Source organism: Paenibacillus polymyxa, from assembly GCF_001719045.1.
GTDB lineage: Bacteria > Bacillota > Bacilli > Paenibacillales > Paenibacillaceae > Paenibacillus > Paenibacillus polymyxa_B.
On record NZ_CP015423.1, the window covers coordinates 2,972,501 to 3,030,171 of the forward strand.

The 57,671-nt window shown below is 46.5% G+C and carries 55 protein-coding genes, 1 tRNA gene, 2 rRNA genes, 1 pseudogene and 1 riboswitch (2 of these 60 running past the window's edge); of the genes and pseudogenes, 38 read left to right on the top strand and 21 right to left on the bottom strand.

What is annotated here, in order from left to right:
• The 9 genes from AOU00_RS13215 to AOU00_RS13255 form a co-directional block, all read left to right on the top strand.
• Positions 1 to 1,141 (top strand): 23S ribosomal RNA (locus tag AOU00_RS13215); it begins 1,786 nt to the left of the window's first position.
• Between the two features lie 78 nt (positions 1,142 to 1,219).
• A 5S ribosomal RNA gene (rrf, locus tag AOU00_RS13220) occupies positions 1,220 to 1,336 on the top strand.
• Between the two features lie 346 nt (positions 1,337 to 1,682).
• Positions 1,683 to 3,140, top strand: a complete 1,458-nt coding sequence (guaB, locus tag AOU00_RS13225) for an IMP dehydrogenase (RefSeq protein ID WP_013308172.1) — start codon at positions 1,683 to 1,685, stop codon at positions 3,138 to 3,140.
• A gap of 327 nt (positions 3,141 to 3,467) precedes the next feature.
• Positions 3,468 to 4,856, top strand: coding sequence for a D-alanyl-D-alanine carboxypeptidase family protein (locus tag AOU00_RS13230; protein ID WP_069290774.1), 1,389 nt, complete (start codon positions 3,468 to 3,470; stop codon positions 4,854 to 4,856).
• Between the two features lie 131 nt (positions 4,857 to 4,987).
• Entirely contained in the window at positions 4,988 to 5,869 is an 882-nt protein-coding gene (gene pdxS / locus AOU00_RS13235) for a pyridoxal 5'-phosphate synthase lyase subunit PdxS (protein WP_061831829.1), read from the top strand.
• Positions 5,870 to 5,885: 16 nt separating this feature from the next.
• Positions 5,886 to 6,452 (top strand): pyridoxal 5'-phosphate synthase glutaminase subunit PdxT, encoded by a 567-nt coding sequence (pdxT, locus tag AOU00_RS13240; protein ID WP_069290775.1) that lies wholly within the window; start codon positions 5,886 to 5,888, stop codon positions 6,450 to 6,452.
• 35 nt (positions 6,453 to 6,487) lie between these two features.
• On the top strand, positions 6,488 to 7,771 hold the full coding sequence (gene serS / locus AOU00_RS13245) for a serine--tRNA ligase (RefSeq protein ID WP_013308176.1): 1,284 nt from the start codon (positions 6,488 to 6,490) through the stop codon (positions 7,769 to 7,771).
• 89 nt (positions 7,772 to 7,860) lie between these two features.
• A tRNA-Ser gene (locus tag AOU00_RS13250) sits at positions 7,861 to 7,946 on the top strand.
• 136 nt (positions 7,947 to 8,082) lie between these two features.
• A complete protein-coding gene (locus AOU00_RS13255; protein WP_069290776.1) occupies positions 8,083 to 8,313 on the top strand; it encodes a hypothetical protein in 231 nt (76 codons plus the stop codon).
• 31 nt (positions 8,314 to 8,344) lie between these two features.
• Here the strand turns inward: AOU00_RS13255 and AOU00_RS13260 are convergent, their stop codons facing one another.
• Positions 8,345 to 9,229 (bottom strand): LysR family transcriptional regulator, encoded by an 885-nt coding sequence (locus tag AOU00_RS13260; protein ID WP_069290777.1) that lies wholly within the window; start codon positions 9,227 to 9,229, stop codon positions 8,345 to 8,347.
• A 125-nt stretch (positions 9,230 to 9,354) separates the two neighbouring features.
• Here AOU00_RS13260 and AOU00_RS25840 point away from each other — a divergent pair.
• The 6 genes and pseudogenes from AOU00_RS25840 to AOU00_RS13285 form a co-directional block, all read left to right on the top strand.
• Positions 9,355 to 9,540: pseudogene (locus AOU00_RS25840) on the top strand (phosphate acyltransferase); the annotation flags it as partial.
• 63 nt (positions 9,541 to 9,603) lie between these two features.
• Entirely contained in the window at positions 9,604 to 10,551 is a 948-nt protein-coding gene (locus AOU00_RS13265) for an NAD(P)-dependent oxidoreductase (protein ID WP_069290778.1), read from the top strand.
• Positions 10,552 to 10,929: 378 nt separating this feature from the next.
• The gene (locus AOU00_RS13275; RefSeq protein ID WP_029514958.1) at positions 10,930 to 11,271 is read left to right on the top strand and encodes a hypothetical protein; all 342 of its coding nucleotides are present in this window, start codon (positions 10,930 to 10,932) and stop codon (positions 11,269 to 11,271) included.
• Between the two features lie 28 nt (positions 11,272 to 11,299).
• Complete coding sequence (locus tag AOU00_RS26610; protein WP_007428073.1) at positions 11,300 to 11,470, top strand: hypothetical protein; 171 nt, start codon at positions 11,300 to 11,302, stop codon at positions 11,468 to 11,470.
• Positions 11,471 to 11,542: 72 nt separating this feature from the next.
• A complete protein-coding gene (locus tag AOU00_RS13280) occupies positions 11,543 to 11,698 on the top strand; it encodes a small acid-soluble spore protein P (RefSeq protein WP_029514956.1) in 156 nt (51 codons plus the stop codon).
• A 199-nt stretch (positions 11,699 to 11,897) separates the two neighbouring features.
• Positions 11,898 to 12,974: a hypothetical protein gene (locus tag AOU00_RS13285; RefSeq protein WP_061831824.1), complete on the top strand. Its 1,077-nt coding sequence runs from the start codon at positions 11,898 to 11,900 to the stop codon at positions 12,972 to 12,974.
• Positions 12,975 to 13,089: 115 nt separating this feature from the next.
• Here the strand turns inward: AOU00_RS13285 and AOU00_RS13290 are convergent, their stop codons facing one another.
• Together AOU00_RS13290 and tadA are read right to left on the bottom strand one after the other, a co-directional pair.
• Entirely contained in the window at positions 13,090 to 13,656 is a 567-nt protein-coding gene (locus tag AOU00_RS13290) for a GNAT family N-acetyltransferase (protein ID WP_069290779.1), read from the bottom strand.
• A 60-nt stretch (positions 13,657 to 13,716) separates the two neighbouring features.
• Positions 13,717 to 14,217, bottom strand: a complete 501-nt coding sequence (gene tadA, locus AOU00_RS13295) for a tRNA adenosine(34) deaminase TadA (RefSeq protein WP_061831822.1) — start codon at positions 14,215 to 14,217, stop codon at positions 13,717 to 13,719.
• A 329-nt stretch (positions 14,218 to 14,546) separates the two neighbouring features.
• On the opposite strand from tadA, the gene AOU00_RS13300 reads away from it, so the two are divergent.
• Together AOU00_RS13300 and rluF are read left to right on the top strand one after the other, a co-directional pair.
• A complete protein-coding gene (locus tag AOU00_RS13300; protein ID WP_069290780.1) occupies positions 14,547 to 16,823 on the top strand; it encodes a PAS domain S-box protein in 2,277 nt (758 codons plus the stop codon).
• A gap of 50 nt (positions 16,824 to 16,873) precedes the next feature.
• Complete coding sequence (gene rluF, locus AOU00_RS13305; protein WP_069290781.1) at positions 16,874 to 17,575, top strand: 23S rRNA pseudouridine(2604) synthase RluF; 702 nt, start codon at positions 16,874 to 16,876, stop codon at positions 17,573 to 17,575.
• A gap of 136 nt (positions 17,576 to 17,711) precedes the next feature.
• On the opposite strand, the gene motB is transcribed toward rluF, so the two are convergent.
• Together motB and motA are read right to left on the bottom strand one after the other, a co-directional pair.
• Complete coding sequence (gene motB / locus AOU00_RS13310) at positions 17,712 to 18,539, bottom strand: flagellar motor protein MotB (RefSeq protein WP_069290782.1); 828 nt, start codon at positions 18,537 to 18,539, stop codon at positions 17,712 to 17,714.
• Positions 18,532 to 19,326, bottom strand: a complete 795-nt coding sequence (motA, locus tag AOU00_RS13315; RefSeq protein WP_025723780.1) for a flagellar motor stator protein MotA — start codon at positions 19,324 to 19,326, stop codon at positions 18,532 to 18,534. Before motA ends, motB begins: the two co-directional genes overlap by 8 nt.
• Before the next feature lie 187 nt (positions 19,327 to 19,513).
• Between motA and AOU00_RS13320 the strand changes: the two genes are divergently transcribed.
• Both AOU00_RS13320 and AOU00_RS13325 read left to right on the top strand, forming a co-directional pair.
• Positions 19,514 to 19,807, top strand: coding sequence for a hypothetical protein (locus tag AOU00_RS13320; protein ID WP_069290783.1), 294 nt, complete (start codon positions 19,514 to 19,516; stop codon positions 19,805 to 19,807).
• Positions 19,808 to 19,924: 117 nt separating this feature from the next.
• Positions 19,925 to 20,224 carry a 4a-hydroxytetrahydrobiopterin dehydratase gene (locus AOU00_RS13325; RefSeq protein WP_007428083.1) on the top strand — a complete coding sequence of 100 codons (300 nt, stop codon included), beginning with the start codon at positions 19,925 to 19,927 and terminating at the stop codon, positions 20,222 to 20,224.
• 78 nt (positions 20,225 to 20,302) lie between these two features.
• Here the strand turns inward: AOU00_RS13325 and AOU00_RS13330 are convergent, their stop codons facing one another.
• The 4 genes from AOU00_RS13330 to AOU00_RS13350 all read right to left on the bottom strand — a co-directional run bounded on the left by AOU00_RS13330 (position 20,303) and on the right by AOU00_RS13350 (position 24,886).
• On the bottom strand, positions 20,303 to 20,809 hold the full coding sequence (locus AOU00_RS13330) for a GNAT family N-acetyltransferase (RefSeq protein WP_061831816.1): 507 nt from the start codon (positions 20,807 to 20,809) through the stop codon (positions 20,303 to 20,305).
• Between the two features lie 305 nt (positions 20,810 to 21,114).
• On the bottom strand, positions 21,115 to 21,615 hold the full coding sequence (locus tag AOU00_RS13335) for a C40 family peptidase (RefSeq protein WP_061831815.1): 501 nt from the start codon (positions 21,613 to 21,615) through the stop codon (positions 21,115 to 21,117).
• A 5-nt stretch (positions 21,616 to 21,620) separates the two neighbouring features.
• A riboswitch (cyclic di-AMP (ydaO/yuaA leader) is annotated at positions 21,621 to 21,758 on the bottom strand.
• Between the two features lie 276 nt (positions 21,759 to 22,034).
• Positions 22,035 to 22,862, bottom strand: coding sequence for a hypothetical protein (locus tag AOU00_RS13345; protein ID WP_061831813.1), 828 nt, complete (start codon positions 22,860 to 22,862; stop codon positions 22,035 to 22,037).
• Positions 22,863 to 22,873: 11 nt separating this feature from the next.
• The gene (locus tag AOU00_RS13350; protein ID WP_061831812.1) at positions 22,874 to 24,886 is read right to left on the bottom strand and encodes a M1 family metallopeptidase; all 2,013 of its coding nucleotides are present in this window, start codon (positions 24,884 to 24,886) and stop codon (positions 22,874 to 22,876) included.
• A gap of 124 nt (positions 24,887 to 25,010) precedes the next feature.
• Between AOU00_RS13350 and AOU00_RS13355 the strand changes: the two genes are divergently transcribed.
• The gene (locus tag AOU00_RS13355) at positions 25,011 to 25,517 is read left to right on the top strand and encodes a YwhD family protein (protein WP_010346553.1); all 507 of its coding nucleotides are present in this window, start codon (positions 25,011 to 25,013) and stop codon (positions 25,515 to 25,517) included.
• Positions 25,518 to 25,661: 144 nt separating this feature from the next.
• Here the strand turns inward: AOU00_RS13355 and AOU00_RS27045 are convergent, their stop codons facing one another.
• Complete coding sequence (locus AOU00_RS27045) at positions 25,662 to 25,751, bottom strand: putative holin-like toxin (RefSeq protein WP_373441577.1); 90 nt, start codon at positions 25,749 to 25,751, stop codon at positions 25,662 to 25,664.
• A gap of 326 nt (positions 25,752 to 26,077) precedes the next feature.
• Between AOU00_RS27045 and AOU00_RS13360 the strand changes: the two genes are divergently transcribed.
• Positions 26,078 to 26,584: a PTS sugar transporter subunit IIA gene (locus AOU00_RS13360; RefSeq protein ID WP_061831811.1), complete on the top strand. Its 507-nt coding sequence runs from the start codon at positions 26,078 to 26,080 to the stop codon at positions 26,582 to 26,584.
• A gap of 98 nt (positions 26,585 to 26,682) precedes the next feature.
• Here AOU00_RS13360 and AOU00_RS13365 read toward each other — a convergent pair whose 3' ends face one another.
• Positions 26,683 to 27,432, bottom strand: coding sequence for an MBL fold metallo-hydrolase (locus AOU00_RS13365; RefSeq protein ID WP_069290785.1), 750 nt, complete (start codon positions 27,430 to 27,432; stop codon positions 26,683 to 26,685).
• A gap of 141 nt (positions 27,433 to 27,573) precedes the next feature.
• Here AOU00_RS13365 and AOU00_RS13370 point away from each other — a divergent pair, with 141 nt between their 5' ends.
• On the top strand, positions 27,574 to 28,119 hold the full coding sequence (locus tag AOU00_RS13370) for a histidine phosphatase family protein (protein ID WP_069290786.1): 546 nt from the start codon (positions 27,574 to 27,576) through the stop codon (positions 28,117 to 28,119).
• 57 nt (positions 28,120 to 28,176) lie between these two features.
• Positions 28,177 to 28,530 (top strand): YunG family protein, encoded by a 354-nt coding sequence (locus tag AOU00_RS13375; RefSeq protein WP_069290787.1) that lies wholly within the window; start codon positions 28,177 to 28,179, stop codon positions 28,528 to 28,530.
• A 271-nt stretch (positions 28,531 to 28,801) separates the two neighbouring features.
• Here the strand turns inward: AOU00_RS13375 and AOU00_RS13380 are convergent, their stop codons facing one another.
• Both AOU00_RS13380 and AOU00_RS13385 read right to left on the bottom strand, forming a co-directional pair.
• Positions 28,802 to 29,614: a pentapeptide repeat-containing protein gene (locus AOU00_RS13380; RefSeq protein WP_069290788.1), complete on the bottom strand. Its 813-nt coding sequence runs from the start codon at positions 29,612 to 29,614 to the stop codon at positions 28,802 to 28,804.
• A gap of 118 nt (positions 29,615 to 29,732) precedes the next feature.
• A complete protein-coding gene (locus AOU00_RS13385; RefSeq protein WP_013308197.1) occupies positions 29,733 to 30,125 on the bottom strand; it encodes a VOC family protein in 393 nt (130 codons plus the stop codon).
• 119 nt (positions 30,126 to 30,244) lie between these two features.
• Between AOU00_RS13385 and AOU00_RS13390 the strand changes: the two genes are divergently transcribed.
• Together AOU00_RS13390 and AOU00_RS26615 are read left to right on the top strand one after the other, a co-directional pair.
• Positions 30,245 to 31,294, top strand: coding sequence for a hypothetical protein (locus AOU00_RS13390; RefSeq protein WP_061831807.1), 1,050 nt, complete (start codon positions 30,245 to 30,247; stop codon positions 31,292 to 31,294).
• 135 nt (positions 31,295 to 31,429) lie between these two features.
• On the top strand, positions 31,430 to 31,894 hold the full coding sequence (locus AOU00_RS26615) for a hypothetical protein (RefSeq protein ID WP_061831806.1): 465 nt from the start codon (positions 31,430 to 31,432) through the stop codon (positions 31,892 to 31,894).
• Positions 31,895 to 32,040: 146 nt separating this feature from the next.
• Here AOU00_RS26615 and AOU00_RS13400 read toward each other — a convergent pair whose 3' ends face one another.
• A complete protein-coding gene (locus AOU00_RS13400) occupies positions 32,041 to 34,098 on the bottom strand; it encodes a transglycosylase domain-containing protein (RefSeq protein WP_069290789.1) in 2,058 nt (685 codons plus the stop codon).
• Positions 34,099 to 34,380: 282 nt separating this feature from the next.
• Here AOU00_RS13400 and speE point away from each other — a divergent pair, with 282 nt between their 5' ends.
• Both speE and AOU00_RS13410 read left to right on the top strand, forming a co-directional pair.
• The gene (speE, locus tag AOU00_RS13405) at positions 34,381 to 35,208 is read left to right on the top strand and encodes a polyamine aminopropyltransferase (protein ID WP_053324352.1); all 828 of its coding nucleotides are present in this window, start codon (positions 34,381 to 34,383) and stop codon (positions 35,206 to 35,208) included.
• Positions 35,209 to 35,476: 268 nt separating this feature from the next.
• Positions 35,477 to 36,769, top strand: a complete 1,293-nt coding sequence (locus tag AOU00_RS13410; protein ID WP_069290790.1) for an MFS transporter — start codon at positions 35,477 to 35,479, stop codon at positions 36,767 to 36,769.
• Between the two features lie 215 nt (positions 36,770 to 36,984).
• Here the strand turns inward: AOU00_RS13410 and AOU00_RS13415 are convergent, their stop codons facing one another.
• The 4 genes from AOU00_RS13415 to AOU00_RS13430 form a co-directional block, all read right to left on the bottom strand.
• The gene (locus AOU00_RS13415; protein ID WP_061831788.1) at positions 36,985 to 37,566 is read right to left on the bottom strand and encodes an LOG family protein; all 582 of its coding nucleotides are present in this window, start codon (positions 37,564 to 37,566) and stop codon (positions 36,985 to 36,987) included.
• 13 nt (positions 37,567 to 37,579) lie between these two features.
• Complete coding sequence (locus AOU00_RS13420) at positions 37,580 to 37,894, bottom strand: MazG nucleotide pyrophosphohydrolase domain-containing protein (RefSeq protein WP_061831789.1); 315 nt, start codon at positions 37,892 to 37,894, stop codon at positions 37,580 to 37,582.
• 208 nt (positions 37,895 to 38,102) lie between these two features.
• Positions 38,103 to 39,842 carry an ABC transporter ATP-binding protein gene (locus AOU00_RS13425; RefSeq protein ID WP_061831790.1) on the bottom strand — a complete coding sequence of 580 codons (1,740 nt, stop codon included), beginning with the start codon at positions 39,840 to 39,842 and terminating at the stop codon, positions 38,103 to 38,105.
• The gene (locus tag AOU00_RS13430; protein ID WP_061831791.1) at positions 39,839 to 41,593 is read right to left on the bottom strand and encodes an ABC transporter ATP-binding protein; all 1,755 of its coding nucleotides are present in this window, start codon (positions 41,591 to 41,593) and stop codon (positions 39,839 to 39,841) included. The genes AOU00_RS13425 and AOU00_RS13430 overlap by 4 nt, the downstream gene beginning before the upstream one ends.
• Before the next feature lie 153 nt (positions 41,594 to 41,746).
• On the opposite strand from AOU00_RS13430, the gene AOU00_RS13435 reads away from it, so the two are divergent.
• The 3 genes from AOU00_RS13435 to argS all read left to right on the top strand — a co-directional run bounded on the left by AOU00_RS13435 (position 41,747) and on the right by argS (position 44,846).
• Entirely contained in the window at positions 41,747 to 42,637 is an 891-nt protein-coding gene (locus tag AOU00_RS13435) for a LysR family transcriptional regulator (protein ID WP_061831804.1), read from the top strand.
• 92 nt (positions 42,638 to 42,729) lie between these two features.
• The gene (locus tag AOU00_RS13440) at positions 42,730 to 43,164 is read left to right on the top strand and encodes a YwiB family protein (RefSeq protein ID WP_081112515.1); all 435 of its coding nucleotides are present in this window, start codon (positions 42,730 to 42,732) and stop codon (positions 43,162 to 43,164) included.
• A gap of 2 nt (positions 43,165 to 43,166) precedes the next feature.
• Entirely contained in the window at positions 43,167 to 44,846 is a 1,680-nt protein-coding gene (argS, locus tag AOU00_RS13445) for an arginine--tRNA ligase (RefSeq protein ID WP_061831792.1), read from the top strand.
• A 111-nt stretch (positions 44,847 to 44,957) separates the two neighbouring features.
• Here the strand turns inward: argS and AOU00_RS13450 are convergent, their stop codons facing one another.
• Both AOU00_RS13450 and AOU00_RS13455 read right to left on the bottom strand, forming a co-directional pair.
• Positions 44,958 to 45,818, bottom strand: coding sequence for a hypothetical protein (locus AOU00_RS13450; RefSeq protein WP_061831793.1), 861 nt, complete (start codon positions 45,816 to 45,818; stop codon positions 44,958 to 44,960).
• Positions 45,819 to 45,944: 126 nt separating this feature from the next.
• Positions 45,945 to 46,838: a LysR family transcriptional regulator gene (locus tag AOU00_RS13455; RefSeq protein WP_061831794.1), complete on the bottom strand. Its 894-nt coding sequence runs from the start codon at positions 46,836 to 46,838 to the stop codon at positions 45,945 to 45,947.
• A gap of 202 nt (positions 46,839 to 47,040) precedes the next feature.
• Here AOU00_RS13455 and AOU00_RS13460 point away from each other — a divergent pair, with 202 nt between their 5' ends.
• From AOU00_RS13460 to AOU00_RS13475, 4 genes are read left to right on the top strand one after another with little or no spacing between them, the layout of a single operon-like run.
• Positions 47,041 to 48,039, top strand: coding sequence for an ABC transporter ATP-binding protein (locus AOU00_RS13460; RefSeq protein WP_061831795.1), 999 nt, complete (start codon positions 47,041 to 47,043; stop codon positions 48,037 to 48,039).
• A 20-nt stretch (positions 48,040 to 48,059) separates the two neighbouring features.
• On the top strand, positions 48,060 to 49,130 hold the full coding sequence (locus AOU00_RS13465) for an ABC transporter substrate-binding protein (protein WP_061831796.1): 1,071 nt from the start codon (positions 48,060 to 48,062) through the stop codon (positions 49,128 to 49,130).
• 4 nt (positions 49,131 to 49,134) lie between these two features.
• Positions 49,135 to 50,805 (top strand): ABC transporter permease, encoded by a 1,671-nt coding sequence (locus AOU00_RS13470; protein ID WP_061831797.1) that lies wholly within the window; start codon positions 49,135 to 49,137, stop codon positions 50,803 to 50,805.
• Positions 50,802 to 52,187: an MBL fold metallo-hydrolase gene (locus AOU00_RS13475; protein WP_061831798.1), complete on the top strand. Its 1,386-nt coding sequence runs from the start codon at positions 50,802 to 50,804 to the stop codon at positions 52,185 to 52,187. Before AOU00_RS13470 ends, AOU00_RS13475 begins: the two co-directional genes overlap by 4 nt.
• 14 nt (positions 52,188 to 52,201) lie before the next feature.
• Here the strand turns inward: AOU00_RS13475 and AOU00_RS13480 are convergent, their stop codons facing one another.
• Entirely contained in the window at positions 52,202 to 53,362 is a 1,161-nt protein-coding gene (locus AOU00_RS13480; RefSeq protein ID WP_069290791.1) for a S8 family peptidase, read from the bottom strand.
• A gap of 404 nt (positions 53,363 to 53,766) precedes the next feature.
• Between AOU00_RS13480 and rpoE the strand changes: the two genes are divergently transcribed.
• From rpoE to fba, 4 genes are all read left to right on the top strand, one after another.
• Positions 53,767 to 54,318 (top strand): DNA-directed RNA polymerase subunit delta, encoded by a 552-nt coding sequence (gene rpoE, locus AOU00_RS13485; RefSeq protein ID WP_013308216.1) that lies wholly within the window; start codon positions 53,767 to 53,769, stop codon positions 54,316 to 54,318.
• Positions 54,319 to 54,720: 402 nt separating this feature from the next.
• A complete protein-coding gene (locus AOU00_RS13490) occupies positions 54,721 to 56,322 on the top strand; it encodes a CTP synthase (protein ID WP_013368772.1) in 1,602 nt (533 codons plus the stop codon).
• Positions 56,323 to 56,535: 213 nt separating this feature from the next.
• Positions 56,536 to 56,904 (top strand): response regulator, encoded by a 369-nt coding sequence (locus AOU00_RS13495; RefSeq protein WP_013308218.1) that lies wholly within the window; start codon positions 56,536 to 56,538, stop codon positions 56,902 to 56,904.
• 246 nt (positions 56,905 to 57,150) lie between these two features.
• A protein-coding gene (gene fba, locus AOU00_RS13500) for a class II fructose-1,6-bisphosphate aldolase (protein ID WP_013308219.1) crosses the window boundary here: on the top strand, positions 57,151 to 57,671 show its 5' portion. It continues 334 nt past the right edge of the window; the window shows 521 of its 855 coding nt (coding positions 1-521); it begins with the start codon at positions 57,151 to 57,153; the stop codon falls past the right edge of the window.

Sequence of the window (57,671 nt, forward strand, 5' to 3'; positions counted from 1 at the left end):
GCAGTGAAAAGGCCCAAGCGACTGTTTAGCAAAAACACAGGTCTGTGCGAAGCCGCAAGGCGAAGTATACGGGCTGACGCCTGCCCGGTGCTGGAAGGTTAAGGGGAGTGGTAAGCCTTCGGGCGAAGCTATGAACCGAAGCCCCAGTAAACGGCGGCCGTAACTATAACGGTCCTAAGGTAGCGAAATTCCTTGTCAGGTAAATTCTGACCCGCACGAATGGCGTAACGACTTGGGCGCTGTCTCAACGAGAGATCCGGTGAAATTTTAATACCTGTGAAGATGCAGGTTACCCGCGACAAGACGGAAAGACCCCATGGAGCTTTACTGCAGCTTGATATTGAATTTGGGTACGATCTGTACAGGATAGGTGGGAGCCGTAGAATCTTGAGCGCCAGCTTGAGAGGAGGCATCCTTGGGATACCACCCTGATCGTATCTAGGTTCTAACTTGGTACCGTGACCCGGTGCGAGGACAGTGTCAGGTGGGCAGTTTGACTGGGGCGGTCGCCTCCTAAAGAGTAACGGAGGCGCCCCAAGGTTCCCTCAGAATGGTTGGAAATCATTCGAAGAGTGCAAAGGCAGAAGGGAGCTTGACTGCGAGACCTACAAGTCGAGCAGGGACGAAAGTCGGGCTTAGTGATCCGGTGGTACCGCATGGAAGGGCCATCGCTCAACGGATAAAAGCTACCCTGGGGATAACAGGCTTATCTCCCCCAAGAGTCCACATCGACGGGGAGGTTTGGCACCTCGATGTCGGCTCATCGCATCCTGGGGCTGAAGTAGGTCCCAAGGGTTGGGCTGTTCGCCCATTAAAGCGGTACGCGAGCTGGGTTCAGAACGTCGTGAGACAGTTCGGTCCCTATCTGTCGTGGGCGTAGGAAATTTGAGAGGAGCTGTCCTTAGTACGAGAGGACCGGGATGGACGTACCGCTGGTGTACCAGTTGTTCCGCCAGGAGCACCGCTGGGTAGCTATGTACGGAAGGGATAAGCGCTGAAAGCATCTAAGCGTGAAGCCCCCCTCAAGATGAGATTTCCCAGTATGTAAGACCCCTTGAAGACGACGAGGTAGATAGGTTGGGGGTGGAAGTGCAGTAATGCATGGAGCTGACCAATACTAATCGGTCGAGGGCTTATCCTAAGAATAAAACGCAAATGAGTTTCGGATCCAGTTTTCAGGGTGTAACCTTGAAGGTAGAATTTGCACAGCAAATTCATGTTTGGTGGCGATAGCGGAGGGGTTCCACACGTACCCATCCCGAACACGACCGTTAAGCCCTCCAGCGCCGATGGTACTTGGACCGCAGGGTCCTGGGAGAGTAGGACGTCGCCAAGCAACAAGCAAAGAGGACCATGATCTCAATGAGATCATGGTCCTCTTTGGTATATTACGGTACAAACCACTTATACAATTGCTTCTATGCTGCGCATTCAAAGAGGAGATATGCTTTTGTGAATAGCTATTACCTTTGGGAACGCTTATTTTTAAAGGTTGTCCTTCGTAGGAGTACAGTTGTTTGTACAGGGAAATACTAAAGGTTAGGGCTATTGATGAAGGCTTGACACCCCTATACCGCTTTGCTAAGATTGCAATAATATATTTTCAGAGAGCCTTGATTTGTCCATGTCGGACAGACAACAAGACCAATACAGACTAAACAATTTGAAGGAGGATCATCTTGGTGTGGGAAGATAAATTCGGTAAGGAAGGCCTTACCTTTGACGATGTTTTGCTGGTACCTCGCAAGTCGGTGGTTCTGCCCAAAGAAGTAAGCGTGGCGACTCGTTTGAGTGATAACGTGAAGCTGAATATTCCTTTGATGAGTGCTGGTATGGATACTGTTACTGAGGCAGTGTTGGCAATCGCGATGGCTCGTGAGGGCGGTATCGGTATTATTCATAAAAATATGTCGATTGAACAGCAAGCAGTAGAGGTGGATCGGGTTAAACGTTCGGAGAGTGGTGTTATCACCAATCCATTCTCATTGACTCCGGATCATTTGGTATCTGATGCTGAAGCAGTTATGGGTAAATATCGTATTTCTGGTGTACCTGTTGTAAATGAAGAAAACAAACTGGTGGGTATTATTACTAACCGCGATCTTCGCTTTATTCACGATTTTAACCTTAAAATCAGTGAAGTCATGACGAAGGAAGAACTGGTAACTGCACCTGTGGGTACGACTTTACAGGAAGCGGAAGTCATTTTGCAAAAGCATAAAATTGAAAAGCTTCCTTTGGTTGATGATGAAAATTATCTCAAAGGACTTATCACCATTAAAGATATTGAGAAAGCTATTCAATTTCCGAACGCAGCGAAAGATGCACAAGGGCGTCTTCTGGTCGGTGCGGCTGTCGGCATTTCCAAGGATACATTTGATCGGACTGAAGCACTTGTAAAAGCTGGTGTGGATATGATTGTTGTGGACTCTGCTCACGGCCATCATATTAACATTATTGAAGCGGTCCGCAAGCTGCGTGAAGCTTATCCTGATCTGACGATTGTAGCAGGTAATGTAGCTACTGGTGACGGAACGCGCGAATTGATTGAAGCAGGAGCATCTGTCGTAAAAGTCGGTATTGGTCCAGGCTCCATCTGTACAACACGCGTAATCGCAGGGATTGGTGTTCCACAAGTAACAGCAATTTATGATTGTGCAACAGTAGCACGTGAATATAATATTCCGATCATTGCAGACGGTGGTATTAAATACTCCGGTGAAATTACAAAGGCCATTGCGGCAGGCGCTTCTGCGGTAATGCTGGGAAGTCTTTTTGCAGGTACGGAAGAAAGCCCAGGCGAATCTGAAATTTATCAAGGACGCCGCTTTAAAGTATATCGTGGTATGGGTTCTATGGCTGCGATGAAGCAAGGTAGTAAAGATCGTTATTTCCAAGATGACGACAAGAAATTGGTACCGGAAGGCATCGAAGGACGCGTTGCTTATAAAGGACCACTTTCCGACACTGTTCATCAGCTGTTGGGCGGTCTTCGTTCCGGTATGGGTTATTGCGGTACAGCTAATATTGAGGAGCTTCGTAACGATACAAGCTTTATCCGTATTACAGGCGCTGGTCTGCGTGAGAGCCATCCGCATGATGTGCAAATTACGAAAGAAGCACCAAACTACTCTCTATAAAGTTCGGCTGTAGTAGACTTGACGACAGGCAGAGCGTATTTCGCTCTGCCTGTCTTTTTTTAGAGATACCCCTGTGATAGAATAGACAAGTGTCCGCCTTTTTGACGAAATTATTGACGAATTAGGACACGTAGGTCTTTTGGACGATTCCTACCAGTGAAGAAGATTCGAGCAGAAAATGCTCATGACAGGATACAACTAAGCAAACGAAGTGAAACTGGATTTTATAACACTTAAACATTATTACATTGGCCAAGTTGAGGCTATAACCACCGTCTCGTTATACATAGCGGATCGGGTTGAGGTATGAGAGGAGTTTGTATTCATTTGAAAGCGAACAATTTAAAGCAAAATAAAAAACGCAGCATGATTAAAAAGAGTGTGACTGCAGTCATGGTGCTTAATATGATGTATATGTCGGCATTGCCTGTTGTAGGCAATTTCGATTCGAGCGTGGCTACTTTTGCAGCTGGAGCGGCAACACAGGCAACCAATATTACGGGGACAGGTTCTATTAACCCCCCTAGTCTGGCACTACGTTCCGCCATTTTAATCGAGCCTTCCACTGGGCAAGTATTGCTGTCTATGAATCCAGATGAGCCACTTCCACCAGCAAGTATGACTAAAATGATGACAGAATACATCGTGGCTGAACAGGTTAAGCAAGGTAAACTCAAGTGGACGGATAAAGTTACGGTTAACGAGAATGCTTCTAAGAGCATTGGATCACGTATTTTTTTGGCTCAAGGGGATCAACATACGGTAGAAGAGCTTTATATTGCAATGGCGGTAGGTTCTGCTAATGATGCAACAGTAGCCCTTGCTGAACGCGTATCTGGAACTGAGCAGGACTTTGTAAAACTAATGAATGAAACAGCTCAGAGAATGGGCATGAAAAATACGTATTTTATCAACTCGACTGGTTTGGACCGTGGTGATATGCCGAAAGGCTTCCAGCCGGATACAGACCGGGAAACTGTGATGACAGCGAGAGATGCAGCTACTCTGGCTGGTTACATCATTAAAGATCATCCAGATTACACACGATTTACGACAATTCAATCTTACAAATTCCGTCCTACTGACAAGGCGCCAATTATTAACTATAACTGGATGCTAGAAGCAAACAAAAATATTACTAACTTTAGAAAGTTTGCTTACCCAGGTTTAGACGGGATGAAAACAGGCCACACGGCTAATGCTGGAAACTGTTTTACAGGAACCGCTGAACGCAACGGAATGCGTCTCATCAGTGTAGTTATGGGAGCTGATTCAGATGCACACCGTTTTACAGAGACAGCTAAAGTGCTGAACTATGGTTTTGATAATTTTGAAGTGAAGCAGGTTATTGCTCCAAAGACGGTGGTTAAGGGTGTTGAGAATGTGCCAGTGACCAAAGGTACGGAAACAGAAGTACCGATCGTCACCAAGGATGCAGTAAGCTTTATCGTACCTAAGGGTGCGAGCAATCCTAAGGTAACCTTTACAACGAACATTACACCAGCAAGCTCTCTGGTGGCACCTTTGAAGCAAGGGGCCAAAGTCGGAACAATTACGTACACGTACAAGACAGACGGTGTGGATAAAGGGCAGACAAAAACCGTGGATCTGGTTACTACGACGGCAGTAGAAGAGGGCGGCTGGTTCCGAATGCTTTTCCGGGCAATCGGTGATTTCTTCGGAGATCTGTTCCAGGGAATTAAGAACCTCTTCTAAAAAAGCAAAGCTAGGCGATCTACCTTGTTTTTCATTACTTATTTTGCAGCTTGAAATGATTGTGTATTTGGCATTCGTGCGGTAAAATATTAAGTTAGAATCTAAACGTAACCCTTATAGGAGGCAACGACATGGAAACGGGAACTTCGCGTGTAAAAAGAGGTATGGCAGAGATGCAAAAAGGTGGCGTAATCATGGATGTCATGAACGCTGAGCAGGCTAAAATTGCAGAGGCTGCAGGAGCTACAGCTGTAATGGCTCTTGAACGGGTGCCTTCGGATATCCGTGCAGCTGGTGGGGTTGCTCGTATGGCTGACCCAACGATTGTGGAAGAAGTTATGAAGGTTGTTTCTATTCCTGTTATGGCTAAGGCTCGTATCGGTCACTATGTAGAGGCAAAGGTACTGGAATCTCTCGGTGTTGACTATCTCGATGAAAGCGAAGTGCTGACACCTGCGGATGAAGTTTTCCATATTGATAAGCGGGAGTTCACCGTTCCATTTGTTTGTGGAGCCAAGGATCTGGGAGAAGCGCTGCGTCGTATTGGTGAGGGTGCATCTATGATCCGTACGAAGGGCGAACCGGGGACTGGGAATATTGTTGAGGCCGTTCGGCATATGCGTTTTATCAATGGTCAAATTCGCAAGGTGCAAAACTTGTCGAAGGACGAGCTGTATGCAGAGGCGAAAAACCTCGGAGTTGCATATGAACTGCTGTTGGAAGTGCATGAGCTTGGCAAACTGCCAGTGGTCAATTTTGCAGCGGGTGGTGTAGCAACACCTGCCGATGCCGCGTTAATGATGCATTTAGGCGCTGATGGCGTCTTTGTAGGTTCTGGTATCTTCAAGTCGGATAGCCCTGAGAAGTTTGCACGTGCCATCGTGGAAGCGACCACTCATTATACGGATTACAAGCTGATTGCAGAAGTCTCCAAGAATTTGGGAACTCCTATGAAAGGCATTGAAATTTCCAAACTGGCACCGCATGAGCGCATGCAGGATCGTGGTTGGTAAGAAAGAAGGGACCGGCATGAAAATAGGTGTATTGTCGCTGCAAGGCGCTGTAGCTGAACATATACGTAGCGTTGAACGTGCGGGTGCGGAATGTATAGCGGTGAAGAAGATCGAACAGCTCAATGAGCTGTCCGGTCTTATCATTCCCGGTGGTGAAAGCACCACTATTGGTAAGCTAATGCGCAAGTATGATTTCATAGAGGCTATACGTCAGTTTTCCAATCAAGGCAAGCCTGTATTTGGCACTTGCGCGGGATTGATTGTACTGGCTAAAACGATTCAAGGACAGGAAGAAGCACATTTGGGACTCATGGATATTACAGTATCGCGTAATGCATTTGGTCGCCAAAGAGAGAGCTTTGAAACAGACTTGAACATTAAAGGGATTGACGAGCCGGTACGTGCTGTATTTATACGCGCGCCATTAATTCAGTCTGTTGGAACGGGAGTAGATGTGTTGTCTGAGTATAACGGCGAGATCGTGGCAGCCCGTCAGGGTCATTTGTTGGCTTCATCCTTCCATCCGGAGTTAACAGACGATTACCGGTTACATCAATATTTTGTGGATATGGTCCGCGAATAGTGAAAGTCAGGTTTGTAGTGTAGGAGGGATTACCTGTGTTAGATATAAAGATTTTACGTAATGAGCTTGGTCGGGTTGAGAAAGCTTTGCAGAACAGGGGGAAATCTCTGGATCTGATTAATGGTTTTACAGATCTGGATGTAAGCCGTCGTGAGTTACTTCAGGAAAGTGAAGGGCTCAAAAATCGTCGGAACGTGGTATCCGGTGAAGTAGCCAAGTTGAAGAAGAACAAGGAAAATGCGGATGATCTTATTGCAGAAATGCGTCAAGTCTCCGATCGTATCAAAGAATTAGATGAGCAAGTACGCGAACTGGAAGTTCAGATCGATGAATTGGTGATGTCTATTCCGAATATTCCTAATGATACAGTACCTGTAGGTGCATCGGAAGAGGATAATGTAGAAATCCGTCGCTGGTCGGAGCCGCGCGAGTTTTCTTTTACACCCAAAGCGCATTGGGAATTGGCTCAGGATCTAGATATCCTTGATTTTGAGGCAGCAGCCAAGGTAACGGGTTCTCGTTTTACGTTCTACAAAGGACTGGGAGCAAGATTAGAGCGTGCGCTGATTAACTTTATGATGGATCTGCACAGCAGTGAGCATGGTTATGAAGAAATGCTTCCTCCATACATTGTAAATCGGGACAGCTTGTACGGAACGGGTCAACTTCCGAAGTTTGAAGAAGATTTGTTCAAGCTGCGTGATACTGAGTATTATCTCATTCCTACGGCTGAAGTTCCGGTAACGAACTACCACCGTGAAGAGATTATGAATGCGGAGCAGCTTCCGAAATATTATGTGGCATACAGCTCTTGCTTTCGCTCGGAGGCAGGATCAGCAGGACGTGATACACGTGGCCTGATCCGTCAGCATCAGTTCAATAAGGTAGAGATGCTTAAGCTGGTTCACCCGGATACCTCTTATGAGGAATTGGAGAAAATGACGAATAACGCTGAGCGTGTTTTACAGCTGCTCGGACTTCCATATCGCGTGCTGGCACTTTGCACTGGAGATATGGGTTTTACGTCTGCCAAAACGTACGATCTGGAAGTATGGTTGCCTGAGAGTGGCATGTACCGTGAGATTTCTTCCTGTTCAAATACGGAAGACTTCCAAGCGCGTCGTGCGAACATCCGGTTTCGTCCAGATTCGAAGGCAAAGCCTGAATTTGTACATACGCTGAACGGTTCAGGATTGGCTGTAGGGCGGACTGTGGCTGCTATTTTGGAGAACTATCAGCAAGAGGACGGAAGCATCGTGATCCCAGAAGTGTTGCGTTCATACATGCGAGGCATTGAGGTTATTGCTCCTAAACAGTAAGTGTTGCATTCTTAGAAGTTCTGTGGTAAAATAATTTTGTTGCGCCTGAGTATGTTTAAAAGGGAAGCAGCTTTATCCATTTACCACCTGGAGAGGTACCGAAGCGGTCATAACGGGGCGGTCTTGAAAACCGTTAGAGTGCAAGCTCACATGGGTTCGAATCCCATCCTCTCCGTCAGTTTAATAATTTCCTTGCTGCATAAGGATTTGTAGCAAGTATGATTGAAACGCACTTTACCGTTGGATAGCGGTGTGGTGCGTTTTTTTGTGTTCGTGACCGTTGGATAAACATCTGACGGAGGTATAGGATTATGAATACAAACACGGGGGGCAAACCGCGTAAACGCGGGCAGCGGAAGAATAGTTTGGACATTCCCCAGCGGTTTCTCGACCGTCTGAGTCCATCGGTTTTGGAAACGTCTCGGGTGGCGCAGGATGAGAGAGCGAGCGTATCGCCTGAGATTCTGACACTGGAGGGGCTGTTCAAACGCTATTACACCGCATACTCTATTTTTTTCATACATCAGTTTGCAGGCCCATAATCAATTGCAACTAATATCTCGACAGGTCAGATCATTGTATTCCAAATATATCTTGCAGATAGTTATCAAGAATACGAAGGGGCTCGTGTAAAGCTTGGTTTGGAAACTTATGAGTTACCTTATAGCATATTCTTGGAGGCACCGATACCGATAGTTTCTGAAGAACAAAATCTCCCATCCGCATCATATGTGCGCCAATCGAAGCGGGAACTATCGACCATTGTCTGGCGTCCTTCAAAAAAGTAGTGATGAGTCCCGCTGAGTCCAGATGAACACGGGACGGGCAAAGAGGGTCCCACCACTGGTCATGTCTGAATTGAAACTCTCTATTCCAATTTATGAAGACTTCGTCTTGCGCCGCCAATTCTTCCATTTCAACAGTATCTCCGGCCTGCCGCCCCGACACAGCCAGGCGCAACAGCATCATTTCTTCAGTAAAAAACGGTTTAACAGTGACACTAGGCGACACGATTTCTCGCACCACAAACGCCACATCCATCTCGCGCCGCTCAATACTATCAAAAGCTTCCTGAGTATGCTGCGTACGAATTTGCAGTCGGATGGACGGGGTATGCTGATTAAGCATTCTATATACAGGAGGCAAAACAAATTGACTTATACTTTCGGCAGCGCTTATTGCCAGACTTAACTGCGAACCGCTAGCCTGCAAGATTTGTGTTTCCCTCCAGAGAGCATCCCATCTTTCCGCAATGCTAAAAAAGTTTTCCCCTTTTGGGGTCAGACTGGTTTTGGGTGCCCCTTTTCTTCGCTCAACCAAAAGGCCACCCATTTCCTGTTCCAATGTCTTTAACCGATAGCTCACCGTAGCTTGTGACAGGTGCAGCAATTCGGCCGCTTTGCTTATACTCTCGGTCCGTACGATAGCTAAAAACGCTTCAATCCCAGGAAAATACATAGAATACCTCCTCAATATATAGAAATGATTAATATAGTTCACAAAATATTTGAGTTTTACAACATTATTCTTTATGTTTAAAATTATCTTTAATAAAGACGAGGGGTCAAATTTTATTATAGTGCGTTTTCATATTCCCAGGTATTCATGCCGGTAATATTGGTTGTAAGGTAGCGCAGCGTCTTGGAAACTTTGAGGCATATGGTCCGATCCTGCAGCGCCTAAATGCACCGATCAATGACCTTTCAAGAGGTTTTACTGCCGATGAAGTCTATAATATGGAAATAATTACTTCTTCCTCAAAAGGATAAAATGAAGATCATCAAACGGGTTTTCTTCGAAGAATGGTATAGGTAATGAAAGGTGGTTTAGCAATGAAGATTCTCATAGTTGGCTATTTTAGCGAGACCTCGAAATCAAATATTGTAAGGTATTTTCCTCAAGACTGGAATGTTGTAATTGTCCCGCCCGGAAAAGAAATGCTGCATCATATTGAAGATTGCCAGGTAATTATTCCTGAACATATTAAAGTGGATCACAGCCTGCTTTCTATCGCAAAAAAATTAAAATTGGTACAGACGGGTGCAGGATTTGATAATGTAGATGTCCCTGCCTGTACACAGCTCGGCATTTGGGTGGCCAATGCTGCAGGAGTGAATGCACAGGCAGTGGCCGAGCACGTAATGGCACTGATATTGTCTTATTATAAAAACATACCGTTTCTTGATACTTTCATGAAAAACAGGATGGATGAAAATCAATTGGACTATACAGGGAGTGAATTAAAAGGCAAAACGATTGGAATTATCGGTTTGGGCGCTATCGGAAAAAAAGTAGCTGCATTTTGCAGGGTTTTTGATATGAATGTGCTGGCTTATGCGAGAAATGCTCTTGTACAATCTGACGGTTTTGTGAAAATGACGGATTTCGATACTCTTGTAAGCACATCGGATATAGTCAGTGTACATGTACCCTTGAATCAACAAACCAAACAACTGATCAACAAAGCGGCATTCAAGAAAATGAAGAATACCGCTCTTTTTATCAATACAGCCCGCGGCGGGATTGTCAACGAAAGAGACTTGATTGATGCATTAAAAAACGGGGATATTTCAGGCGCATGCCTGGATGTGTTTGAATCTGAACCGCTTCCTATTGACAGTGAGCTCCGGAATCTGAGTAATGTGATACTTACTCCCCATACAGCAGGAATGCCTGATGGTCGAAAATTTCATAAAAAAAGATATGATTTCTTTATAAACAATATAAAACGTGTAGAAAATGGTGAAGAGCCTGAAAGCAAGCTCAATCAGTTATTATAGTTTTGGTGCAATAAAAATGAGCTATCGGGGCAGCTCCGTGCACCTGGTTGCCTCCAGATAATGGCAAGGGGACACGGCAGCGTTGCAGACAGGCCAGCAGTTGTAGCGGTTCTTGCATTAGACTTCACAAACCCAGTCATACCAAGGCTCGGCGGCTTTTCATAGGTAGTAGCGGTCTTGAAAACCGTTAGGATGCAAGCCCGCATGGGTTCGAATCCCATCCTCTCCGCCATATTCTAAAATAAACCAAGCCATTCAAATACGACTAGCTGGTACATTAGGTTTTATATACTAATGATCAGGAATCGTGAAGAATGGCTTTTTTGTTGTATAAAAAGCCTGTTTTTTTCACACGTTATCAGATGTGGAGGTGCTGGCATGAATCGAGAAATGACAGTAGATCAGCAAAAGCTGGTAGAGGCCTGGCAGGAACAACTGCCGATTCTTTTGAATTCAGGGGACAAATCACAGGTACAGGCAGATGAAGCTGACAACCGGGCTATACGGATCCATATCGAGGTAGAAGGCCGACAAATGTACTCCTTTGATTTTGCATGTACTTATGTAGACTCCCGGGAAGTACAGGTTAGCTTAGTCGATGTAGAACGGGACGGACAGTCTGTGGATGAACGAACAGATATCATTCAGCAGTTAGTGTCCGATTATACTCGGCATATTCACCAATGTGCCCAAACATTACAGTCATTGACGCACTCGTAGGTCATGAAGGAATGAGGAGGAAGACTACATGACAAAAGCCAAAAACGGTCTGGATAAAAACCTGTCTAACATTGTTGATGATTTGGAGCAACGCCCAGTTAATAGTCATCAGGCACAGCAAGTGCAGCAGGATCGTAATGATCGCCGTCATCAGGATTCACTAAATCACGATAAAACGGAAGATCTACACCATCTATAGTCCTATTTTAAATGGTAATAAACGGATTCGTTGATGTACCACAAATATAGACTGAGAATGGAGGATGCATAAATGGGCAAGCCTAAAGCCATTCCTGTACCCGAAGCACAGGATTCTGGTGGAAGTAACGAAAAGCGGGAGCGTAGTCATCAGCAAGAGCCGTTATCCGGTTCCAAGAAGGTGAAACAGCGGAATCACGTGGATCATCATAATAGAGAAGGCTCATAAGCAGGCAGACCTTTCTCCTAAAATATATTGCATAGTGTAAGACACCCTGGTAAGAGAGCCAGGGTGTCTTTGTGCTTATTGTAAGAAAATTTTCCAATAAGTGTTTCGCCGTTTGAGAATATGAGTTAAAATAGGAGGTGTGTATTTTTTTTAGTTAGCATAAAAAAGGGGTTAATTACGAGAGGAGAGAATCTACACAATGAGTAAAAAGTTATCCGTCTTGGTACTCACTATGGTGTTGCTTTTGACGGTAGCCCTGGTAGGTTGTAGCAAGAAGTTAGAACCAAAGGAAGCTGTTACGACCGGTACAGCTAATGCAATGAAGTTGAACTCTTATGAATCCAAAAGTCAATTCACGATTAAGGAACTGACCATTACATCCGCTTCTGTTCCAAGTGAGCAAAGTGCAATGGTAACTAGCATGCTGAAAAATGCTGATATTACGCTGGATGGTGTATACCAAAAAGAACCTTTCCAATCTGAAATGACGCTCGGCATTCATTTGAAAGGTGATCTTTCCACCAGCTTCACGATTCCAATGGTAATGACTAAAGATAAACTGTACGTTAAAATTCCTAATATTCCATTTTACCCACTTCCACAGGATGTTGTAGGTAAATTCTTGGTCATTGATCCACAAGAACTGGCTAAACAATCAGGACAAGAATTTAATCCTGCAGCCATGGATCAGGAAAAATCGCAGAAATTTGCGAATGAAGTGATTGCTGCTATTATGAACGAGTATGATCAAGCTACGTACTTCTTTGATATTGATCCTAAAGACGCTAAATTGCCACAAGGCGTTGAAGCTAAACAAGTCGTTCAATTCAAAATTACGAACGACAATGTGAAGCAAGCTACCAATACATTTATCACTAAGGCGCTTCCTAAAGTCCTTGATGTGATGTCTAAAGATGAATATGCTAGCATGCTTCAAGTGAAGAAGGAAGAGCTGGCTGAAGCGAAGAAAGAACTGCAATCCAACACCAGCGAAGTTAGCAAAAAGCTGGATGAGTTGAAAAATTACTTGACAGTGAAACAGTTTGACATTAACACAGCTTTGAACAAGGATAACATTCCTGTGTATCAAGACCTGAATGCGAATGTAGAGATGAATGATCCGGCCACAAAAGACAATGTAAAATTGTCCGTAACAGGCTACACGCAATACAGTAAAATCAATGCTAAAGCAGCATTTAAAGTGGGTATTCCAACAGGTGATCAAGTCCTGACTATGGAACAGCTGCAACAAAAAATGCAAACTGTTGCTCCTTAAGTATGGGATGACATGATTGTATAACATCATTTTTTTCGAATATGATGTAAGAAAACCGCTCGGCATAAGCCGGGCGGTTTTTTGTTTACTGTTAATGTTGTCCCTGTGCAGTCATTTAGCTCTGCCACACGTCATCCTCAGCTAAAAGTCCAAACATCTGGTGATCCTGCCATGTGCCCTGAATTTGTACTAGCTTGCGAGCAATGCCTTCTGGCTGGAAGCCGCACTTTTTTAATACACGTTGTGAGGGATCATTATGCAAAAGGGTACCCGCTTGGAGACGATGTAGAGATAAGGCACGAAAGGCATATTGTATGATCAACTTTAAGGCTGCGGTCATATGCCCTTTACCCTGTTCATGATGATCCATCATGTAGCCGATATCAGCGAATTGTCCAACTCCACGTACTAGATTGGAAATAGAGATATAACCGATGAGCCGTTCTTCCTTTAAGAGAAAGATACCAAACACGTAACCTCGATCCTCTTCGGCCTGACGCAATTTCTGACGGATATAATCCTGCTGTTTCTCTAATGTGAAAAATGAATCCTCGTAAAGCGGCTCATAAGGCGCATGGGAATCCCTATTACGGTGCCTAAGGGCGAGAAGGGCTTCGCTATCCGCCAAGCTAAATGGCCGTAAAAAGATACCTTGAGGCGTATTATACAAGCTCATAGGCATGGGTTGATCTCCTTCCATGGGGAATTAGCAATAAGATGAAGTGTTTTGGACTTTTCCCCCTCAGGATGAGGATGGGGGAGGAGACAATCTGGCTGCCGCTCTTTTTTGCCGGAGATGCCGAAAAAAGTTCGTTAGCAGCGAGGCGCATTCTTCCTGTAGTACACCACTAGTTACTTCTGTACAATGATTGAACCGAGGCTCCTGCAATAAATTCATTAACGTGCCTGCGCAGCCCGCCTTGGGATCTGTAGTTCCGTATATCAAATGGGGAACCCGTGATTGAACAATGGCTCCGGCGCACATTGGACACGGCTCCAAAGTGACATACAGCCTACAATCCAGCAGGCGCCAAGCGCCTAAGTGCTCACTGGCCTGACGAATGGCAACCATCTCTGCATGTGCGGTTGGGTCAGCATCCGTCTCGCGCAAATTGTAGCCGCGACCGATGATTTCATTATCTTTTACGATGACAGCCCCGATGGGGACTTCACCTAACATTTCTGCCTTATACGCTTCCTGAATGGCTTCTTTCATCCAATAGGCGTGATCCATGGTGGTCACTGGGAAAATGCTCCTTTCAAAACGCGGAATTATCCAACGAACAAATATTCCGTTGTTAACATGATGTGAATAAAATTGTGGATAACATGGCACTTGTCCACAGGTTTATCCACAGTTTATAATAAAATCTGTGTATTTGTGGACTACTTGTGGATGATTATCTTCTTATATTGTAGGCAAACCCTTGTCTATTGACAATACTGTACACAAGGTGTGTATTTATGTATATCCGGTAAATGTAAATGCTGGTATCACAGGCGCTATTACGGTATCATTGAGTTAGCAATTGCCAGTAATCGCCAGCATACGGCAAGAGGTGAGAAATCAGTGTGTCGATAAAAATCAGAATAACGATCATTTTGTCGGGGTCCGTCCTGTTTATCCTTTTATTAAACATCGCACTCAATTATTACACGACCCACGAAAATCTAAGAAGTGACAGTGAAACTAAAATGGTTCTGACGGCTAAAATTATCGGAGGAGCTATCGAACAAACCCAACATAGCTGGGAGGCCGTTGACAAGCAGCTCGGATATAATCTGTGGCTTTCTGCCACGTTGGCTGCTAATCAGCTAGGTCCTGACATCCGAAATATTCAGCAGGAACAGCTTCAAAAGGTGGCCTCACTCCACAGAGATACTAATATTTCTTTGATGATTCGAGACCGGCAGGGGTATAAGGTTGTTAAATCCTCGGATCCAAAAGAAGTAACGCCATCTGATCCATTGACAGGGTATTGGAAAAATGCAGTTGACCAATTATATGAGCATGGACAGGCTGCAATGGCGCAAGGTCAGAAACTGGATCATTTTTGGACCGGATCATTTGACTACACCGGTTCAGGCTCCTCACAGATTAACAAATGGGGATTTTATTATGACCAAAAACGTAACTACTTAATTCGAATTTCCTTTCAGGATACTTCAGTGCAAGATTTTATAACCATACTGAGCCCCGATGAGATTGTAAAGCAAACCCAACAAGTGGATTATCGCATCATGGAGATTACAGGAATTAACCCTGCAACCTTTGGTGGCGCTTCGATGGACAAGAACGGGAACGATTCGAAATACTATTACATGTACAATAAACCGATCCAATTTGGCACGTATCAACTAACGAGAGTGAAGGAAGATCGTTTGGCCGTGTCCAGAGCTATCCTCTCCGGGGAGAGTATTGTACAAGACTGCTATATCAAAGGCGAACGGGTTCTCGTCAGTTACATACCTTTTTACCCGGCTAACCGCGAAGCCTATGTTATCCGTATTGTTATGAATTATGATACGATTACTTCTGTTATTTCCAAGCAATTGATAAGCTTAATTGCTATTTCCATTGTCCTTTTGGAGGTTGTAATCATTGGAAGCTATGTGCTGGCAAGTCTGTTTGTTCGCCCAATTCAGTCGATTCTGGGGAAAGTGAACGAGATGGCTGATGGTCATTTTGATACACGGTTAGAAATAAAAGGTGGTCATGAGCTTGCACAGTTGGGTGAACGCATCAATGCGATGGCCTACAACCTAGGGATGTACACGAGAAGACTGGAACAGATGTATGAAGAGAACCGTTCTGTAAAGGAGCATCTGGAATCGGTTATTAATCAGACAGCGGATGCGATTCATGTAACCGACGAGGAGGATCGCGTCGTTCGGGTCAATCATGCCTTCGAAGCTTTGTACGGCTGGACCAAGAAGGAATTGGTTGGTCGTAAGCTGGAGTTTGTACCTCCGCAGCAACAGGAGGAGTATGAATTTCAGAAGAAGAGCCTGCTTCAGGGAGAGAGCATCGTATCAAGTGAGACCCTTAGAATGCGTAAGGATGGAAGTACAGTAGAGATCAGTATGAGCACGTCGCCTATTCTGGATGAAGAAGGCCAAATTTTGGGGTTTATCTGCGTGTCGCGTGATATTACGGGTCGCAACCGGATGGAAGAGTTGTTGCGCAGATCAGAGAAACTGACAACCGTCGGACAATTGGCGGCAGGCGTAGCGCATGAGATTCGTAATCCGCTAACTACGCTACGAGGCTTTCTCCAACTACAGCAGCAAAATCAAGTGTTGAATATGAAACACAACGATATTATGATGTCTGAGCTGGATCGTATTAATTTGATCGTTAGCGAGTTTTTAATACTCGCGAAGCCACAGGCAGTGCATTTTCAGAAAAAGGATGTTCGCTATATTGTGAGCGACGTGATTTCTTTACTAGATAGTCAGGCGCATCTGCTGGGCATTGTATTCAATCTTCAGGTCACGGACGAGCCTGCCCTAGTATACGCTGAAGAAAATCAGTTAAAACAGGTATTCATTAATTTACTTAAAAATAGCATGGAGGCTATGAGTAAAGGTGGTATCATCACGATTCATTTGTTCTTGGAGGGAGAAAGCGTTAAAATCTCTATACGGGATCAGGGAGCGGGTATTCCCGCAGAAATGCTGTCCAAGCTAGGAGAACCTTTTTTCACAAACAAAGAAACAGGGACAGGACTAGGACTTATGGTCAGTCAGCGTATTATACAGAGTCATAAAGGCACACTGGATATTGAAAGCACAGAGGGAGAGGGAACGACAGCCCTGGTGCAGCTTCCGATTGCCAAGCCGGAGTAACGGGCTGGGCGCAGGAGGAAGTGTGTTAGTAGAAATGGAGGGTACACAGGTTGCGCATTAACAAGTTTATCAGCGAAACCGGTTTTTGCTCGCGCCGCGAGGCGGACAAGCTGGTAGAGAGCGGCCGCGTGACGATTAACGGCGAAGTGGCTGTGCTGGGTAGTCAAGCGGAAGAAGGCGATGATGTTCGCGTGAACGGCAAGCCACTGCGCGAGAAGTCCGATCACGTCTACATTGCATTGAACAAGCCGGTGGGCATTACAAGTACAACCGAGAGCCATATTAGAGGCAATGTTGTTGATTTTGTGGGGCACCCACAGCGGATATTCCCGATTGGACGCCTGGATAAGGATTCGGAAGGTCTCATTTTACTTACCAATGATGGGGACATTGTAAATAAGATTTTACGGGCAGAAGGCAAGCATGAGAAAGAATATATCGTAACGGTGGATCGCCCTGTTATACCGTCTTTTGTGCAGGGCATGTCCAGCGGGGTGAAAATACTCGGCCAGCGGACGCTACCTTGTGAGGTGACGCGTGTATCTGAGTATGTATTCCGTATTATCCTGACTGAAGGCAAAAATCGTCAGATCCGGCGTATGTGTGCTGCCTTCGGTTATGAAGTTAAAAAACTGCAACGGCTGCGAATCATGAATATTCGGTTGGGGTCCCTTCAGAAAGGTGCCTGGCGTGACCTGACAGAGGCTGAGAAGCAGGAGCTTGGCCAGATGCTCGATTATACGCTTAGCTAATGCCAGAGGGGCTTTGTATAGCCTACAGCGTATGATCCTCGTATCTGACAAGTCCAGATTACAGGAAACACTAAACAAAGAGGCACCAGCTGCATAAAAATGCGGCGGTGCCTTTGTTCATATAACATATGCATAATCAACCTTCATTCGAGCTTGAGGTAGGACTGATAACCTGTGTTCCGTTCTGATATTTGCGGAGAACAGATATTTCAACACGACGGTTTTTGGCGCGTCCTTGACCATCTTGATTGCTTGCCAATGGACGATACTCGCCATAACCGATGGATACAAACTTGGTTGGATCGAGATCTGGATTGAGCAACAAGATACGCAAGAAATTCAGAGAGCGCTTGGCGCTCAAATCAAAGTTAGACGGGAACTGGCTGTTGGAGATCGGTACATTATCCGTGTGACCCGATACGATAACATCATAGCCAGGGAACTGCTGGAGCATACTAGAAATGGACTTGGCCAGCTTTCTCGCTCCCGGTTTCACTTCGGCTTCCCCGGATGAAAACAGGGCATTATCACTAATGGTGATCATCAGCTGAGATTGGTTCAGCTTGGTATTCAGCAGAGGTGACAGGCCGTTATTTTGAATATATTGATCCATCTGTTTTTTAAGCTTTTTTAAATCTTCTTCTTCCCGCTGGGCAAGCTGTTTTTGCAGTTCAGAGGTAGAAGTAGCTTTCGATTTTAAGGGTTGTGATACTTGTTCTTTATTTTTGCCCATATCCATGGATTGTGACGACGGATTCGCGGCCGAGTGATCCAGCACGCCAGTGCCGCCACTAAAAGCTGAACTCAGGGATTGAGCCATAGTTTCAAATTTTTTGGCGTCGAGCGAGCTCATACCGAATAAGACAATGAAAAGAGCCAACAGAAGGGTCATTAAGTCGGAATATGGCAACAGCCAGCTTTCGTCAGCATGCTCTTCATGCGGTTCATGTCTCTTTTTACTCACTGGAATCGCCATCCTTCTGGGTCATCGTAGCCCGTTCGGTCGGAGTCAGGAAGATCGTCAGTTTCTGACTGATGGCAATTGTCGATATCCCCGATTGAATGGAAAGCAGACCTTCGACCATCATTAATTTAAGCTCCACTTCTTTTTTGGATAACCGTTTCAGCTTGTTGGACATCGGATGCCACAGAACATAACCTGTAAAAATACCGAGCAACGTCGCAATGAAGGCTGCTGCAATGGCGTGAGAGAGCTTTTCCATGTCACTAAGGTCAGCCAGAGCGGCAATCAGACCTACAACGGCACCGAGTACCCCGAGCGTTGGAGCGTACATACCGGCTTGGGAGAAGATCAGTGCGCCAGAGCGATGTCGATCCTCGGTAGCATTGATATCCTCCATCAGAACGTCCCGTACGAATTCCTGATCATTGCCGTCAATAATCATTCGCATGCCGCCACGCATAAAGGGATCGTCGATTTCCTCTACCTTAGACTCCAAGGCGAGCAGACCTTCACGACGGGTAATGGATGCCCACTCGGTAAACGTACCGATGAGCTCTTTGCGGTCTAACAGTTTTTGTTCGGTGAAAATAACCTTGAACAGCTTCGGAATCCGTTTGATTTCTGCCATCGGGAAGGCCATAAATATACTCGCTGCCGTTCCGACGAAAATAATCATGTAAGCAGCGGGATTATTGACCAAATTGACGACCGGAGCGCCTTTTAAGATCATCCCGACGACCAGTGACACAATCCCGAGCACAAGTCCGATAATGGTTGAAATTTGCATGATACACCTCATCCATGAGAATAGATTTTGAATCCTTTCATGCCGCCGGGGTCGTCCTTGCCCCAAGCGCGTCATTACAAGACGGATTATAGTATTTATCGACAAAACTCTCTTTTTTGTTAAGTGCGAATTTCCGGTATAATAAGGTGATTATGTATTGAATGGCGGAACCATTGGAGGAAATGGCATGGGAGTAAAGCATGGGCGTGAGTATGAACAAATTTTGAACGATTTTACAGAGGCTGTGGGGCGCATCCCAGATAGCTATGAATTTTTTGAGATGGAAGCAGAAGATTGGGACAGGCTGGACCCGGCGGGACGTCAGGAAGTCAATGAAGCTTTGGCAGAAGACTTATTTTATGCACTGGGTACAGAGCCCACAATCACTGTAGGGAGTGGCGTTGTGATCTATGAGCCGGAGCAGCATCGCATCTATGTACTTATTGGGGACGAGGAGCTGACGTCAGTCCCTTTGATTTGAGGTCCGTCTTATGGATTTATCAACGGGGCCGTGGTAATATGTACACCAATATATCGTAGTTTTGGCCGTATTTAAGCGGTCGAAAGGCTTCCGTATAAACGGGGAGGAGTTCGTAACATGCCTTTTACACAAGAAGAGATTGAAGCACATCTGGAGAAACTGGAGGGCTGGGAACTGGAGGAAGGACGTTGGATCGTTCGAAAATATAATTTTTCCAGTTTTATGAAAGGGATTGCATTCGTGGATGAAGTTGCCGCTATATCTGAAGCATTCAATCATCATCCATTTATTACGATTGATTATAAGACCGTGACTCTGCGTTTGACCTCTTGGGACGACGGCGGTATTATGGCCGTGGATATTAAGGAAGCCCAACAATATAATGAAGCTTTTGAAAAAATGCGCAGCAGTCATTGAGCTTGTAATGATCTGTCGTATGATGATAAAAGCGCCTTCGCTATACAACATCGTGGTTGTATGCCGAAGGCGCTTTTATCATAGAATCTGGGTTGGGTGCTCGGGACGATATACCATACAATAAAATGGTTTTTTGCCATCAGGAGTCTGGCGTTCATAGGTATCTGTAAGCTCAAATCCAGCCGCCTTGTAGGCCCGGATAGCGCGCCCATTCCAAGTGAGCACCTCTAGATCAATTTCATTCTTCGGGTTGCGTCGTTGAGCTTCCTCTGCAATGGCACGGACAAAATCAGAGCCTTTGCCATGTCCGCATCTGTCAGGATGCATTCCAAGACCTAGCCGGGTCACACCGATCATAGGAAAATATTGAGCAAATCCCGTCAGTTTGTTCTCTTTATCCAGTACGGCAACATATTGCTCTTGGCGAAGCGTGGGACTTCCAAATTCGACTTCAAGCGCCTTCATTTGTTCCCAGGGGAGCCAACCGTATATGTTATAAGGTGGATCATAGTGCCACTCACAGATTGCAGCCGCTTGATGCTCGTCCATCGGTACGATCCGATAGTTGGATATTGAGGCCGGCATGTGTTCCATCCTCCTTTTACACAGGTACTTCAATCATTAACAACAGATTGTAGACAAGTTGCAGAGGAATGGCAAGCGTGTTTATTTCATACCTAAGTCGGGTATACATTCAATAAGAAGGAATTACTGCTCATATGCTCCCCCAGCGGTGACGGTAAAACCGACGATGTTCGCTACAATTGAAACCTTTTGAGGTCTCAGTTCGTCAGTAAAGATAATAATTGCTGATGTTGTGGACATAAAAAACCGCAATTCGATTCCGGCCAGAATCAAATTGCGGCTAGGGTTAGCTTGCTGTGCGTTAGTTATTCTACGTTATCGTCATCAGGAATGTCTGAAGCTACAGAATGGTAAGCGTCTGTGCTCATAATTCTTTTTGCACCGACATAGCGGTTAGCGTAATAATTTTCGTTCAGTGAGCTAACTACTACACCACGTGAAGTCGAGGAGTGGGCAAATTTCCCTTCACCTACGAAGATACCTACATGGGAAATGCCTCTTCCTGTGGTGTTGAAGAACACCAGGTCCCCAGGTCTCATTTCATCGCGGGATACAGAAGATCCCATTTTGAATTGTGATCCTGATTGATGCGGAAGTTTAATTCCCAGTTTGTTGTATACGTACATTGTGAAGCCGGAGCAATCGAATCCCTCGAGTGTAGTGCCTCCGCTTCTGTAGTTCGTTCCTTTGGCATCTTGGATGACCTGGTCCATCTTAGAGTCTGCATATGCACTGCCGCCACCGAATGTAAAAGATGTAAAGGCAATGGCAAGACCCATAGCTGCGATCGTTAGCTTCTTCTTCAAAAAAAATATACCCCTTCCAATGCCTGCGAGGTTAGCTTAAGGATTCGGTAGAAGGTTCCCCTATGACCACTCTGTTGCGAGATCAATTCACCCAAACTGGTTCCCCCGCTTCCTAGGTGCCAGGAATTAGGCTTAACTTAAGATGTGCACCTTGGAGAGCAGTATTCACAGAAACGTTATTTTTGAGATAAAGGTTACAATAAAGATTACAAAGTTGTTACTATCAGTTCACTGCGATTATTGTAACAAAGACGGCTGGCTTTGGCAAATGTTTCATTGCAAAAAGTTACAAAAAAAATCTGCTCCTAATGTCCCAGGAACAGATCTTGTTAACAGTATTCAGTTATGTGTCGTTTGCGCGAGTATGAATCAAGGTTTTTCGACAGACGGAAATGAAGTAAAAAACATAAAGGCAGGGCTTAGCTTCTACTAGAGATATCGGTATGCCATAGTCTGTACTGCGAACTGATATGCCACAGCCTGACCAGACTAGTAACAAAATGATACGATTGCTGGAGAATGAGCGCCAGCATGCCAGTCCAAATCATTGCCACGGTGCCAAATAGACCGAAGACCAGCAGCACACAAGCACCGAGCAAAAGGGATATACCGATAGCTGGGAGGAGCTGGCGAAAGAAGGCGAGCAGAGACGATAGTATGGCGTGACCACCGACAGTACCCAGTTGCATATACAGTATGCACTGCCGAATGAACCATCCGTATGCCATCCATCCAATGACATAGGGCAATAAATGCAGCAGATAAGAGGAAGATTGAAGTGCTCCTGCTACAATAGGGTAGAGTCTCGGTACTACCCAAAAGGCGGGAAGCAGCAGCAGTCCCAACTCGATGGTGTAATACAACAGCGACGACATGCCATGGCGTTTCATACCCTTGAAAAAGGACAGGCTTTGCGGTTCAGTCGCATCGGTATGCAGACTTTGATATATTCCGGCTCTAATGAAGGGAGTGATCAGTATGCGTAGTACAGTCGCCCCTAGTAGTATCCACAAATACACATGTACTTCCCGGCTGTCCATCAGAGCAATCTGACTCTCCATCCAAAATAAGGTCTGTCCCAGCTCGTTCTGACCCTGATCAGGATAACGGAGCAATAGCGGGATAACGGCAGACTGCACCAGCCGATAGAGAAACACCCCCCACAGTAGTCGATATAGAAATAAAATGATAACGATATAGAATCGTATGCGCACCAGCGCCCAGCCCTCTTTTATAACAGTCCGCATCTATAGACACCTCACCATGACAGACTTCCAAGCAGTGTCTCCAACAGCTTGGTTACACTTACACTCCAACGGGTTTGTTGCTTTTCGTCCAATTCGGCTTTTAGGCTATTGTTAATATGCTTGTTCTCCAGTGCAATGGTATATAAGGGATCAAGGGTTACATGGGAAACGGGAGAAGTACTTTTGATCCGAAAAGTTGTGCTTTTGCCCGCGCCGTCCCAAGCCTTGAATATCGTGGTACCATCCTTGAAGGTAAATTGGACAGGGATCTTGGGATAATCCGCCCCTTTTTTGCTGACCGTCACGACTGCTTCATATCCATTCTCCAGCTTGTGGTTTGTGATGTGATCCACTGAAAAGTCCGCCATCTGGCCGTCATATACATACTGTTCAAAATAGTGGCTCCATGAGCGTCCGGTGACTCTCTCCACGATACGTTGAAAATCCAGTGAGGACGGATGCTTAAATCGGTACGTCTGGACGTAGGTCCGCATAATCCGATCCATTTTTTTCATACCCACCTGACGTTCAATGCCCCGTAGTACCAGCTTGCCTCGAGAGTAGGCATTTTGCGCGTACTCAGCAGCTGAGCCGTACTTCCATGACTCACGGTTTAGCGGCTGTGGGGAGGCTACCTGTCCCGATTGTAATGGCAAGTTAGGGGTAAGCCCATATTCTTGCTCCATAAGCCGCTCCTCTGCATAGGAGGTGAAGCCTTCATCCAGCCACGGCTCCTCAAATTCATTATTGGCTACCATTCCGTAGAAATATTGATGTCCAATCTCATGAACTAATGTCCGTTCCAGACTATAGCCAGGATTCAGATTACCCGCAGCAGCGGCCGTGATGAGTGTCGGATACTCCATACCGCCGGCTCCATTGCCTGATTTGGGTGGAACCACGATGGATAGGGTGGAATATGGATAAGGCCCATACCATTTGCTGTAGTACGAAAGGGCGGCCTTCGCTGCGCTCATATAGCGCCCTTTGAGCTCCTTGTGCGACGGGTCAAGGTAGAGCTTGATTTTGACACCAGGGACTTCAGCAGAAGAAAAGGGTTCTTCTACGGTTACAAAGTTGGGTGAAGCGGACCAGGCAAAATCGTGTACATCATCGGCATAAAATTGATATATTTTTTGGCCGTTCTGTCGGACGGCACCACGGGTGGGAAATCCGGTCGCTGCTACGATATAAGTTTCAGGCACCCGAATCCGTACGCTGTAAATTCCAAAATCGGCATAAAACTCGGAGTTACCATGATACTGGTGGAGGTTCCAGCCCTCCTCGGCGCGTCCACGTTGTCCTGCAGTCTCGTAGACGCTGAGCTTCGGGAACCACTGTCCTGCCATTACAAAATCATCTGTCGCGCCCATACGAGCGAAGATAGCGGGCAGTTTTACCTCAAACTTCATATATAATGTGATTTCTTCGCCACCTCGTACCGGCTTGGGTAGACGCACCTTCACGAGCGAACGGTCGCCTGCGTTACCGTCATCTGGCTGCACATATTGGATGCGGTGCATGAGAGATAAACCGTCTTCTGTTTTTAGTTCAGTCAGCGTCATGGAGCCAAAGCCGTCTTTGGGCATGGTGTCTCCGCGCAGCTTTCCACCGGATTCCTTCATAAAGGTAGTTTCCATGGAAGAAAAGGCATTCGGGTATAGATGAAGATACAGATCATTCACGGTTTTCTTGCCCGGATGCTTCCAGGTCAGTGTCTCAGTGCCTCGCAAAACCTGTCCTTTTTCCAGAGACACATCAATGTGGTACTCTACCACCCTCTTGCTGAGGATTTCTGTAGCGGCCTGTGGAGGGTTCTTGGGCAGGTCAGGCACGATGTTTGCCCCTAGAGGCTTGCCCATATTTGGGGCAAGCGCAGACTCAGACAGGGAGCCGTATAGTGGTTGGCCTATGGACTGCGGGTCGGATTGCGGTTGGGGCTGCCAGGCAAACCATAACGTCCCTGCGAGGAGACCGAGGGCTAGTGTAGACAATAAAACGATTTTAGTGCGTGCTGGGGTCATACAATGGATACCTCCCGTTGACAAGCATCTACAGCATGTATATGTTTGCTTTCAGGAGATTATTAGTTAAAATATTTATAGTGTAGAATGAGTGTGAAGACGGAAAATGGAGGTCTAGTGACGCATGAGTGAAAATCAGCCGGACGGCAAAAAACAGATTGCACTGAACATTGTCAGTGGCAAGAGTAAACATAAGGGTTTCGGCGCAGGCTCAATCGACCTGAACAGCATGTCTCCGGTTATCATTGACCGAGGAGAGGCGAAAATTGATATCGGTGCCATGCATGCCAAAAGTAAAGTAGAACGCGGGATCAAGTTCTCTACGAATAAAGAGGATGTACCGAACGGACGCCAAGTATGGCTCGTATGGGTAGCCGTGGATCGTACGCCCGAAGGGCGTATGTACGGCGGTGCCACCGCCTGCGAGATGCTGATTGACGACGAAGCCAAACGCGGCTGGAAAATCCTCGCCGATCACGTCAATCGTATGGATTATGCGCTCAAGCGTCGTTTCATGCTGGAGGATCTCGGCAGTGAAGATAAAGCAGCGCTCAAAAGCCTGCTAATTTCGCATAACGAGGAATGGTGGGACGCTTCGCCTGAGGAATTGAAGCAGGCGCTGGAAGGGTAGGCCCAGCGTTAACGCAGTAATAATAGTGTAAAAAAGCAGCCACATCTGTGGGCTGTTTTTTTCCTATGAGAAGCAACCAAATTAGAACCTCTATTTAAGCTTTGTGTTACCTGGATATAGACCGTATTCCTTAGTCAGAGCGGTCTATTTCTTTTTCACGTAGGTAAGCAATGCCAGAATGAACATGCCAAACATGATCATCAAGGAAATCGCGTCTTTAACCTCCATGGGCATCACCTCCCTTCGGGGAGACTAGCCGACCGCCCTTTTAGCCGTATGTTGTACTAGAAAAGTATACCGTAAAACAATCGCTTTTAAGATTGGAAACACTTAAATGCGTAATTGTGATAACAAATGACCCGACTAAGATAGACATTATCTTAGCCGGGTTATTTTACGACGGTAGCGCCTTGACATCCTGAACAGGCATTCACTATAATTCAGATAGAAATCGCTTCCACTCTTCTTTTTATTTATTTTGTGGAACCGGTTCCTTGAAATGTGTAGTTAAGTCCCATTCACTGTTTATGAATGTAATCTCTAAATAAGGTGGCATCGTTATGTTTAAATGGTTGAAAAAGAAGGCGACTCCTCGTATTGAACAATTCGACATGGTAGCACCAATCAAAGGAAAAGTGGTTTCCCTTGAAGAGGTTCCAGATCCTGCGTTCTCCACGAAGGCAATGGGGGAAGGTATCGCTATTCATCCAACTGAAGGTAAAGTGACTGCTCCTTTCGCGGGTAAAGTCGTTCACGTGATGGAGAAAAGTAAGCATGCTCTGATCATTGAGCATGAATCCGGTGTACAAATTTTGATACATGTCGGGATTAATACAGTTTCCCTCAAAGGACAAGGGTTTAACCCTCACGTTCAAACAGGAGATAACATTAAAGCAGGGCAATTACTGATGGAGTTTGATCTAGACGCGATTCAACAGGGTGGCTTGCCTGTAATTACTCCGGTAATCGTTCCAGACGGGCAAGAGATGATCAGTCATGTGGAAATCTTGGAAGGTACATCTGCCTCTCCAGAAGTCCCCGTATTAAGAGTTCACTTAAAGGCCTAGTTCTCATTCAGAAAAGACTAACCAGGAATTCCTGGTTAGTCTTTTCTTTAGATAATTCACTGACCGGTCAAGGATCGGTATGACCATGTGTTCAAAAGCTAGGATTCACATATTTCAGATATCCGCTGATTACAATTGCCTTCGTACAGCCCTCCATGAAAGCAGATCACTTTTTTAATATCATATGGCAGCAGGTTTTTAAGAGATTCTTTGGCCATATTGAAATCACAGCAGTATTGTGGGTCTGGAGCCAATAATTTGCCGCTTACCACGCGTAGAGCATCTCCTGCAATCAGGGTTTGACTGGATTTATGATAGAAACTTAGGTGTCCTGGTGTATGTCCAGCAGTATCTATAACTACGATCCCCCCACAGAAGGGTAATTCCTCCCCGGCAACGATGGTGGAGTTTACAATAGCCTTTGGGGGATTTTCAAGTGTACGCCGGAATGCATGTCTCCACTCTACCGGAACGGATTCGGGCATGGCGCTTACAGCTTGATCTATTGCTTCTGGAGTCAGCTTTATAAGCTGTTGTTCTCCCTGTATATAAGGCTTTTCGATAGAACTGGCTAATACTTGAACTGGGGATGAAGAAGCCCGGGCTATATCTGCTAAACTGCCGATATGATCAAGATCCTGGTGTGTTATTAATATGAAGGTAAGTTTATGGATTGCTAATCCGGTGCCTAGAATAGCCTCATGCAAAAGTGAGAGTTGCCCGGGGTAAACCGTATCAACTAAAATCATGTTATCTTCGTCCCACATTAAAGTGGGGTGAATACTCTCTATACTTCCCATAATGTTAGCAGAAACCTGGAGCATGTGTATTCCCTTGTCTAATTGCATCGAATCCCTCCCATAAGAGTTGATGTAACACAAAGGAATCGTATCATGAAAAATAAATATGTAAACCTATATTATATCGCAAAAATAATTATTTGTAAATACATAGAATTTTAAATTTGTGTGACAGTTAGGAGTGATGACGTGAAGAAAATTTATTTTGTCAGACATGCCCAAGCAACAGGACAGGAACCAGATGCCCGACTTACCGATGAGGGTACCCGACAAGCTGAGCAGTTAGTTGATTTTATGGAGAACGTAGGTGTGGAATATATTGTGTCCAGCCCGTGGAAACGGGCCGTGCGAACCATTCAGCCCTTGGCTGAACGGAAACAGTTGCAGGTGTATACTGATGTACGTCTTCAAGAACGGGTACTTAGCCATGAGCATTTGGACCATTGGCTGGACGTGCTGGAACAGACCTATTTGGACGAGGACTTGAAGCTGGAGGGAGGGGAATCATCCCGTGAAGCAGTAGATCGAGGAATCCAGCTTGTTCAGGAGCTTATAGAGCGGGCGGAAAAAACGGTTATCATTGTAACTCATGGAGCTTTACTATCTCTTCTCATTCGACATTACGATCCGCAGTTTGGGTTTGAGGACTGGAAAAAGCTTTCGAATCCCGACGTGTATTTGCTAGAGCTGAAAGAAGCAGAAGCCAAGATTCACAGAGTGTGGAATACGGGTTGAAATAAATAAAGCACGTTCACCATAAGTGCAGAATGGAATCGAAAGGGGAGGCGCATGTTGAATGCAAACCGTTTTTTAGAATTAGAAAAGGCGTTGTTTCAAGCTTGGTCTTTGGAGTCTAGTTCTAAATGGACAGCAAATAATCCTGCGGCTGGACAATGTGGTGTCACAGCGCTTGTCGTTCAGGACAGGCTTGGCGGCGATATTTTGAGGACATGGCTGGATAGTGGCTGGCACTATTACAACCGCATTGGTGAGGACATTATAGATTTTACGAGGTCGCAATTTTCAAGCCTTCCTCAGTATCAGGATGTATACTCCAACCGGGAGGAAGCTTTTTCGGACACCAATGCAGGGCAGTATGCAGCCTTAAGTCAGAGATTAAAGGAATTTCTAAACGAAGAAGAATAAAGGGATTTAAATCTGGATGCAGTCATAAAGACGTGATTTTTGAACCTGATCCAATGGAAGGTACTTTTTGTTGCCCAATATACATTAAAGAGCAGTCGGCAGTAGGGTCCAACAATAGACCGTTACCTTGGATCGGGGCGGTCTATTTCTTTTTCATGTAGGTAAGCAATTTCATTGATGAACATGCCGAACATGGTCATCAATGAAATTGCGTCTTGAGATATTAATTACTTAATTACGTATTTTCTTGGAGAGTACTATAAAATAAACTCTAATGCAGCCAATGACCGGGAATGCTTAGAGAAGGGGGCAGTTTGGTTTTACAATTGCCCTTAGCCGAATTTAATTGCGCCTGTGTAAGAAAGATACTTCCTTCCAGATTAGCCCCACTTAAATCAGCATCTCTAAAATCCGTACCGATCAAGTCTGTCATTCTCAGATCAGCCTCTCGCAGATCAGCAGCAATAAGTAAAACTCCTCTCAGGTTGGTACCTCTAAGATTAGCGCCTCTCAAATTGGCCCCGATAAGGTCTCTACTCCTGATTTTTTTACTATATTTATTGTGCTCCACGTTTTTCTTAACTTTTTCTCGTACTAACTCACTTGTTTGTAAAAGTAAATCATTGACTAACGCCCTATGGGTTGGTACATGAAGATTTATGAGGGATTTTGGATCTTGATCCGTAAGCTGCTCGGTTTTCGCCATAGCTTTTTGTAAGTCTGTATAGATGGGTTGAGTTTCTTTTAAGTTAAGGGCTTCATTGAGGTAATAAAGCATTTCATGAAGCTGTTGCATGATGGGAAATATATTGAACATTTCCTCAGCTATTGCCGGATCGTCTCGCCAGCTTTTTCCCTTGTATGTAACTTGGGAAACTTTTTGACCTGCTCCAAAGCAATCATATACCGTACAGCCTCGCAAGCCGTTGTTTCTTAGATTCTTATGAATATCACAACGATAATCCGCATTGAGGTTTTGACAAGGGGTTCCTCCATCCTTATTAAAAGCAAAATCAGCTGATTTTGCATAAGGCAAGGCTACACAGCATAAACCAAAACATTGTTCACAATTTGCACTATACAATAAACACACATCCTTTTACTGGCACCTATTAAATGTAATATTACCAAAAAAAGATGGGGTATAGTATATTGTTTTTTCATAGACTTCTAGAGTCTGCTGGATCGTTTAGAGAAGAAATCTAGTCTTTTGCCAGGTTCAATTGCCATGAGACTCCGTATTTATCTTCAACCCACCCAAATTGTTGGCTTACGGGAGAGGCTTCAAGGGGCATTAGAACTCGGCCTTCCTGAGATAGCTGGTCAAACACGCTATGGATTTCTTCTTCCGAATCACAAGTGACGAATAGCGATAGAGCTGGGGTAAAAGGGTGTTTGTCCTGATGGTTATAGTCTATAGCCATAAAAGTTTGCCCTTTGAGGTTGAATACGGCATGTAACACGGTCCCATCTTCCTGATGAAAAATGCTCATGATACCAGACGGTTTAAATACAGAGGTATAATATTGCATGGCTTCTTCTGCTTGACCGGAGAACATGAAAAATGTTGTGATTTTTGGACTGGAATCATGCATGAGATCAACTCCCTAGATTGTATCGTAGATGATAACATCTTTCCTCTTTTTTAATAGAAATATTCAGCATTAGAGAAGTGCTTCATGAAGATGTACACACGTGAAAGGAGAAAGACAGGATAATGGACGCGACAGCAAGACTTATGGATATGTTCGGCTCAGCTAAGAAGCTGGATGCCAGCATCATTTCTGCCTATACGGATGTGGTTGCCCAATATGGGACAGTGGAAGATGCGAGGGAGTTATATAGGCTTTTTGTAGAAGATCCCCATCATTATATCCGGGGGTTGCTCCTTCAGCCGATCATGAGATGCGGGGATGTTACTTTGGCGCAGGATATGTACGAGCGTTACGTCCGAAATCAGGCATCCCCAGAACATATACCTGACGGTGTGCTGTATGCGCTAGGTTATTTGGGTTATGTGGAGGCTGCTGCTGATCTCGTCGCTTTGGTGAACGGACCGTATGGAGCTGTGTCTGTGGATGCCTGTTTAGGACTGGTACATCTTCCATGCGAACCGTATCGTGAGAAACTGGCGGCTAAATTGGAAAAAGCGCTAGATCAGAATTTGTTTAATGAATTCTTACCTCTGTTAAGCTTCAAATGCACGACTGAAGATATGATTCCGCGATTGGTACATTGGGGAGAGCAACATGCTTCCGTAGACTGTAATGCAGGAATTATTGCTGGAATCGCATTGTTTGGAGAAGGGCAGAAGGATACGATTCGATCTATCCTGTGGAATCCGTTTTGGGAGGCTCATGGAACGGCTACAGGCAGTTGTGTGTGGTCTTATTTTGCTATGCAGCATGTAGGACTAACCTTTAGGGAACTTGTTCAGGATATAAAAAGCTACGATACATCCAAAGAAGATGTACAGACATTGGAATACCGTTTGGACGTGCTATATGAGATGTTGGAACTAAAGCTAAGCTATACAGCCCGACCGATCCGGTTCGCTCGTAGCAATGAGGAATCATTTGGTCAGCTATATAGCGATTTGTTTAGCTGGTCTAATGAACATCACGATGACTCTATTATAGGCTGGATGAATGAACAGTTGGGGGTTGAGCACCGACTACTGGAACGGTATTATGAGCTAAGGAAACGAATCGAGATTAAAATGGTGCATGAAATTGAGCTGGAGCATGTTCAGAAAGGGAGTTAATCGTATCAGGAAATAAGAATTTTTGATGTAAAAGGACGAAATGGCGGAGTTTGGCGGCGATATGGGGATTCGCCCAGTCCGCGGGCTGATGTCCCGCATAGGATACATCAGCCTAGAACACAAGGAGTGAAACACATGTCTTTACTGCCACAAGTTCCTTTCGGAACGCAACCGGGTACTCCGGGTCCTTTCACGCCGTCAAGTCCTTCGATTCCACAATTTCCTGATATGCAGGATTCCTTCCCATCTCCGATAGGTCCGCCACCAGGCCCAGGACCATTTTCGCCACAGCCGTTCTCACCACCGCCGCAGGGGCCATTCGGTCCGCAAGGTGGGCAGCAAACTCAAGCACCAACTTCCCCACCACCGCAATTTACGCCACCGAAGCCGCTGGTTTCGGCGTATGCGGTTGACCCTGGAGCCATCTTTGGTTGTTTGTTCCGCAATACGTTTGTATGGCTGACGAACGGAGAGCGTTTCTGGATGTACCCTGTCTTTGTAGGCAGGACATCCGTAGCGGGTTTTCGGTGGAGTGGACGTTTTTGGTTTTATTATGGTGTAGACACTAACCGTATTGAGTCGTTTAGCTGTTATTGGTAATAGCGCAGCTTTAGGGAAGAGCGGGGCTTAACGGAATGATGGCTGATGGCACTGTCAAGAGAGGTAAATGGGTACATGAGGTAAGTGAAGCGAAAATAAAAAGACTGAGAGAGCGCTCATCGCGTTCCCCCAGTCTTTTTTTGCTATTAATCCATCCACCAACGTTTAAAATTGCCCCACCATGATTTCTTTTCGGCTTGTCGCTCCGCTTGGTCAGTTGGTGTTGATGCCGGTGGGTTATCTTGCCCCGACAGCGTCTCCTTCGGCTCCGTGCCGCTGACGAATACCTCCAGCCGCTTATCCGGGCTGTCCGGTGCAGCCAGTTTGCCGCTGGCCGGATCAATATAAGCGCTGACTACGCCGTCGGGGATAGGAAAGATTTTGGGCGGCACATTCTCCAGCGCTTTCTCCGTATATTGCGCAAAAATCGGAGCCGCCCGTCGGGCATCCTGTGTGCTGATGTCCTTGCCCTTGTCATAGCCAACCCAGACAGCGGTGGATAGTTCGGGGGTAAAGCCGACCATCCACGCATCGGTGTTGGTCGTGCCGCTCTTGCCGGCAACCGGGCGCTTGATCAGCTTCGCGACCCGGTTGCCGGTGCCGCCTTCTTCGAACACGCCTTCCATGAGGCGTGTAAGGACATAGGCGGAGGCGGGCTTCACCACCTGCACGGGCGCGGCTTGGGGCGCTTCGTACAGCGACCGCCCGGCCGCATCGGTGATGCGCAGCACTGCCACCGGAGCCACCTTTTGCCCGCCGCTGCCGATGACCGAGAAGGCGGAGGCCATCTCGAACGGGCTGACGGGTGACACACCCAGCGCCAGCGAGGGTACGGGCTTGAGCTCGCTTGTAATGCCCATTTTGCTGGCGAGGTCCATGACCTTGTCCGTTCCCACCTTCAAAATGGTGCTAACGGCATAAATATTATCGGACGCCGCAATTGCGCGCCGAAGATCTATTTCGCCCAAGTATTTGTCTCCAAAATTTTTGGGCTTATAGGTCTTGCGGTTGTTATCGTAGTGGAACAACGTCGGTCGGCTTTCGAACTTGGACGTACTCGTCAATTCGCCGGAATCCAGCGCGCTCAGATACATAATCGGCTTGAAAGCGGAGCCCGGCTGCCGGGTTGTGGCCAGCGCATGATTATATTGATTCCCGACATAGTTCGTTCCGCCGACCATGGCCTTGACATGTCCGTTGCGCGGGTCCATGGAGATTAACGCGGTTTCCAGTCCGTTGCTGTTCTTCATGCCTTCGTTTACAGCCGCCTCGGCTGCCTGCTGCATGTGCATGTCCAGCGTGGTATAAATACTCAGTCCGCCATGCTCAAGCACCCCTTCGCTAATCCCAAGTTGATGAGTCGCCAGCTGGCGGACGTAATCGCGGAACCAGGGAGCGGTTTCCACTGTTCGGCGCTGGCTCTCGGGCCGCAGGGCCAGCATTTCCTCATAGGCCTTGGTGGCTTCGGCCGGAGTAATCTTGCCGGTGAGCGCCATGGAGTCCAGTACAATTTTCTGCCGATCCTTTGCATTTTTCATATGATTATACGGTGAATAGTAGGTCGGTCCTTTCGGAATACCCGCCAACAGGGCACTTTCGGCCAAATCCAGCTCCTTTGCGGATTTACCGAAATACATTTGCGAAGCTGCTTCAATGCCATAGGCGCCGTGACCATAGTAAATTTCATTCAAATACATTTGCAGCAGCTCATTCTTGGTGTACTTCATTTCAAGCTGTGCGGTATAAATGGCCTCCTTGGCTTTGCGCGTCCACGTTTTCTCATGAGATAAGTACAGATTCCGTGCAAGCTGCTGAGTCAGCGTGCTGGCCCCTTGCGACATATCCCAGCGGGTCAGATTAACGATTACCGCCCGGCCCAGACCTTTGAAATCAAAGCCAAAATGATCGTAAAACTTCCGATCTTCCACAGCCAGGGTAGCTGCAATCAAATCGGGTGAAATGTGATCAAGCTGGACCGGAATGGATTCTTTGCCTCCAGCAGAGAAAGTGGCGATGACTTGTCCCTGACTATCGAGCAGACGTGAATTCCGATCCGTATCCGCGAGCGGAAGGCTGGTCGTGTACAAATAGGCGAGCAGGATGCAGGCGGCGATGACCGTCAGAATAGTGAGAGACATCAGTCCCTGAAAGCATCGAAGCCAAAGCGGTTTACGCTTGGGGGATCGCCCGGTCGTATCGGTCATCATGCCACCTCCTTCCATAGTTGATGTTCTCAGTATAGTCAATCCGAAAGCGTCTATTCATCAGATACACACACGTATCTATTTTAAACAAGATTAAATCTCCAAATTGCTTTTGCAGCCCATTCAGGTATCACTTATAATGCAAAAAGTGTGAAATTCCAATGCGTTTGGTACAATAAATATAGCAAACTCGGCGTTTGCGTGTTGCTGATATAAGGAAAGTCAACGTTTATGCTACCGGATTGCCGGACACATACTTTGATCAGAAAGAAGGTTGGAATGATGGACTTGTGGTTTACGGAGAAGCAGACTCCCTCTTTCGGCATTACAGCAAAAATCAAACAAACCTACGTCTCTGAGAAAACAGATTTTCAGGATCTGGCTATGATCGAGACTGAGGAATTCGGCAATATGCTTGTTCTGGATGGCATGGTGATGACAACGGTTAAGGATGAATTTGTGTATCACGAAATGGTAGCACATCCGGCCTTGAATACACATCCGAATCCGAAGAAAGTTTTGGTTGTGGGCGGTGGCGATGGCGGCGTTATTCGTGAGGTCATCAAGCACCCTGAAGTAGAAAAGGCGGTATTGGTTGAGATCGACGGTAAGGTGATTGAATATTCCAAAAAATATTTGCCTGAAATCGCAGGGAAGCTGGACGAGCCTAATGTAGAAGTGCTGGTCAATGACGGATACATGCATATTATTGAACACAAAAATGAATACGACGTCATTATGGTCGATTCGACGGAGCCGGTAGGTCCGGCAGCCCCGCTGTTTGAGCGCGGGTTTTACCAAGGCATTTTTGAGGCGTTGAAGGAAGACGGCATTTTCGTTGCGCAAACGGATAACCCTTGGTTCAAGGCAGACCTGATTCAGAAGGTCAACAAAGATGTGAAGGAAATTTTCCCAATTGTGCGTGTTTATGGTGCGAACATTCCGACCTATCCGAGTGGTCTTTGGACATTCACGTTGGGGAGTAAGAAGTATGATCCGCTCGAAGTAGACGAGACCCGAATTCCAGAAATGGACACCCGATATTACAGTCCGCGTCTACACAAAGCGGCGTTTGTACTACCTAAGTTTGTAGAAGATTTAACGAAGTAAACATTTTAAAAAGCGCCTTAGTGGTCTTTATTGCCTGTTTTTGGGTGGGAAAGAGCGCTATAGGCGCTTTTTTGTGTTGGATAAGATTTGAAAAAGGCTATGAAAGCATACTGGACACCGGATTTCCTTTTAAGATAAAAGAAGGAAATTTAAGGGTGTGCGTAGAATATACAAAAAACCAGACATTTAACAGATTTGTAATGTCAACAGGAACGGTTTGGTTATGAAATACATAAATCGGCGATGTACCAAAGAGGGGGAAACTTTTTTGATCAGACGCTCTTTTTATTACCTGTGGGGGTCTCAGACGATCTCCAACGTAGCAGATATCATCTACATGTTGAGTGTAGTGGTATTGGTGTTCAGTTCAAGTAATTCCTTAATGACGACAATTTTGATTCCGTTGTTCCGATTGTCTGCTCAAGTGCTTAGTGGGCTCGTTGCACCAATCGTCCTCGGTCGATTTCGGCTGACACGAGTGTTGCTATTTTCCCAGTTTGGACAGTTTGTCATCTTTACGCTTCTGCTGCTTTATTTGTGGATCGTACCTGAGCAAAGGTCGTTTCTGTTTATTTTTGTGATGGTGTTCGGTATGTCTTTCCTGGACGGCTGGACGAATCCTGCGCGTAATTCGCTTGTACCCCGTTTGGCTACTGGAGAAGGACTAATGCGGGCTAACGGCATGGTAGCGGTCAGTGATCAGGTGGTCAAATGTGCAGGCTGGGCGTTGAGCGGAATTATTGTGGCTTGGCTAGGTTCCCTGAATACGCTTGTGATTGCGTCTTGTTGCTATCTCGTGGCTGTAACTGTCACATCCTTCATTCGTGATCCGCTGGATCAGAAGGAATTAAGTCTTGAAGCTTCGGATTCCTCAACAAATCTAGTAGAACCTGCAAAGGAAAAGGAAAAAAACTCCCATTGGAAAGAGCTTGGGGAAGGCTGGAAAATCATTTGGCACAACCGTCGTATTCGTTCTCTGATGATCGTCGATAGCGTGGATAGTATTGGGGGAGTCTCCTGGCTCGGCGTATTTATTTTAGCGTACGTCAGCCAAGTGCTGCATCGGGATGCGAGCTGGTGGGGCTTTATGAATGCATCCTTTTTCTCGGGCATGATTTTAGGTGGATTGATTGTCGTTGGCTTGGTCAAGCGATTGCAAAAGAACAGCTTTTTATACATGCTTGGAGCGTTGCTGGTGTACGTGCTAATTACGGTTGTATTTGCACTGAATACCGTTCCGGTCGCGGCACTTATTCTTTTTGCTGTATCAGGCTTACCTGTTCAAATGGCAGGGATTATTCGCCGCACTTTGCTTCAAACCAGTGCACCGGCAGCTCAGCTGCCCAAAGTGATGGCGGGAATTGATGTGATTACAAATCTCGCTTTCGGTCTGTCCTTGTTATTTATGGGCTGGTATGCAGACCGTTTCGGTATGGTGCAGGTGTATTTGTTGGCTGCGATTATGACGACCATTGCTATCTTGATCGGCTGGTTGTACCGCAGGGATTTTCAGGAAAGTGAGCAAATGGACCATCCAACCGCTACGGGCGCTGGGATTTAAAATTGGGGTTCTCGTTAGGCGTGACAGCATTCATTGGATGAGTACATAATTAAATGCAGGTGTAAAAGTGAACGTGACGATTAGGTAGAATAAAAGCCTGCAATTCTCCTCAATTTTGCAGGAACACCACTGGAATAACGTTGACGGTGGTGTTCCTTTCATATCATATTAAATTAAATGGTATGTCTGTTGAGCAATATGTGCCATTCCTAATGTCAGGTCCGTTTGCTCGTGAGATATGTTTTGACGGCAGGAGGAGTGTAATTTGTAAATTGCCGTAGGATTCCTTGCGGAGTAGTATCCGTAACTACCATTGCACGATATTTTTCCTGCATAAATTGTTCCTGAGCCATACGATCAAACAAGGAAATAAGAGGATCGTAATAATGGTTAATATTTAAAAGACCGCATGGCTTTTCATGCAAGCCTAATTGCGCCCATGTGAAAATTTCAAAGTATTCTTCCATTGTACCTGGGCCACCTGGTAAAACAATGAATCCGTCCGCAATCTCTGCCATTTTAGATTTTCGTTCGTGCATGGAATCAACAATGATTAATTCGCTCAGGCCATTATGTGCAATTTCACGGCTTTGCAAAAAGTGAGGGAGCACACCGATGACGCGACCTCCTGCATGAAGTGCCGCGTCAGCGACTGCACCCATTAAACCAACACTTGCTCCTCCATAAACCAGGCTTATTTCCTGTTCGGCAAGTGCCTTGCCCAGAGCAACAGCATGCTCTCGATAAATCTCAGACGCTCCATTACTGGAACCGCAAAAAACAGCAATGCTTTTCATATGAGATTCTCCTTTATGTATATCTTTTTGCAAGTTTTTGCTGGTGTGTTCGGAATATATCCTCCAAGGTGATGTCATACTTGTTGGCGATCACGATGAGATTACCCAGTACGTCTCCAAGTTCTTCAGTTAAATGCTCCTTGTTCTCCTCGAATGAACCATCGATCTCATCAGGCCGGTCTCTGCCAATCTCCAGGGCGCGAATAGCTCTCGCAACCTCCCCGGTTTCCTCTGCCAAGAAACCAATTCGGACGAAGATATCTAAATCCGACCAGTTTCTCTCCTGATAATATTGCTTGACCCACTTTTGAAATTCATTAATATCCATATTCAGCCTCCCAACTGAAACCCACGCATAGGTGTTGGCTATACACAAACCATAAGGTTTAGATGAAACGGAAACGTTTGTTCGTGTTTTATTATATAATATAAGGGGGGATTTATCAAAGAGAAATTAAAAAGCCGTTTGCTTAAAAAGCAACCGACTTTTTTAAAGAACGTTGACCTTAATAATGCGACCGTATCCGTTCAGTCTTTTAAGCTGTAGTGAACTGGCTGTTATAGAGCGAGGCATAATGGCCGCCGCTGGCAAGCAGTCCCTCATGGGTACCGCTTTCCACGACATCGCCGTTTTTCATGTATAAAATCAAATCCGCTTCGCGGATGGTTGATAGTCTGTGGGCGATTACAAAGCTGGTGCGTCCGGCAATCATTTTCATAAATGCTTTTTGGATACGTGCTTCTGTCAGGGTATCTATGCTGCTGGTGGCTTCATCCAGGATTAGCATAGGTGGATCGACGAGGATCACCCTCGCGATGGTGAGCAGCTGTTTTTGGCCTTGCGACAGGCTGTCGCCTGACCCGCTAATGACCGTATCGTAGCCATGAGGCAGTCGCTTGATGAAGCTATGCGCATTGGCAGCTGTTGCAGCCGCGATGAATTCTTCATCCGTGGCCTCTGGCTTCCCGTAAGCGATATTGTCCCGAATGGTCCCGCTGAACAGCCATGTATCTTGAAGCACCATACCAAAGTTAGTCCGTAGGCTGTTCCGGCTCATGTCGTTGATATTCACCCCGTCGATGGATATCGAGCCGCTGTCCACATCGTAAAATCGCATGAGCAGATTGACGAGTGTGGTTTTGCCAGCTCCGGTCTGCCCAACAATGGCCACACGAGTGCCTGGCTTTACCTCCAAACTAAAGTTCGTAATGAGCGTACGTTCCGGGTTATAGGAGAATTTGACATGATCAAAAAGAATCGTGCCTTTGCTGCGCTCCAGCTGTACGGCGTTCGATTTTTCGGGCTGCTCTGGCGGTGAGTCCAAAATAGCAAATATGCGCTGAGCAGAAGCCGTAGCTGCCTGGAACTGGGTCAGCACACCCGTAATTTCATTAAAGGGCTTGGCGAACAAATTGGTATAAATCAGAAAGCTCGACAATCCGCCTACCGAGATCCCACCTAAAATAATGGAGATACAGCCAATCATGGCGGTGACTGAAAAAGTCATGTTGTTCACCAATCGGGTAGAGGGGTTGGACAATGATCCGTAAAACTGCGATTTCACTCCGGCTTGATACAATTGTTCGTTTCTGGCGGAAAATTCCTCAAGCGAGCGGTTTTCATAATGAAAAGCGGTAACTACCCGTTGCCCGCCGATCATTTCTTCCACATAACCGTTCAGGCTTCCTAAAATTTTGGCCTGTTCGCGGAACATACGCTGCGATCTTGTGGTAATGAACCGTGCTACGCCATATGTGATCGGGGCAGACACCAATACGACCAACGTCATGATCGGACTGATATACAGCATGAGTACAATGGAGCCTATAATCGTAATAATCCCGGTAATCAATGTGGAAAAGCCTTGCAGCAATCCATCCGACACAGCATCCATATCGTTCACAAAACGGCTAATGCTGTCTCCTTGCGGGTGAGTGTCATGAAAGCTTAACGGAAGGATATTAAAATGATCAAATAACTCCCGCCGCATATCATTTACGGTCTGAAAAGCAATACGGTTCGTCAAATACGTGAGCAGCCAGCTAAATAGACTGCCTACAACATATACAATGCCTAATCCAGCTAGAATCTGCGCAATACCTTTAAAATCCACTGCTCCCTTATCCACCATATGGTCGATAGCCTGACCAATCATGTAGGGTCCAATCAGACTGGCAAGCACGCTGAGAATTGCACTGACGATGACCCAACATGTTGTTGTTTTATATTGACCCACATAGGTTAACAATCTTCTCCAGGTTTCCTTGCCACTCATTGGTCTACCTCCTGCGTTGAGAGCTGGGAATGATTAATTTCCTGATATACATCTGAGCTGCTCATCAACTGTTCATGTGTGCCGATACCGACAATCCGTCCCTCATCAAACACAATTATTTTATCAGCATGCTGTACGCTGCTTACTCGTTGCGAGACCAACAGGACGGTCATGCTGGTGCTATTTTCCCGTAACGATTTACGGAGGGCGGCGTCGGTTGCAAAATCAAGTGCGCTTGAGGAGTCATCCAAAATGAGAATTTGCGGATTGCCGACAATAGCTCGGGCAATGGTAAGTCGCTGCTTTTGTCCTCCTGACAAATTAAGCCCCCCTCGGGTGATCGGAGCATCGAATTTTTCCGGCAGGTTGGAAATGAACTCATCCGCTTGCGCGATTGCTGCGGCTTGAGCGACTTCCTCGTCGGTAGCGTGTTCATGCCCCCAACGGATATTATCCGCTATAGTACCAGTGAACAGCAGTGCCTTCTGAGGGACAATTCCGATTTTCTGCCGCAATTGCTCGAGCTTATATTGCCGAACGTCGATGCCATCAACCTGCACACGACCCTCTACCGCATCATAGAAGCGGGGAATAAGATTCACAAAGGTGGATTTCCCCGAACCTGTTCCTCCGATGATGCCGACCGTTTCACCGGGATAGATGTTTACTACTACATCGCTCAGTGCCAGTTGTCCTGTCTTATTGTATCCAAAGGAAACATGATCAAAAGAGATGGCTGGTACAGCGCCATGCTCACTTGCTCCCTCCCTGTCTATAGATGTAGGGGTAGCAGCAGTGTCGGAAATCGAAGCTTGTGTGTCTAGGACCTCCTGAATACGCGCTGCTGAAGTGGCAGCTTTGGTGAACAAAATAATTAAATTGGTTACCACAATCAGAGCCAGTAAAATTTGCGTAATGTAATTAATGAAGGCAATAATCTCCCCTTGTGTAAGAGATCCATATTGGATATGGATGCCGCCGATCCACAGGATAGCAATAATAGCTCCGTTCACCACCAACAAGGTGGCGGGGCTTAGCAAAGCAGAAATACGTCCGACACGAATAGCAGTCTGGGTCAGGTCATCTGAGGCGGCATTGAACTTTACTCGTTCAGCTCCTCTTTTGGCAAATGCACGTATGACCCGTACGCCTGTAAGATTTTCGCTAAGTACCAGAGCGATTTTATCGAGTTTTTTCTGGTATAGCCGGTACAGGGGAGAAGCCTTCGTAATGACTACATACAGAATCAAAGCCAGAATCGGTGTAGCCGCCAATAGCACCAAAGCAAGGCGGAAGTCCAGAATCATGGACATGATAATCGCCCCGATACAAATAAAAGGAGCACGAATGACCAAACGAATCAACATCGCAACAGCTGTTTGCAGCTGATTGACATCATTCGTAATCCGGTTGATAAGCGAGGGTGTACCGAATTTATCGAGATCAGCATAAGAAAACGAAGAAATATGCTTAAACATCGTATTGCGCAGCGTAGTTCCGAATCCTTGAGAGGCACGAGCTGCGTAAAACTGACACACTAATGAACTGCCAAAGCCCAGTATAGTCATGAGTAACATCAAAAGACCCATCTGCCAAACATAATGGGTGTCTCCTTTACCTACGCCATGATTGATCATTAAAGCAACCATCGTAGGCAGCAATAGTTCCAGGATGGCCTCAATTAGTTTAAACAGAGGTCCAAGAATCGTTTCCTTTTTATAGGGTTTCAAAAAAACAGCAAATTTCAGCAAATAAACCATCACCTAACCTGAATAATGTATATAGCCTCATGCCGCAATAGCATAACTGAATTTGATTATGGCATATCCCAAACCATATGAATAATATTTAATATATATTAGAGGTATAGGTTTTACATATATCAGTACCGGAGGTCCAAAATGATGGAATTGAGACATCTCAAGTATTTTTTGGCGATCGCAGAGGCCGGACAGATTACAGCGGCAGCCAAAAAGCTGCAAATCGCGCAGCCTCCCTTAAGTCAGCAGCTCATGCAGCTAGAGGAAGAGCTTGGCGTAAAGCTCGTGCATCGAGGCTCACGAAGCATCCAGTTGACGGAGGCCGGCATTATTTTACAGAACAGGGCCAAGCAGATTTTGGAGCTGACAGATGCCACGACAAGAGAGATAAACGATTTTGCCATGGGGATGAAAGGTACGCTCACCATTGGAACGGTCTCCTCCTCTGGGGCAACGCTGATGAAAGACAGGCTTTCCGAATTTCATAAAACCTATGCGGGTGTGAAATTTGAAATTCATGAGGGAAATACGTTCATGATTCTCGATCTTTTGAACAAAGGAATTGTCGAGGTCGGTATCGTCAGAACCCCTTTTAATACTACCGATTTAGGGTGTAGATATGCGTCCACTGAGCCGATGATAGCAGTGATGACAGAAGAATATGACTGGAACCCCGAACAGAAGACCATTTCATTGTCTGAGTTGAAGAACAGGCCGCTCATCGTATATCGCCGCTTTGAACAATTGATCCACGACACTTGTATGAAGTATGGCTTTGAGCCGAATTTCTTTTGTAAAAACGATGATGCTCGCACCACGCTTCACTGGGCTAATGAAGGGCTGGGGATCGGTATGATTTCGCGGTCTGCGTTGTCACTCGGAAGCAATAACCAGTTAATCGTTAAGGAAATTATGTGTGAGGAATTGCATACACGTGTGGCGGCTGTCTGGCTGAAGGATAAATACATGTCTTCTCTAGCCTCTCGATTCATCGAAAGTTTTAGCCAAGCATCCGATGGAGCTGACTTAAGGTAGCTGAATTTTTTGGATGAAAGCATCTTTTTGTAAAAACTCATTTGAATTGCAATCGGGAACTGGATATAGTAGTACAGTAGGATAGCAATAGAATGGAGTTTGAATACATGCCACATAATGCAAAGGTCCGAATCCGTCTTCATAGTCATCATGACGGAGAAGATGTGGTACAGGAACTTCCCGGAGAAGCGATCGTGCGTGGGAAGCATCTATATATAAGGTACGATGAGCCGCAAGAAAGTCCTGAGGGCGGTACGACACGGAACACAGTCAAAATCGGATCGGATGAGCTAAAGCTGATTCGTCACGGTGAGGTACAATCAGAGCAGTCGTTTGCGCTGGGACGCAGGTTGCCTGGATTTTACCGCTCGCCTTATTTAAACCTGAACATGTCTGCGCATACGCAGAAGCTCGATATTCGGATGGATGGTTTCACCGGACATGTGAGCTGGACCTATGATCTGTACGTATTTGAGGATTTCTCGGGGCATTTTGCCATCAGTTTGCATATACAGGAGGAGCAATAATCATGACAAGCAATCCACTGGAACTTATTAATCAAAAGGTGACTTCAGCAATCGAGGCGGCGGTGCTGGCTACCGGAATCGTGAGCCGCGAAGAGCTGCCGACCATTACGCTGGAGGTGCCAAAGGACAAGTCACACGGTGATTTGGCTACCAACGCTGCGATGCAGCTCACCCGCATTGCAAAGAAGAACCCACGGCAAATCGCTGAAGATTTGATCGCGAATATGGATTTAGCTTCCGCTTCTATTGAAAGTGCGGAAATCGCTGGACCGGGCTTTATTAACTTTCGCCTGAACAAGAGCTACCTGTATGCAGTCATTGGGCAAGTGCAGGAGCAGGGGACAGATTACGGGCGTATACAGGAAGGTGCAGGCAAAAAGGTACAAATCGAGTTTGTCAGCGCCAATCCGACAGGTAGCCTTCACTTAGGTCATGCACGTGGTGCAGCCGTAGGGGATGCTCTCTGCAACGTGCTTGATTTTGCAGGATACAAAGTAACTCGTGAATACTACATTAATGATGCGGGCAACCAGATTTACAACATGAGCCGCTCTATTGAAGCGCGTTATTTGCAGGAGCTGGGACAGCCTGCGGAGATGCCGGAGGATGGTTACCATGGTGAGGATATCATCGGGTTTGCCAAGGAACTGGTGGCCGAAAAGGGCGATTCTCTGTTGTCCATGGAACCGGGAGATCGCGCAGCTTATTTCCGTGACTACGGTCTGGAAAAGGAACTGAACAAGATCAAGCGCGACCTGGAGCTGTTCCGTGTACCTTTTGACTCCTGGTTCAGCGAAACATCACTGTATGAAAACGGTGAAGTGCTTAAAGCGCTGAATGAGCTGCGTGACCGTGAGGAGATTTACGAGAAGGACGGAGCTACATGGCTCAATACGACCAAGTACGGCGACGATAAAGACCGTGTCTTGATCAAAAATGACGGTACATATACGTACCTAACCCCAGATATCGCTTACCATCGCGATAAATATGCTCGTGGTTATGACACGATCATCAACATTTGGGGAGCGGATCACCACGGCTACATTCCACGGATGAAGGCAGCAATGGAAGCACTGGGCAATGATCCAGATAAGCTTAAAGTGCTGATTGCCCAAATGGTCAGCTTGTTCCAAAATGGGGAAAAAGTAAAAATGTCCAAACGTACCGGCAAGGCCGTGACGATGGAAGATCTGATGGAAGAAGTGGGTGTAGACGCGATCCGTTACTTCTTCACTATGCGCAGCATGGATTCGCACCTGGATTTTGACATGGATTTGGCGATTTCCACTTCCAATGAGAATCCAGTATTCTACGTACAATATGCGCACGCACGTGCATGTAGCGTATATCGTCAAGCCGAAGAGCAAGGTATTGCTGTGCTGCCGTTGGCGGAAGTTGACTTGTCCAAGCTGACGGCTGAACATGAATACGATCTGTTACGCAAAATCGGTGAGCTGCCGGAAGAAGTATCGGTAGCGGCTGCAAACTTTGCACCACACCGTATGATTCGCTATGTCTACGAGCTGGCTTCATTGTTCCACAGCTACTATAAGGCAGAGCGCGTCATCACAGAGGATGCCGCTCAAACACAGGCACGCTTGGCGTTGTTTGGTGCGGTGCGCACGACCATTGCCAACGTACTGAAGCTGGTGGGCGTGTCTGCACCAGAACGTATGTAAGCAAGCAACTTTAACATATTGACTTTGTAGTCATATAAATAATAATAAAAGGAACCGTTCGTATCACCCTCAACAGGGTGGCGCTTCGGTTCCTTTTTATGTTGGATTAGCTTAGTAGCGTTCCAGTACCAAATTCGTTTTCAGGGAATCGGCGGGAACCAGCCATCCTTTGGATTGCAACAGGTTCATCAGCTTGGTGCGGTTGCTGGCGGCAACACTGTAATCCGAGGTTTTGAAGGAGATTTCGATAATAGAATCTGTACCTGATCCGTTTGCGCTGCGAATAGGCCATATTTCAACGTCGGTATCCAATCCCTGAAAGCTACCCTCGTATTTACTGACCTGTACAGGACCGCGTACTCTGGAGTCTGCCAAGGTTTGTTTGCCCCAATTGCTATTTTTCCAGTTTTGCAGCTTGCCCGGAAGATTATCCTGCAATTGCTTTAATGCTTGATCTGGGGAAGGCAGAGCCAATCCTTTGGAGGCGTTTGTTTTTTTATCATTGGAAAAGCTTAGTGTTTGCTTGCTGTATCCCCAATCCACCTCAGCCTCATAATTATCATCAGATGCGCTGAACCCTTCTTTATTCGCTTGGGTGAGCGCCGCGTCGATATTTCCATTTGTGACCGTATAGCGCTTTTTGTAGGTTAATTCATAATTTTTTTTGTCCTCTTTTTTGCGAAATCTCACGTTCCAGCCCTCGTCATTCAATTGCAATGAATTTGTATCAAAATACTCGACGCTCAATCGTTGTGCATCGTTGCTAATTTGAAACTCGTTCACGATGCCACTTTTTAATGAGCCATCCGCATTGAGGACCTGAGCCGTATCCAGTAGTAGCTTCACCTCATAGCTTGGTGTGGCATTGGCGGCGGCTTGTACCGGTTCTGCTCCTTTCCATCCTGTTACGAGCAGTACTGCACTCAGAGTTACTACCGACATCAATTTGGTGATACGAAGGCCTGTTTTCATTTCATCCTCTCCTGTTCGTCCGAATAGGTTACACGCTACACTTTACGGGTATATTGTCAGTCGTATGTCAAAGCAAGAGGGGACTCCGGTTAAAAAATTACATAATTTCTATATGACGGGTAAGATTTAATCTTGGTTCCATGACAAATATTCGGTGAATCTGTGAATGAGCGCCGAGCGATGACGGTCTTTGTTGCTGACCATATAGATGTACCGCTCAACAGACTGCCCCGGAATAGGTCTTACAACCAGTAAGCCCCGGTCAACCTCTGACTGTACGGCAATGCGAGAGATAAAGGAGATGTGTTCTCCCAGCATAACCGCCTGTTTAATGGCTTCTAGTGAATCCAGCTCCAGGTAGGAAGGAAGTCGCCGACTCCCACGCTCCAGCCATTTGTCGGTCACATGGCGTGTGCTGGATTCCTTGCCATGTAATACGAAGGAGGAAGAAGCGATCAGCTCGGGCGTCAAATCGGTTTCGTTGGCGAGCGGATGAGTGGGTGAGCAGATGAGTATCAGTTCATCTTCGCCTAAGGATTCTGAGAGTAGCGTTGGGGATTGAAACGGCTCTGCCGAAATGATGCCGAGGTCAATTTCGTGGCGAGCGAGCATGTCCTTGATCACGGGCGCTGTTTTCACAGACAAGGCGATGTGAATGCCCGGATGCTCACGGGCAAAGCGGTGCAGCACAGCAGGAAGTAGGTAGGTAGCGGGTACATAGCTTGCGCCAATACGTATACTTCCCCGCTGGAGCGTATCGAACTCGCGGACGACTCGCTCAGCTTCAGCAGCCAGTGCATTAATTTTGCTGGCATAGTGCAGCAGTGCATTTCCGGCATCCGTCAGGATGATTTTGCCCATACGTGTGTCAAACAGCTTTACTCCGAATTCACGCTCCAGATTTTTCATATGAAAAGTAACGGTGGGTTGCTTCAGGCCAAGAAGCTCGGCGACTGTGGTGATTTTATGGTGCTTATTTAGCAGCTCTACAATATGTAACTTTAAAAGACTTAAGTTCACTTAGAATGCCTCGCTTTCAGGTTAATCAAACAATCTTGCCTATTACTATGGGTAGAAGCATCAACCCCCTCTATATAGATTAAATCTATGAGTGTTAACACAATTCATTGAAATAATTAATTTTGTTTTAACTTTCCAATAACACAGGTTGCGAATTCAAGTTTTACACTGGGGTCAGTCAGAAGAACAGGCAGGTAATGCGATGAATCAGGATCTATATATTCACGGATTAAGTAAAACCTTTAGCCAAATAACCGCGCTGCATGAGACGAATCTGGTAGTACGACGGGGCAAATTCACAACACTGCTCGGACCGTCCGGCTGTGGGAAAACAACGCTCTTGCGCTTGATTGCTGGTCTGGAGACACCCGATACTGGCACAATCACGATGGGAGAGGAAATCCTTTTTTCGGCAGAACGCAAAAAGGATATTCCCGCACATCTCCGCCACTTTGGGATGGTCTTCCAGGATTTCGCGCTGTGGCCGCATATGACGGTGTTTGAAAATGTGGCCTTCGGCCTGCGTGCGGGCAAGCGAGGGAAAGGGTTCGCCAGCGTACGAGACAAGGAACTGCGGACCGTGGTGCTGGAGGCGCTCGATATGGTCAGATTGTCAGGGATGGAGGATCGGTATCCTCATCAGCTGTCCGGTGGCCAGCAGCAGCGGGTTGCCTTTGCAAGAGCGGTTGCTATCCGGCCTCGACTTGTGTTGTTCGACGAGCCACTCAGTGCGCTGGATGCGGTGCTACGGGAGGAGATGCGCATTGAGATGCTATCGCTTGTGCGCGATCTGGGGCTGACCGCTCTATATGTCACCCATGATCAGATCGAGGCCATGTCCATGTCTGATGAAGTGGTTGTTATGAAAAGTGGACATATTTTGCAGACCGGAACACCAGAGGTGATCTACGGTTGCCCGGCTCATCCAGAGGTGGCGAGGTTTATTGGCAAATCCAACTGGCTGGAGCCGGAACGGACACTATTTCGTCCTGAACATGTGCGTTGGGAACAGGAGCAAGCGGATCAGCATGCTTTTACAGTAGAGATCCTGCATGTCAGCTATGTCGGCGATCGTTATGAAATTCGTATACTAGCCGAGAACGGCGAGCAATGGACTGCATATCATTCCATCCGCTTGCCCATAGGTCAACAAATGCGCATTTGGGTATCACCGCAACACATCCACCAACTTGAAGCATAGGGAAAAGGGGTATATATAAGATGATGAATAGGCATATTTTTCGTACAGGATGGAAAAAAGGGACGATGCTCGCATTAACCTTGACTTTTGGACTCGCTGTGGCGGGTTGCGGAACAGCTACAACATCCAAGGATGAGGCACAAACTACTGGATCAGCAGGACAAGCGGAGGCGGCATCCACCGATCAGAAGTTGGTGGTCTACAGCGCAGGCCCGGATGGACTGGCGAAAAAGCTGGTAGCAGGGTATGAGGCGCAGAGCGGAGTTAAGGTAGAGTTGTTCCAGGGAACGACAGGAAAAATTTTGGCCCGTATGGAAGCCGAGAAGACGAATCCGGTAGCGGACGTGGTTGTGCTGGCATCGCTTCCGTCTGTACAAGGCTTGAAAAAGGAAGGACTCACGCTGCCTTACCCGGATGCCAAGAACGCAGACAAGCTAAATCCAGACTGGTCCGATAAGGAAGGCAACTACTTCAGTACCAGTGCTTCTGCTCTGGGTATTGCGTATAACACGAAGCTGGTGAAAACACCACCAACTTCATGGGCTGATTTGGCGAAGCCTGAGTACAAGGATCAGGTTAATATTCCCGATCCATCCCTGTCCGGCTCAGCGTTGGATTTTATGACAGGCTATCTGAGCGCCAAGGGCGATGGAGGCTGGACGTTGTTCGAGCAGTACAAGGCTAACGGTGTTGCTATGGCTGGTGCCAATCAGGAAGCGCTGGACCCCGTGATTACCGGAGCTAAAGGTGTAGTCGTCGCTGCGGTCGATTACATGACCTACAAGGCTAAAGCCAAAGGTGAGCCGATTGATATCGTCTATCCGACAGAGGGAACAGTCATCAGCCCACGTCCTGCCGCAATTCTCAAGTCAACGCAGCATGAGCAGAATGCCAAGGCATTTATTGATTATCTGTTGTCGGAAGAGGCACAGAAACTAGTAGCAGATGCCTCCTTACTCCCGGGCCGCACGGATGTCAAAGCCGACAAGCGTGCCAACCTGGACGAGATTCCATTGTTGAAGACCAATTGGGAATGGATGGGCGAGCATGGATCAGACGTGACGGAGAAGTTCACGCAAATGTTCAAGTAAGCCGATGGGAGGCTTATCCGTTAAACACATCAGAGCGTGGTGTCTGACGCTGGCTCTAATCGCGCTTCTTTTCCTGATTGTGATGCCGTTGCTGCAAATCTTTATCCAAAGTGTATATGTTGATGAAAAATTTCAATGGGATGCGCCTTTTCGAACGTTAGCTGCTTCACCATTTGCAGGCGTGCTATTCAGTTCAATTTGGCTAGGCATCTGTGTGATTGCAGGAACGACGGTACTTGCACTTCCGCTAGCCTGGATCATGTCCAACACTCGTCTTGCACACTGGCGCTGGTTGGATGTCGTGTTGCTGATTCCGTTTATGACCCCGCCCTATATCGGGTCCATGGGCTGGATTTTGTTTATGCAAAAAAACGGATATCTGGAGCAATTGTTCCCGAACCTGCATTTCTTAACGCCGTCCTTCTTTAGTCTTGGTGGCATGGTGATGATTATGAGTCTGCATCTGTTTCCATTCCTGTATCTGCTGCTGCGCGGGGCGCTGGTGAGGATTGGCGGGAGCCTGGAAGAGGCGGGAGCCGTAATGGGCGGCGGCTTTCTGTACAGGTTCCGTCGAATCATTTTACCGCTACTGCTATCAGCTTACGGAATGGGCGCGTTGCTCATTTTCGTTAAAACGATTGCCGAGTTTGGTACCCCCGCTACCTTTGGGCGACGTATCGGGTATGAGGTCATGACTTCGGAAATCCACAAGTATATTTCCAGTTGGCCTATAGACTTTGGCAAAGCGACGTCAATGGCCTCGGTGCTGTTAACCGCCTGCCTGCTCATGTGGTATGCGCAGTCGGTGATCAACCGAAAGTTTACGTACAGGCTGGTAGGTGGTAAAGGTTCGCGTCCGTCCCGTCTCCGTATATCCGGCTGGACTACGGGGCTGAGTGTTGCATTCATTCTATTGTTGCTCATTGCGTCCATTGGCATTCCTTATTTTTCAATTCTTTCAGCCTCGACGATGAAGCTGAGGGGAATGGGCCTTGCCTGGGATAATTTGACGCTCGACTCTTACAAGGAACTGCTGTCTTGGGGATCAGAGAGCATGGAGGCGCTCCTGAACAGCGTATTTCTCTCTTTGGGCGCTTCGACGCTTGCTGTGGTGCTGGGCACTTGGTTTGCGCTTGTCATTGGCGGCTCACGCACGAGAATCCAACGGACAGTTGATGCATTCAGCTTGCTTCCGAATACGGTTCCGGGAATTGTTATGGTGGTCGGCCTGATTTTGTGGTGGAACTCGCCGTGGATGCCGATCCCTTTGTATAACACATACGGCATGGTCATTCTGACGTATGTTATCTTGTTTGTTCCTTATACGGTGCAGTATGTCAAAAGCGCCTTTACACAGGTGGACACGGGGCTTTTTCAGGCGGGGCAGGTATTTGGCGGTCGACCGTCTTACATATTCCGCCGGATTGTACTGCCGCTGATTGTACCGGGAATGCTCGCTGGTTGGATGATGACATTTACGATCGCTTCACGCGAGCTGGTAGGATCGTTGCTGATTTTGCCGCCATCCGTTCAGACGTCTGCAACCTACATATTTGCACAATTTGAGCAGGGACAGGTGTCACTTGGGATGGCGATGGCCGTCATATCGGTCGGAATGACCACACTGCTGCTGATCTTAATCGAAAGCTTAAACTCGCAAAGAAAGTGGAAATGATCATGACCAAGCTTAGGATTTGGGGAGGAGCGGGCGAACATGGCCGCTCCTGCTATGTTTTTGAAGGAACGCAGCATCGCGTCATGCTGGATTGTGGCGTGAAAAAGGAAGGAACCGGACAATATCCGGTTTTTCCGCTGCAAAATGCGGAGAGACTGACTACTGTATTGCTGTCTCATGCACATGAAGATCATTCCATGGCGCTCCCCTTACTGTACAAGTATGGATACCGGGGAGTGGTCTGGACGACCAAGGCCACCGCTGAGCAGTTAGGCTCCTATTTTCGCTCCTGGCATACTTATGTTGAATCGAGAGGAGCCGACTTGCCATACGACGAACAGGATATCCAATCCATTGCTTATCGCTATCTAGAAGATGAAGCGCCAGCAGGAGAATGGCTTGAGGCTTGTCCGGGTGTGAGAATCATGTGGGGACGCAGTGGACATTTGGCTGGTGCAGTGTGGTATGTGGTAGAAATGGAAGGGAAGCGGTTGTTTTTTTCTGGAGATTACAGCCGCGAATCTGAACTTCTTGCTGCCGATGCGCCAGACTTGGGTGTTGGGGAGGGGCTGCATGACTTACCTGAATGGAAGTCAGAGCCCAATCTAGCGGACATATCCATTATGGACAATGCCTATGGCATGGATATAGACCCGCAGCCTGTTAAGCTGGAGCGGCTGAGGGTCGAGATGGAGCGGATATTATGGTCTGGAGGTCATGTGTTGTTGCCGGTGCCTGCCTTTGGTAGAGGACAGGACATGATCGTATGGGCTAGCGAGCAATTCCCTGAACAGGCAATGATTGTAGAGCACGACATATGGCAGGGATTGAAACAGTTAAACCGCTGGAAAGAATGGCTGCGTCCAGAAGCCCCGGCGCGAATAAAACATGTGCTAAACAGTGACAGGGTCTTCGTGCCTCGTGATGCTGCGGAACGAGTGAGTCTGCTGGAACAGAACCCAACGGTTATTATCATAACAAGAGACGGCATGATGGATTCCCCACAGGCGCGTTGGTACTATCAGTATCTTTCGGATAACCGCAACATGGGGGAGGGTGAAGATAGCGGAGAAAGCATTAGCAACAGTGTTATATTGACCGGGCATGCTCCACAGGGTTCTTTTGGCAAACATCTGTTGGAACGTGCGGATGAAAATGACAGCTGTGTAGCTCGGCATTTGATTTATAAGGTGCATCAGGGACTATCAGATGTGCGGCAAATGCTGAAGGAGCTGCCTAGCAAACAGGTTGTACTCGTTCATGCGCCAAAGCTGCAGACCGACCTGGTACGAGATGAGTTGATAAGAGAAGGAAATAGTGGATGTGAAGGTCCTGCCAGAAAAGTTCACTCTCTGGAGCCGGGCGCTACACTAGAGGTTTAGCATCACAATATCATTCACTTTGTGCCCTCCTGCATCAATCGGAAGGCATCGACTTCTCCAAGTTTGGTCGAGATAGAGCTCCGTCCGGCGCTTTTACGCAGACGGAGCGGTGTGGCGGTACGCTTAAGCAACGCCTTGATTTCTCCAGGCCCCAGTTCCGGCCTCAGTGAAAGGAGAAGTGCGATGCTTCCGGTCACATGGGAAGTAGCCATAGAGGTACCGCTCATTTCGTGATGCTTGCCGTGGATCCAGGAGGATGTGATCTTTTCGCCAGGTGCGTACACGTCTACAAATTGCCCCCGGTTGCTGAAAGGCGCGATGCGTCTGTATTTGTCGGTAGCCCCCACTGAAATCGTCTGGGAATAGCGGGCTGGATAGTCAATACTTCGGCGCTTGCCCTCATTTCCCGAGGACGCTACAATCACAATGCCGTTATGATATGCTTTATTCACCATATCAAGTAGTGCCTTGCTGCGCGACTTCATACCAAAGCTCATATTGATGATATCGACACGATTTAATACACACCAGTCGATACCAAGGATGATATCGGAGACGTAGGCGGCTCCATTATGATCAAATGCTTTTACGGGATGAATTAAAGCCCGTGGTGCTACGCCGACCATACCTTCGTCATAGTTGGACGCCGCGATAGTTCCAGCAATATGAGTACCATGGCCGTTATCGTCATAGGGTAGCATGGTTCGGTTAAGCAAATTAATACCTCTGGCGAGAGAATGACGAAGATCAGGATGTTGAAAATCCGCTCCTGTGTCGATCACACCGATTCTGACCCGATGCCCTGTCGAGGAAGGCCAAGCCTTGTATGCACGTACCTGTTTGACTCCCCATGGCATGGAAAGGTTCTTTTCTGCTTTTGGTATATGAGCAGTTTCAGCGTGGACCTTCATGCGGGTATCTTCTTCAACGGTGACACCGTTGTGATATTTGCCCAGCCTGTCTCCCCCTGAAAGCGGAGCGATTAAAGCACGGATTAGTCGGGCCGGTTGTACTTGCCGTAATCCCGCAAGCTCGGGTTTCAGCTTCCTGAGATAGGACAGGCATTCCCGGTATTGGTGAGGCTTATCGAACGTGATGATCTGTTTGTTCCGTCCACTGCCGGACGGCTCCGAAATACCCTCATGCAGACGCTGCAAAAAATCCGGATAGTCCATTTGAGACGGTCCCCCTCCGATGAGCCATGCTGAGGTATTGTATGAGCAAGCGTCAACTGCGGCATGGGAAACCTGCCCCTTTTTTATGGAAATAGGCCTGCTTGTCGTGTCAAAGTGGCCGTGGACACATACGATACATGGAGGGCATAAGCTCTTGTGCAACAACTTTGGGGGGTTCTCCCGGAGCGGGTACAGTCGAAGACGGGGGGGACCCCGTCTTTTTATGTATGCCGTCTTGTTTAGAGGGATATTACTGGAAATTATGACGATACCCATCTTTAACTTGCAATTTGCTTCCAAATAGGTTTTACTTAGTTTTGATAATGGATATGTTAGTATTGCATGTATCGTGTATGCTCTGAAACATGTTCTTGTGAATTACGTGTGAGAGGAAGTGTCCCTAGGTGAGTACCCCACTCAACTTGAAGATTGACCCGGAGAAAGTCCACGAGACTCCAATGGTGGATTTGGCATTTATGGTATTGAAAGCAGCCAATACTCCGTATTATTACCGTGACCTGATGAAGGAAGTCGCCAAATTGCGTGGCTTTTCCGACGAAGAAATTAATGACGTTATTGCTCAGCTATATACTGAAATCAACATTGACGGGCGTTTTGCCTGTGTCGGTACGAATCTGTGGGGCTTGAAACGTTGGTATCCGGTAGATAAATCCGAAGATGCCCTGACAGGCGCCAAGCGTCCTCGTATTATTAACGACGAAGACGATGACGACGAAGATGACTATCATGAGGAAGAAGAAACATACAACTCTGATGACGACTTCGATGCAGATAGCGAAGACGAGGATGGCGAAGATGAGCTGTTCGACGGAGAAGAAGATGATGATGATAGTGATGAAGACGTAGTTATAGACGATGAAGACCTCAGTGATGAGGAAGATTCAGAAGATGAAAACGACGATGAGTCGACGGAAGACGACGATTCGCTTCGTTAGGAACAGGCTGCAAGGGGAGATGCGTTCTCCCCTTTTTCATGACCGTTTTCTTGAAAACCTCTTCTGATTTAAAGCTTTCAGGTGGATTCTCTCCAATCTGGTTCAATGGACAAATTAACACGGATAACTTCCTTGACAGCGGATTGGACACGGGGTAAACTATTGCTTGGGCTTATGATTGATTCACTTATATGTTTGCTTTTTGTATAAAAGTGCCCCGTACTACGGGAGTGCTTTTTTGTTTTTTATAGGGGTGTTTTCACTCATGAAAGAGGGCTAAGGGCGGCGGGCATGGAAAATGATTCCGCTGCCTTCTTCATGGATGATAATCCGTGCAAACGGGTTACGATAACATCATAATGTCGCCTGAATTTTGCATCTTATCTAGGAGGGTTTTGAACAGTGACAAAGTATATTTTTGTGACAGGCGGGGTTGTGTCTTCCTTGGGCAAAGGGATTACGGCAGCTTCACTGGGGAGGCTTTTGAAGAACAGGGGACTGAAGGTAACGATCCAAAAATTTGATCCTTACCTGAATGTCGATCCGGGTACGATGAGTCCTTACCAGCACGGTGAAGTGTTTGTAACGGATGATGGTGCGGAAACGGACCTTGACTTGGGACACTATGAGCGCTTTATTGATATTAATCTGTCCAAGAACAGCAATGTCACAACAGGCAAGGTATATTCCAGCGTAATCAGCAAAGAGCGTCGCGGAGAATATTTGGGCGGTACGGTGCAGGTTATCCCTCATATTACGAACGAAATCAAGGAACGCGTGTATCGTGCAGGCCGTGAAGCAGGTTCGGACGTAATTATTACAGAAATCGGCGGTACTGTGGGCGATATTGAAAGCTTGCCATTTTTGGAAGCTATTCGTCAGCTCAAAAGCGAAGTTGGGCGCGAGAATGTGATGTACATTCACGTAACACTCATTCCTTATATTAAAGCTGCTGGTGAGGTTAAAACCAAACCAACTCAGCACAGTGTAAAAGAACTGCGCAGTATCGGTATCCAACCGAATGTCATTGTTTGCCGTACAGAGCATGAACTGTCCTCCGATATGAAGGCTAAAATTGCATTGTTCTGCGATATTGATGCGAATGCAGTGGTAGAATGCCGCGATGCTTCAACCCTCTACGAGGTTCCGTTGAACCTGCGTGAAGAAGGCTTGGACGAAATCGTAGTTAACCACCTCAAGCTGACAACACCTGCACCAGATATGACCGAATGGGAAGGGTTAGTTGATCGAATCAGCAAGCTGGATAAAACGGTTGAGATTGCCATTGTTGGTAAATATGTTGCGTTACATGATGCGTACTTAAGTGTGGTTGAATCACTTTCCCACGCTGGATTTGATGCGAATGCAGACGTAAAAATTCGTTGGGTGAACGCTGAAGAAGTGACGGATGAGAACGTAGCTGACATGCTGGGCGGCATTGGCGGCATTCTCGTACCGGGTGGCTTCGGCGATCGCGGAATTGAAGGCAAAATTAGTACCATTCGTTATGCGCGGGAGCAAAAAATTCCGTTCTTCGGCATTTGTCTGGGTATGCAGGTATCTGTCATTGAGGTTGCCCGTTCCCTGGCTGGTCTCGAAGGAGCCAACAGCTCGGAAATTAACCCGGCTACTGATTATCCTGTCATCGATTTGCTTCCTGACCAAAAAGACATCGAAGATTTGGGCGGTACGATGCGTCTTGGTTTGTATCCATGCAAACTCGTGGAAGGTTCCCTGGCTTCGGCTTGCTACAACGACGAGCTGGTGTACGAAAGACACCGTCATCGGTACGAATTCAATAACGAATATCGTGAAGTTATTGAAAAAGCGGGTCTTCGTATTTCCGGTACTTCACCAGATGGACGCTTGGTGGAAATTGTGGAGCTCCCTGAGCATCCGTGGTTCCTGGCGGTACAATTCCATCCAGAATTTACTTCCCGTCCGAATCGTCCACAGCCTTTGTTCCGTGAATTTGTAAAGGCAGCATTGCAGCTTCAAGGTTAATGCTATGGCTTGTAAGACCTCCTCAGGGAGGTCTTTTTTTATCCCATGCTTCCTGATTATGAAAGAATATTCCACAATTATGTATAAGAGCAGGATTTTCTTTTTGCAGGAGCGAATATAGTTTTAGGTATGGGACGGATATTGTACGTCATCGGACGCTGTTATGGCAATAGCTGCATGATCCTCGTTTTAAGATCTTAGGAGGTTAAAACATTGGAAAAGAAGAAAGTATTAATCGTCGATGACCAGAATGGAATACGGATTTTATTGATGGAAGTGTTCGGAAGTGAGGGTTATGAGACCTTTCAGGCGGCGAACGGGAAAATTGCACTTGAAATTGTTGAGAAGGAACCACCTGATCTGGTTCTGCTCGATATGAAAATTCCAGGTATGGACGGACTCGAAATTCTGAAGCATCTAAAAACCATGAATCCTGATATCAAGGTTATTATGATGACAGCATATGGAGAACTGGACATGATTAAAGAGGCAACGGAGCTAGGTGCGCTAATGCATTTTACCAAGCCCTTTGATATTGACGAAATGCGGATCGCTGTGAACAAGCAACTCAGAGGTGATTAGGTGAGTCACTATGGTTGAGAACTCTGTTAACACAACAGGGTTTTTTGTTTGTGATTATGGGAAATACTGAAAGTAAATCCTCTCCTTATACAATTCTATGGAAAAACGGCGTCCTAACGTGATTTTTGTATGTGTTGATATGCAAAAGCTTGTTTAGTATTTAACATGGGTTGTGGTATAATAAGCCCGTATGTGATGTCGGCTAAAATATAGACAAACCCAAACACCTTTAGGAGGACTGTAACCATGCCATTGGTATCTATGAAAGACATGTTGAACAAAGCACTCGAAGGAAAATATGCAGTAGGTCAATACAACATTAATAACCTGGAGTGGACTCAAGCTATTTTGGGCGCTGCTGAAGAAGAAAAATCCCCAGTAATCTTGGGCGTTTCTGAAGGCGCAGCACGTCACATGGGCGGATTCTACACTGTTGTTAAAATGGTAGAAGGTCTTATTCATGACATGAAAATCACCGTTCCAGTTGCGATCCATTTGGACCACGGTTCCAGCTTTGAAAAATGTAAAGAAGCTATCGACGCTGGTTTCACATCCGTTATGATTGACGATTCCCACAGCCCGATCGACACAAACATTGCTACAACGAAAAAAGTGGTTGAATATGCTCATTCCAAAGGCGTTTCTGTTGAAGCTGAAGTTGGAATGGTTGGCGGTCAAGAGGATGATGTTGTCGGCGACGTAATGTACGCTAAGCTGGACGACTGTCTGCGTATCGTTAACGAAACAGGTATCGATACACTGGCACC

Excerpts from the sequence above, each read along its gene's own strand:
- AOU00_RS13260 (WP_069290777.1), bottom strand. The coding sequence starts at position 9,229 with ATGTATTTTCCTGGGATTGAAGCGTTTTTAGCTATCGTACGGACCGAG.
- motA (WP_025723780.1), bottom strand. The coding sequence starts at position 19,326 with ATGCAAATTTCAACCATTATCGGACTTGTGCTCGGGATTGTGTCACTG.
- AOU00_RS13275 (WP_029514958.1), top strand. The coding sequence starts at position 10,930 with ATGAATCGAGAAATGACAGTAGATCAGCAAAAGCTGGTAGAGGCCTGG.
- argS (WP_061831792.1), top strand. The coding sequence starts at position 43,167 with ATGACAAGCAATCCACTGGAACTTATTAATCAAAAGGTGACTTCAGCA.
- AOU00_RS13385 (WP_013308197.1), bottom strand. The coding sequence starts at position 30,125 with ATGCATGATTCCAGTCCAAAAATCACAACATTTTTCATGTTCTCCGGT.
- AOU00_RS13460 (WP_061831795.1), top strand. The coding sequence starts at position 47,041 with ATGAATCAGGATCTATATATTCACGGATTAAGTAAAACCTTTAGCCAA.
- AOU00_RS13325 (WP_007428083.1), top strand. The coding sequence starts at position 19,925 with ATGCCTTTTACACAAGAAGAGATTGAAGCACATCTGGAGAAACTGGAG.
- AOU00_RS13255 (WP_069290776.1), top strand. The coding sequence starts at position 8,083 with ATGAATACAAACACGGGGGGCAAACCGCGTAAACGCGGGCAGCGGAAG.
- AOU00_RS13475 (WP_061831798.1), top strand. The coding sequence starts at position 50,802 with ATGATCATGACCAAGCTTAGGATTTGGGGAGGAGCGGGCGAACATGGC.
- AOU00_RS13320 (WP_069290783.1), top strand. The coding sequence starts at position 19,514 with ATGGGAGTAAAGCATGGGCGTGAGTATGAACAAATTTTGAACGATTTT.
- AOU00_RS13480 (WP_069290791.1), bottom strand. The coding sequence starts at position 53,362 with ATGGACTATCCGGATTTTTTGCAGCGTCTGCATGAGGGTATTTCGGAG.
- AOU00_RS13280 (WP_029514956.1), top strand. The coding sequence starts at position 11,543 with ATGGGCAAGCCTAAAGCCATTCCTGTACCCGAAGCACAGGATTCTGGT.
- AOU00_RS27045 (WP_373441577.1), bottom strand. The coding sequence starts at position 25,751 with ATGCCCATGGAGGTTAAAGACGCGATTTCCTTGATGATCATGTTTGGC.
- AOU00_RS26615 (WP_061831806.1), top strand. The coding sequence starts at position 31,430 with ATGTCTTTACTGCCACAAGTTCCTTTCGGAACGCAACCGGGTACTCCG.
- AOU00_RS13355 (WP_010346553.1), top strand. The coding sequence starts at position 25,011 with ATGAGTGAAAATCAGCCGGACGGCAAAAAACAGATTGCACTGAACATT.
- AOU00_RS13290 (WP_069290779.1), bottom strand. The coding sequence starts at position 13,656 with ATGCCTATGAGCTTGTATAATACGCCTCAAGGTATCTTTTTACGGCCA.
- AOU00_RS13465 (WP_061831796.1), top strand. The coding sequence starts at position 48,060 with ATGATGAATAGGCATATTTTTCGTACAGGATGGAAAAAAGGGACGATG.
- AOU00_RS13365 (WP_069290785.1), bottom strand. The coding sequence starts at position 27,432 with ATGCAATTAGACAAGGGAATACACATGCTCCAGGTTTCTGCTAACATT.
- AOU00_RS13330 (WP_061831816.1), bottom strand. The coding sequence starts at position 20,809 with ATGCCGGCCTCAATATCCAACTATCGGATCGTACCGATGGACGAGCAT.
- pdxT (WP_069290775.1), top strand. The coding sequence starts at position 5,886 with ATGAAAATAGGTGTATTGTCGCTGCAAGGCGCTGTAGCTGAACATATA.
- AOU00_RS13440 (WP_081112515.1), top strand. The coding sequence starts at position 42,730 with ATGGAGTTTGAATACATGCCACATAATGCAAAGGTCCGAATCCGTCTT.
- pdxS (WP_061831829.1), top strand. The coding sequence starts at position 4,988 with ATGGAAACGGGAACTTCGCGTGTAAAAAGAGGTATGGCAGAGATGCAA.
- AOU00_RS13435 (WP_061831804.1), top strand. The coding sequence starts at position 41,747 with ATGGAATTGAGACATCTCAAGTATTTTTTGGCGATCGCAGAGGCCGGA.
- AOU00_RS13450 (WP_061831793.1), bottom strand. The coding sequence starts at position 45,818 with ATGAAAACAGGCCTTCGTATCACCAAATTGATGTCGGTAGTAACTCTG.
- speE (WP_053324352.1), top strand. The coding sequence starts at position 34,381 with ATGGACTTGTGGTTTACGGAGAAGCAGACTCCCTCTTTCGGCATTACA.
- AOU00_RS13470 (WP_061831797.1), top strand. The coding sequence starts at position 49,135 with ATGGGAGGCTTATCCGTTAAACACATCAGAGCGTGGTGTCTGACGCTG.
- AOU00_RS13265 (WP_069290778.1), top strand. The coding sequence starts at position 9,604 with ATGAAGATTCTCATAGTTGGCTATTTTAGCGAGACCTCGAAATCAAAT.
- AOU00_RS26610 (WP_007428073.1), top strand. The coding sequence starts at position 11,300 with ATGACAAAAGCCAAAAACGGTCTGGATAAAAACCTGTCTAACATTGTT.
- AOU00_RS13350 (WP_061831812.1), bottom strand. The coding sequence starts at position 24,886 with ATGACCCCAGCACGCACTAAAATCGTTTTATTGTCTACACTAGCCCTC.
- AOU00_RS13400 (WP_069290789.1), bottom strand. The coding sequence starts at position 34,098 with ATGACCGATACGACCGGGCGATCCCCCAAGCGTAAACCGCTTTGGCTT.
- AOU00_RS13285 (WP_061831824.1), top strand. The coding sequence starts at position 11,898 with ATGAGTAAAAAGTTATCCGTCTTGGTACTCACTATGGTGTTGCTTTTG.
- AOU00_RS13425 (WP_061831790.1), bottom strand. The coding sequence starts at position 39,842 with ATGAGTGGCAAGGAAACCTGGAGAAGATTGTTAACCTATGTGGGTCAA.
- AOU00_RS13345 (WP_061831813.1), bottom strand. The coding sequence starts at position 22,862 with ATGCGGACTGTTATAAAAGAGGGCTGGGCGCTGGTGCGCATACGATTC.
- AOU00_RS13415 (WP_061831788.1), bottom strand. The coding sequence starts at position 37,566 with ATGAAAAGCATTGCTGTTTTTTGCGGTTCCAGTAATGGAGCGTCTGAG.
- AOU00_RS13360 (WP_061831811.1), top strand. The coding sequence starts at position 26,078 with ATGTTTAAATGGTTGAAAAAGAAGGCGACTCCTCGTATTGAACAATTC.
- AOU00_RS13420 (WP_061831789.1), bottom strand. The coding sequence starts at position 37,894 with ATGGATATTAATGAATTTCAAAAGTGGGTCAAGCAATATTATCAGGAG.